Genomic DNA, 50,876 nt, shown 5'->3' with positions numbered 1-50,876 from the left:
CGGCCGGCCCGCCGTCGTCGTCCGCGCCCGGGCGCAGGCCCGCCGCACGCGCGCGGTGCCGCGCCGGACGCTGCGGCCGCTGCAGGCCGACGGCCGGACCGTGTGGCGGCAGTGGCGCGACCGGCGGCTCACCCGCGCCGAGGCCCGCCGGGTCGTGCGGGCGCCGAGCGAGCTGGAGCTGCGCGAGCTCGCGGCGCTGGCCCTGCGGCGCCGCGCCGGCCTCGCGGTCGTCGCCGTCGCCCTCGTCGTCGTCACGGCCGCGGCCTTCGGGCCGCTCGTGCTCGGCACGCTGTCCGGCGAGTCGCTGGTCGGGGGAGCGCTGCTCGCGGCCTCGTCCGGTCTGGGCGACGTGTGGGCCGCGGCCACCAGCGGCTGGGTGTCGGGCGGCCTCGGCTCTCCCGGGCCCGCCGACGCCCTGGTCACGGCCCTGCTGCCCGGGACCGCGGTCGCCGGCGGCAGCCTGGGCGTCGCGCTCGCGGTGCTCGTGCTCGGCGCGGTGCTGCTCTCGGGGCTCGGCGCCTGGTTCGCCGCGGGCGCCGCCACCCGGTCCGTCGGCGTCCGGGTGTGGGCCGCGGTCGTCTGGGCCGCGCTCCCGAGCCTGCTGCTGGCCGCGGGCCAGGGTCGCGCCGGGGCGGTGCTCGTGCACGTGGCGCTGCCGTGGCTCGCGCTCGCGCTGGCGCGGGCCGTCGGGGCGCAGCAGGTCGACGTGGTGCTGTCCGGCGTCGCCACCGCCGCGCGCGCCGAGGACGGTGCCGTGCCCGGGCGGGACCTCGGCGCTGAGGAGTGGCCCGACCCCGAGGCGTGGGCGCGCGCGGGCGAGCCCGCACGTCGCCGTGGGCGCCGGGCGGCGGGGCGCGGGGACGACGACGCGGGGAGCGCGACGGGCGCGACGCCCGTCGTCACCGGCGCGACTCCTGCGGTCACCGGCGCGACGCCCGCGGTCACCGGCTCGGGCGCCGAGGTCGAGGGCGACCGCGCGGAGGCGGCCGACGACCTGCCGAGGACGGGCGCCACCCCGGCCGTGGCCGCGGAGGGGTCCGCCGCCGAGCGCGACCGCGACGAGGCCGGCGACGTGACGCCGGTGCGCGGCACCCGCGCAGTGCCGGCCACCACCGGGGCGACCGAGGCCGTGACGGCGCGGGTCCCGGCGACCGACGACGCGGCCGCCGACACCACCGGCACGGCGGCTGACGACGCCACCGGCACGGCGGCTGACGACACGGCCGGCGCGACGGCTGACGACGCGGCCGACGCCCACCCCGACGACCTCCCCGCCACCCCCACCCGCCCGGCGGGCTCGATCGCCGCGGCCGCCGCCGCGTCCCTCGCGTTCGCCGTCGTGGCCGCCGGGGCCCCGGCGCTGCTGCTGCCCGGCGTGCTGCTCCTGCTGGTGGTCGCCGCGTGCGCCCCGCGCGGCCGCCGGCTGCGTGTCGTGCTCGCCGCGGTGCCCGCGCTCGTCCTGCTGGGCCCGCTGCTCGCCGAGGCGGTGTCCCGCGGCCTCGACGGCGTGCGGCTGCTCGTCGCCGACCCCGGTGCCCCGCTCGCCTCCGACCCGGCGTCCGCGGTCGCCATGCTGCTCGGCGTGCCGGTCGACGCCACCTCTCTCGTGCCGTCCTGGCTACCCGGCTGGGTGCCGGAGTCGGTCGTCACCTGGTGGCCGGTCGCGACCGGGGGCGCCGTGCTGCTGCTGGCGCTGATCGCCCTGCTGCGCGGGGCACCGATCGCGCGGGCGGTGCGGCTCGGCTGGGTCGTCGCCGCCGTCGGCCTGGTGGCCGCCCTGGTCGCGGGCCGCGTGGCCGTCGGCGAGGACGACGGCGCGGTCGTCGTCGGCTGGGCGGGCTCCGGCATCTCGCTCGCGATGGCCGGGCTGCTCGCCGCCGGGGTGCTCGGCACCCGCGGGGCGCGGGCGTGGCTCGACCGCGCGTCGTTCGGCTGGCGGCAGCTGACCGCCGCCGTCGTGACCGCCGTGGTCGTCGTGCTGCCGCTGACCGCGTGGGTCGGCTGGGCGTGGCAGGCGCGCGACGGCGCCGCCGCGGACCTGACGACCATGGACCGCGCGGTCGTGCCGGCGATCGGGCGGCAGACCCAGCAGTCCGAGGACGCCCCGCGGGTGCTCGCGCTCGTGCCCTCGACCGAGGACCCCGCGAGCTCCGGACCCGCTGCGGGGGCGGTCGACTGGCAGCTGCTGCGCGGCGACGGACCGCAGGTCCTCGAGTCGGCGGCGGCCGCGCGGACGGCCGGTCTCGCCGGCGGGCTGACCGACCCGGCCGCCGCGGAGCCGGACGACGCGGACGCCGAGGTCGAGGCCGTCGTCGGCACGCTCGCCGTCGGGTCCAGCACGGACGTCGCCGCGGACCTGGCGGCCCTGGCCGTCGCGGACGTGCTGGTGCCCCCGCTGCCCGCGGCCGAGGACGACCTCACGCGGCAGCAGGCGCGCACGGCGCTGATCGGGCGCCTCGACGCCACGCCCGGCCTCGAGCGGATCACCGAGGGCGACTCCGGGGTCATCTGGCGCGTGCAGCCCTCGGGCGGCGCGGTCGGCGAGGACGCGCAGGGCTCGACGGCCGACGCGTCCGCCGACGCGGACACGGCCGCCGACTCCGCCGTGCCCGCCGTGGTGACCGCCTGGGCGCGCCTGGTCCCGGACGCCCGCGCCACCCAGGACGCGGCCGGCCTGGCGTCCGCCGACGCGGTCGCCGTGCCGGCGGTGCCGGGCGTCGTGGCGCGGGTGGACACCGAGATCGCGCCGGGCGACGCCGGACGGCTGCTCGTGCTCGCCGAGCGCGCGGACGCCGGGTGGCGCGCGACGCTCGACGGCCGGCCGCTGCGCGCGGTGACCGACGGCTGGCGGCAGACGTTCGAGGTCGGGGGTGAGGGCGGCCGCCTGGTCGTCACGCACACCGCCCCCGACCGGACGGCGTGGACGGTCGCGCAGGGTGCCGTGGGGCTGCTGGCCCTGCTGCTCGCGCTGCCCGTCCGCCGCCGTCGGGCTGGGAGGCGATGACATGACGGACCCGACCGTCGCGCGCCCGCGCCGGACCGGGCGCGTCGCGCGCCTGCTCTCCGGCGCGCTGGTGCTCGGCCTCACCGGCGGCGTGGTCGCGATCGCCGTGGCGGCGCCGCCGACCGAGGCCCGCCCCGTGCCGGCCGCCACCGTCGACGTCGCGCCGACGGCCACGACCCTGGTCTGCCCGGGGCCGCTCCAGCTGCCCGACGACACGCTGTCCGGCGACTCCGCCTTCGACCGGGTGCCGGTCGCGCCCGTCGAGCGGGTCACCGGCTTCGACACCGTGGCGTCCGCCACCGCCTCGCTGACCGTGCTCGGCGCGGACCCGGTCGCGCTGACGGGCGGCACGGGGTCCGTCGCGTCGCCCGGGGCCGCGACGGTGCTGCGCGCGGAGCCCGTGGACGGCGAGCCCGCCCGGGTCGCCGGCGCCACGTCGTCGGTCGTCACCGACGGCGACCTCCGCGGCCTGTCCGCCGCGTCCTGCGCGCGCCCGTCGGCCGACGTCTGGCTGGTCGGCGGCAGCACGGAGCTGGAGAGCACCGCCGACCTCGTGGTCGTGAACCCGGGTGCCACGCCCGCGGACGTGACCGTCGAGGTGTGGGGCCCGTCGGGCCCGGTCGACCTCGCGAACGGCGGCACGTTCCTCGTGGCGCCCGGGGCCGAGCGCGTGCTGTCGCTGCCCGGCGTCGCCGCCGAGCAGCGCCGGATCGCGGTCCGGGTCACCGCCGCGGGCGGCCAGGTGTCGGCGTACCTCCAGGACGCCCTGCTCGACGGGTTCACCCCCCGCGGCACCGACCTCGTCACCGCGGGCACCGGCCCGGCGACGACCCAGGTCGTCCCGGGCATCTCCGTCGTCGCCACCGAGGTGGACGCCGCGGACGCGGGCGCACTCCGGCTGCTCGTGCCCGGCGAGGTGGACGCGACCGCCTCCGTGCGGCTGCTCGGGCCGGACGGAGACGTCGAGCTGCCCGGCGCGCAGGAGCTCGACCTCCCCGCGGGCGAGGTCACGGACGTGTCCCTCGGCGGGCTCGCCGCCGGCAGCTACACCGCGGTGGTGGAATCGACCGAGGCCGTGGTCGCCGGCGCGATGATCGCGCGCGAGGGCAAGGCCGGCGAGCTGGACGAGGGGCCGCGGCTGGAGCGGGCCTGGGCCGCGTCCGCGACCCCCGGGAGCGGCCTGGTCGCGGTGCCGGCGGGGGCCACCGCGAACGTGACCGTCACGGCGGTGCCCACGGGTGACGAGGGCGCGGCACCCGCCCCGACCGCGTCGACGTCCCCGAGCCCGGAACCCACCGAGGGACAGGTGCCCGACCTCGACGCCGATGCCGCGCCCCCGGGACGGACGGTGACCGTGACGCTCCGTGGCTACGGGGAGTCCGGCGTGCTCGGCGAGCGCAAGGTGGAGGTGCCGGTCGGGTCGACCGTGCCGTTCCGCGTCCAGGAGCTCGGTGCCCGTGTCGTGGGCGTCGAGGTCGTCGCGCCGGAGGACCCGTCGGTCGTGCTGGCCTGGTCCCTGTACGCCGCGGTGGCCGACCCGAGCGGCTCGCTCATCTCGGTGCTGTCCCCCGTCACCGACGCCGCCGCGGTGACGCACGCCGAGGTGCGTCGGGGATCGCGCGTCGGCCTGGACTGACGCGGACGGCGCCGCGGCTCAGCGCGCGGCGCGCAGCTCCACGACCTCGCGCGCCTTCAGCCCGACCGACACCGCGGCGCGCACCGGCCACTGGTACCACCGGTGGTACCGCCGGTGCAGGTACCGCTCCGCGGACCGGTGGTGCGCCGAGATCATCGCGGCCGGTTTGGCCTTCCACGACACCCCGCCGACGTGGGTCACCCGCGCCGACGGCACGTAGACGTTCGGCCGCCCCGCGAGCGCGAGGCGCTCGCCCAGGTCGACGTCCTCGAAGAACATGAAGTACGCGTCGTCGAACCCGCCGACCGCCTCGAACGCGTCCCGGCGGAGCAGCAGGCAGGCCCCGGACAGCCAGCCGGCGAACCGCTCGGTGCCGGCCGTCTCCTGGCGGCGCTGGTAGGCGCGCGTCCACGGGTTCCCGGGCCAGACCTTGCCGAGCACGGCGTGGCCGGCGCCCTGGGTCAGCGACGGCAGCTCGCGCGCCGACGGGTAGACCGTCCCGTCCTCGTTGAGCAGCGCGGGTCCGAGCGCCCCGGCCGCGGGGTGCCGCTCCGCGGCGTCGAGCAGGGCGTCGAGGGAGCCGGGCTCCCAGACGACGTCGGGGTTGGCCACCACCAGGAACGGCTGCGTCGCGCCGCGTGCGCCGGCGTTGGCGCCGCCGCCGTAGCCGAGGTTCTCGCCGGTGCGGACCACGCGACCGCCCGCCTCGGCGGCGACCCGGTCGGCGACGGAAGGGTCGGCACCGTTGTCGACCACGACGAGCTCGACGGGCGCGGTCGTCGCGGCGGCGAGGGACCGGGTGAAGTCGGTGAGCTCCGGACCCGGGTTGTACACGATCGTGACCACGCGGACCGCGGGGCGGCCGGCGGACGGGGTGGCGGGGGCGCGGCTCGGCTCGGGGGTCGTCGTCATGGCCGGGTCAGGCTACCGTCCGTCCCCGAGCTCGGGGTCGACCTCGTCGGGCGAACGTCCCAGCAGGTGCGCGACCTGCTCGACGACCACCTCGTGCACGACGTCGGCGAGCTCGTCCGCGTCGACGGCCCGGGACTCCACGGGCCGCCGGTACACCACGATCCGCGGCGGTAGGCCGGGCTGCGACGGGAACGACCGCCCGAGCGGCACGCCGCCGGACTCCCAGGGCGCCGGGTCGGACGGGGGCACGTCCTCGACGGCGAACTCGACGCCGTCGAGGTACTTCCCCCAGCGGACCTCCAGGCGCTCGACCGAGTCGAGCACGAGGTCGTCGAACCGCTCCGCGCGGGTGCGGTGCGCGGGCAGCGAGGCCGGGAGCAGCGGGCCGCGGATGCCGCGGCCACGGCGGTCGCGGCGGCGGACGGCGCCGACGCGGGGGACCGGTCCGCCCGGGGTTCCGGGGGCGGCGGGGACGTGCCGACGGGGTGCCACCACGGCACTGTATCCGGGTGACAACGCGGGTCGCGCGCACGCTCCGGCCGCGGGCGGCGGTAGGTTCTACCCCGTGAGACCCGTCCGCCAGTGCTCCCGCACCGCGTGCGGTCGTCCGGCGGTCGCGACCCTGACGTACGTGTACGCCGACTCGACGGCCGTCCTCGGCCCGCTCGCCAACCTCGCCGAGCCGCACTCCTACGACCTGTGCGCCGAGCACGCCTCGCGCCTCACCGCCCCGCGGGGGTGGGAGGTCGTCCGGCTGACGCCCGAGTTCGTCGAGACCGGCCCGAGCCACGACGACCTGCTCGCGCTCGCCGACGCCGTGCGCGAGGCGGGGCGACCGGCCCCCCGGCACGCAGCCGCGGTCCCCGACGGCCTGCCGCCGGCCGCCGAGCTCGACACCGAGCGCCGCCGGGGTCACCTGCGCGTGCTGCGTGGCGAGGAGGGCTAGCGCGCGATGGCCGGTGCAGGGGGCGGTGGAGCAGGACGCCGCAAGGGACGCCGGGGGGAGCCCGAGCCGACGCCGCTGGGCTCGCTGAGCCAGGCCGGGCAGGAGCACGCCCCCGGGACGGGCGAGTGCGAGGTCTGCGGGTCGACGCGGCTCACCCGGCTGCACCTCGCGCTGGCCGACGGGACGGACGTGACGTTCGTGTCCTGCCACGAGTGCGAGCACCGGGCGTGGTTCCCGCTGGACGGCGACGGGACGTCGCTGAGCCGGGACGAGGTCGTGCGGCGGTCGAGCCGGGGCTGATCCCACTCGTCCGGGTGGAGGGGGAGCACCCCTGGAGGCCCCGCGTGGCCCCACCCCGATGGGATACCGTGACGCCGTGCCTGAGACCTCCGCGCTGCCCGACCTGACCGGCCTGATCAAGGCGTACGACGTCCGGGGCACGGTCCCGGACCAGCTGAACGCCGGCGTCGCCCGCGCGATCGGCGCGGCCTTCGCCGACGTCGTCGTCCTGCCCGAGGCCGCGGACGGGGCCCGTCCTCGCGTGGTGATCGGCAACGACATGCGCCCGTCCGGCCCGGAGCTGGTCGGCGCGTTCGCCGAGGGGTTGGCCGCGCGGGGTGTCGACGTCATCACGATCGGCCTGTGCTCGACGGACGGCCTGTACTTCGCGTCGGGCAAGCTGGGCATCCCGGGCGCCATGTTCACGGCGAGCCACAACCCCGCCGAGTACAACGGCATCAAGCTGTGCCGCGCGGGCGCCCGCCCGGTCGGCCAGGACTCGGGCCTGTCCCGGGTGCGCGACCTCGCGGCCGAGTACCTGCGCGACGGCGTGCCGGCCGCGGCCGAGGGCACCGCCGCCGGCGAGGTCACCGAGCAGGACCTGCTGGGCGACTACGCCTCCTTCCTGCGCGGCCTGGTCGACCTGTCCGGCATCCGCCCGCTCAAGGTCGTCGTGGACGCCGGCAACGGCATGGGCGGGTTCACCGCGCCGGCCGTGCTCGGCACCGGCGCGGGCCTGCCGGAGCTGCCGCTCGAGGTCGTGCCGCTGTACTTCGAGCTGGACGGGACCTTCCCGAACCACGAGGCGAACCCGCTCGAGCCGGAGAACCTGCGCGACCTGCAGAAGGCGGTCGTCGAGCACGGCGCCGACATCGGCCTGGCGTTCGACGGCGACGCCGACCGCTGCTTCGTGGTCGACGAGAACGGCGACCCGGTCAGCCCGTCGGCGATCACGGCGCTGGTCGGCCTGCGCGAGATCGAGCGGGAGAAGGCGGAGGGCCGCACGCCCACCGTGATCCACAACCTCATCACCTCGATGGTCGTGCCGGACCTGGTGACCGCGGCCGGCGCCAAGGCCGTCCGCACCCGCGTGGGTCACTCGTTCATCAAGGCGCAGATGGCCGAGTCGGACGCGGTGTTCGGCGGCGAGCACTCCGCGCACTACTACTTCCGCGACTTCTTCTTCGCGGACACCGGCATGCTCGCGGCGCTGCACGTGCTCGCCGCGCTCGGCGGCCAGCCGCACCCGCTGTCGGCGCTCGCCGAGCAGTACCAGCCGTACGTCGCCTCCGGGGAGATCAACTCCCGCGTCGCGGACGTCGCCGCCGCCCGCGCGCGGGTCGTCGAGGCGTACGTCGAGCAGCAGGGTGCCGGCCCGGTCACGGTCGACGAGCTCGACGGCCTGACGGTCTCGCACTGGGACGCCCAGCCGCAGTGGTGGTTCAACCTGCGCGCGTCGAACACCGAGCCGCTGCTGCGCCTGAACGTCGAGGCCGCGGACGAGGACATCATGGAGAAGGTCCGCGACGACGTGCTCGCCCTCGTCCGCCAGGACGGCGCCGCGTGAGCGCCGCCGAGCCCGTGGGCACCACCGGCCTCGCCCCCTGGGTGCGGGAGCTGCTCCGCTGCCCCGTGACCGGTGCGACGCTCGTGGACGGCGTCGGCCCGGGCGGCCAGCCGGAGCTCGTGTCGACCGACCCGGACCGCCCGCTGGCGTACCCCGTCCGCGACGGCATCCCCGTCCTCCTCGCCGACGAGGCCCGCCCGGTCTAGCATCACCGCTCGGGCCACCGCGCGGCGGCCTCGGGGGACCTCGGTCGCCCGTGCGCTGACCAGCGGAGGGACCGGCATGGCACACGGAGGCGGGAACAAGGCGATCATCGCCGCGCTGTCCGCGAACCTGGGCATCGCGGTGACGAAGTTCATCGCGTTCCTGCTCACCTCGTCGAGCTCGATGCTGGCCGAGGCGGTGCACTCGGTGGCCGACTCCGGCAACCAGCTGCTGCTGCTCGTCGGCGGCCGCCGGGCCCGGCGCGCGGCGGACGAGGAGCACCCGTTCGGCTACGGGCGCGAGCGGTACATGTACGCGTTCATCGTCGCGATCGTGCTGTTCAGCCTCGGCGGCCTGTTCGCGCTCTACGAGGCGTGGCACAAGTTCGCCGACCCGCACCCCATCGAGTCCTGGCAGTGGGTGCCGCTGGCGGTGCTGGGGGCGGCGATCGTCATGGAGGGGCTGTCCTTCCGGACGGCGATCGGCGAGGCGAACCACACCCGCGGCAAGCAGGGCTGGGTGTCGTACATCCGCACCGCGAAGGCGCCCGAGCTGCCGGTGGTGCTGCTGGAGGACTTCGGCGCGCTCATCGGCCTCGTGCTGGCGCTGTTCGGCGTGTCCATGACGCTGGTGACCGGCGACGGCCGGTGGGACGCGGTCGGGTCGGGCGCGATCGGCCTGCTGCTGGTCGTCATCGCGATCGTGCTGGCGGTCGAGACCAAGAGCCTGCTGCTGGGGGAGTCGGCCAGCAGGAAGGACGTCGACGCGATCCGCGCCGCGCTGGTCGGCCCGGGCGTCCCGTCCGTCATCCACCTCCGCACGCTGCACCTCGGCCCGGAGGAGCTGCTGGTGGCGGCGAAGATCGAGGTGCCGGCGGCGTCCAGCGCGGGCGACGTCGCGGAGGCGATCGACGCGGCGGAGCAGCGGGTGCGGGCGGCGGTGCCCATCGCGCGGGTGATCTACCTGGAGCCGGACCTGCGGCACGCGCTCGCCGCGGGCTGAGTCCGGCGACACCCTCGGGTGGAGCGTTCTGCCCGACACGCCGGCGCGTGTCGGGCAGAACGCTCCACTCGTTGCCACTCCCGGGAGGAGCCGGGCCGGGCTCCGGTGGACGGGCGGTCAGACGGCCGCCACCGCCGGGCGGCGGGACAGGACCGCGACCAGGACGACCGCCACGAGCATGACCGCCGCCGCCGCGGCGCCGAGCACCGCGTAGCCCGGGCCGGCCACGACCCAGCCGCCCACCAGGGCGCCGAGGCCGGTGCCGAGCGAGATGATCGACGAGTTCAGCGCCACGACCAGCTGGCCGTGCCGGCCCGCCAGCGTGAGCAGCACGTTCTGCAGGGGGGAGTTCATCGCCCACGCGGCGAACCCCCACAGCGCGAAGACCGCCAGCGCGGTCCACGCGGTCGCGGTCGCCGGGGTGAGCAGCAGCAGCGCCAGCACCGAGGTGCCGAGCGCCAGCACGATGCTGCGGGCGGCGCCGAACCGGTCGGCGAGCCGCCCGCCCACGACGTTGCCCGCCACACCCGCCACGCCGTAAGCCAGCAGCACGGCGCTGAGCAGCGCGCCGGTCAGCCCGCCGAGGTCGGTGAGCAGCGGCGACGAGTAGGTCTGCACCATGAGCGCCGACGCGGTCTCCAGCATCGACACCAGCAGGACGACGGCGACCAGCCCAGGCAGCGCGGGGCCGGCGCCGGCAGGCGCGGCGGTGGTCGCCGGGGTGCCGGTCGACCGGGCACGGGGTGACTCGTCCGGCACGACGACCGGCGCGGCCACCGCGAGTTCGGTGCGTCCAGCCGAGTTCGGTCCCTCTGACGTCCGAACTCGGCTGGAGGGACCGAACTCGGCGGCGGCAGCCGGTGCCGGGCTTGCCGAGGGCGACCCGGCGGCCGACGGAGCCGCCGTGACCGTGCGCGGGACGCGGACCAGCGCCAGGACGCTCACCAGCGCCACCAGCGCCAGGCCGCCCACCAGGGCGTAGACGCCGCGGTAGCCGAGCGCCGGGCCGAGCAGGTTGCCCGCCGGCGCCCCGAGCACGGTCGCCGTCGTCAGCCCGCCGAACACCGTCGCCACCGCCCGCCCGCGCCGCCCGGGCGGGGCCAGCCGCGCGGCCAGCACCGTGGCCGTCGGCGTGAACCCGCCCGCCGCCACCGCCGACAGCCCGCGCAGCACGGCCACCTGGTCGTAGGTCGTGGCGAACGCGGTGGCACCGGTGGCCAGCGCGAACAGGCCCAGCGCCACGGCCATGAGCAGCCGGCGCGGCACGCGCCCGACGACGAGCGTGAGCAGCGGCGTGGACACCGCGTACGTGAAGCCGTAGACGCTGACCAGCGTGCCGACCTGGCTGACCGACACGTCGAGCTCCGCGGACACGCTCGGCACCAGCCCGGCCATGACGTACGAGCCGAACCCGATCGCGAACGTCCCGGTCGCCATCGGCCACAGCCGGGGTCCGCGCGCGGGACCCGGCGCGGGCGGGGCGACGGGTGGCGTGGCGGGCGGGGTGGCGGCGTCGAGCATCACGCTGGCACCGGGTCCGCGACTCGGCCCGCGCCGGCCTGCACCGTGGCGGCCGTCGCCGACGCGGCCGACGCCCCCGCGGCCGGCCCCGCAGACGCCTCTGCCGACGCGGCCGGCGTCTCCGCCGGGACCGTCCCGGGCCCCAGCGCCGACGCAGCGGCCGCGCCGTCCTCCGCCGCGGTCCCCGGCGCGCCGTCCAGCACCTCCCACGCCCGCGGCTCGGCGACGGCCAGCAGCCGCCCCGCGAGGTCCAGCGCGGCGCCGTCCGCGAACCCGCGGGTCAGCACGGAGACGCCGACCCGCTCGCCGGGCACCCCGGCGTCGACCGGCACGGCCACCGCGGCGTACCCGAACAGGTTGCAGAAGTTGGTGTAGGTCCCGAGCCGGGAGTTCACCGCCACCGGCTCCGCGGCCACCTCGGCCAGCGTCGGGTGGTGCGTGGTCGTCGGCAGCAGCAGCGCGTCGGCGTCGCCCAGCGCCGCCTCCGCGACGACGCGCAGCTCCGCGAGCGTGACGAGGTCCGCGGCGTACCGGTGCGCGGGGAGCTCGCCCGCCGCGCGGATGATGCCCGCCACCACCGGGTCCAGGCCCTCGGGCCCGGAGTCGACCAGTCCGCCGACGGCGGTGTACCGCTCGGCGACGAACGCCCCGTCGTACAGCAGCCGCGCGGCGTCGAGGAACGGCGTCAGGTCGACCTCGCGCAGCGTCCACCCGGCGGACCGCAGCGACGCGACGGTCGCGTCGAACGCCGACCGCCACAGCGGGGCGAGGGCGTCGAGGTCCGCCGCGCGGGGCACCGCGAGAACCGGGGCGTCCGGCGCGGGCGCCGCGACGTCGGCGGGCACGGGCCGCGCCGCCAGCGCGTCCACCCCGTCCGGCCCGGCCATCAGGCCCACCGCGAGGGCCGCCAGGGGCAGCGACCGCGCGAACACCCCCACGCAGTCGAGCGACCGGCACGCCGGCAGCACCCCGGTGGTGGGCACGAGACCCGGCGTCGGCTTGACCCCGACGACGCCCTGGAGCGCGGCGGGCACCCGGTTCGACCCGGCGGTGTCGGTGCCGAGCGCGAGGTCGACGATCCCGAGCGCGACGGCGACGGCCGACCCGGACGACGACCCGCCGGAGATCCGGTCGGGGTGGTCGGCGGACCGCACCGCGCCGTAGGGGCTCCGGGTGCCGACGAGGCCGGTGGCGAACTGGTCGAGGTTCGTCTTGCCCAGCACCACGGCGCCGGCCGCCCGCAGCCGGGCGACGGCGGTGGCGTCGGCGGCCGCGGTCCAGGCCACGCCCGGGCACCCCGCGGTGGTCGGCAGCCCCGCGACGTCGATGTTGTCCTTGACCGCGACCAGGCGGCCGAGCAGCGGCAGGTCCGCGCCCGCCGCCGCCCGGTCGGCCTGCGCGCGCACGTCGGCCTCGACGTCGGCCCGGGGGCGCAGGTGGATCCACACCTCGGGCCGGTCGACCTCGGCGATCCGGGCGTACGCGCGCGCGACCGCGGCGAGCCCGGGCGCCGAGGTCACGCCGCCCCCTCGGTCACGATCATCCGCACCGGCGTCGGGTCGAACCCGTTGCACGGGTTGTTGATCTGCGGGCAGTTCGACACCAGCACCAGCACGTCGCGCTCGGCGCGCAGCGTCAGCGACAGGCCGGGGGAGGAGATCCCGTCGACGATGCCCAGCGCGCCGTCCGCCTCGACCGGCACGTTCATGTACCAGTTGATGTTCGACACCAGGTCGCGCTTGCCGAGCCCGTGCCGGGCGCCCTCGGCGAGGAAGTTCTCGACGCACGCGTGCTGGTGCACGGTGTGGTGGCCGTACCGCAGCGAGTTCGACTCCTTGGAGCAGGCGCCGCCGATGGTGTCGTGCCGGCCGACCTCGTCGTGCACGAGCGTCATCAGCGCGTCGCCGGTGCCGGCCCGCAGCACGGACCCCTGCACCAGGTAGACGTTGCGCTGGGCGGCGATCGTGTCGGACGCGGAGTAGCGGACAGACGTGTCGTGCGCGTCGTAGAGCAGGCAGTCGACGGCCTGGTTGCCCTCCAGGTCGACGATGGTGAGCTCCTGGCCGGCGCGGACGACGGTCGACCACGCGGACCGGCGCGGGACGACCTCGTCGAGCACGACGGCGGCGCCGGCGAGGCGCGCGGGCAGCGCGTCCGTCGACGGGGCGGGGGAGGTGGGTGCAGCGGTCATGGTCACAGTCCCCTCGCGCGGGCGTAGTCGATGGTGTTGGCGAAGGCGCGCTCGGCCTCCGGGCCGGCCGTGACCTCCGGCGCGTCCAGCCCCGCGGGTGCCCCGCGCCAGGCTCGGACCCGCAGCGGCGTCGACACGTACTCGGCGCGCGGGTCGACGGGGTGCGGCACGTTGGCGAGCAGCACGACGCACGGCAGCTCGAGCCGCAGCCGGACCCGCGCACCGGCGCCGGCCGACCCGGTGAACTCCGTCGTGCCGTCCTCGGCGATGCGGACGCCCTGGAAGAACGACAGGCTCGGCGGCACGTCGCGCGCGTCCAGCCCGTTCTTCAGTGCGGCGAGCAGCAGCAGCTCGCGGCCGGCGGGGGTGCCGCCCTGCGGGGACCCGTCGCCGTACCGGGCCTCGTTCGCGGCCTTCGACGACGTCCCGGCGAAGGTGTCGTGCCGGCCCGAGGTGTCCTCGACGACGGTCGCGAGCACCCGGCCGCGGTCGGACAGCAGCATCGAGCCGGCGCCCAGGTAGGCCTGCCACTGGATCTTCACGGTGTCGGCCACGTTCAGCCGCTCGTCGACCTGCGCGGCGTTCGTCAGCACGAGGTGGGCGCACGCGTCGCCCTCCAGGTCGGTGAGCTCGAGCACCGAGCCGCGGGCGAGCACGACGGTGGTGTAGTTCCCGCCGGCGACGGTCTCGGCGTGCAGCCGGTCCTCGGGCGCGACGTCGGCGGGCCAGTCGGCGGCGGTCGCCGCGGGCACGGTCGGCATCGTGCCGACGACCGTGCCGCCCTGGGCGCGCGCGTGGTCGCGCGCCCCCAGCGGCGAGGCGGTGGAGATGCTGGTCATCGGTCCTCCTCAGACGGCCTGGGCGGTGGTGGCGAGCGCGCGCTGCACCTCGGGGTTCGGCTCCGCGGTGACGAGCCACTGCTGCACGTCCTCCGCGGTGACCAGCGCGTCGCGCTGCAGGTAGTCGATGGCGCGCAGCGCGGCGTCGTGCGCCTCCTGGGAGGACCCGCCGACCGCGTCGGTGACGACCCGCACCCGGTAGTCGTGCTGGTGGGCGTCGACGGCGGTGTAGTGGATGCACACGTCGGTCAGGCCGCCGATGAGGATGACGGTGTCGGCCCGGTACGCCTTGAGCACGATCTCCAGCTCGGTGCCGAAGAACGCGGAGTAGCGGCGCTTGCGGATCAGGAACTCGTCGGGCCGCGGGTCCAGGCCCTGCGCGAGCTCGGTCTCCGGCCAGCCCTCGACGCAGTGCGGGCCCTCGGCGCCGTCCAGCTCGCGGCCGATGTCGATCAGCGAGGGCTTGTGCACCTCCTGGATCCAGACCACCGGGATCCCCTGATCGCGGCAGGTGGCGATCATCTTCCGGACCCGCGGCGCCCGCTCGGTGCGGCCGGGCATGTACGGGATCTCGGTGCGGGACTCGGCGCGCTCGACGTCGCCGCCCTGGATGTCGACGACGATGAGCACGGCGTTGCCGGTGACGTTCATGGGGGTGGTTCCTTCCGGGGGGTGGTGCGACCGCGCTCAGGCGAGGGCGATGCGGCGGTCGGCGGCGGCCTGGAGCACGTCGACGACGGTGTTGAGCAGGACGTAGACGACGCCGAGCAGCAGGGCGACGCCCGCGATGGCGGGGAAGTCGGAGGCCGCGACGGACTTGTCGAGGTAGGAGCCGACGCCGGGCCAGTCGAAGATCTTCTCGACGACCACCAGGCCGGCCAGGAGCATGCCCGCCTGGATGCCGACCATCGACAGCGTCGGGCCGAGCGAGTTCCGGACGGCGTGCCGCACGAGGATCTGCCGCTCGCCCATGCCGGCGGCGCGGGCGGTGCGGGCGTGGTCGGCGGCCATGTTGGCCTTGAGCCCGTCCACCAGCACCCGGCCGATCGCGACCGCGGGGGAGATGGCGGCGCACAGCGCGGGCAGCGCGAGGTGCGTGACGGCGTCCCCGGCCACGTCCAACCGGCCGGCCAGCAGCCCGTCGAGCACCAGGAACCCCGTCGGCCCGGCGGGGGCGTCCCGCAGCCCGGTGCGGCCGCCGGACGGCAGCCAGCCGAGGTTCCCGTAGAACACCAGCAGCGCGACCATCCCGAGCAGGAACGTCGGGGCGGCGGCGCCGCTGAGCAGCACCACCCGCACGATGCCGGCGCCGCGCCACCGCAGCGTGGTGAGGGCCGCGAACGCCACGCCCAGGACCAGCGCGATGCCGAGGACCCACGCCGCGAGCTCGAGGCTCGCGGGCAGCACCTGGGCCAGGTTGTCGGCGACCGGGGTGCGGCTGCGCAGCGAGTTCTGCAGGTCCCCGTGCAGCAGGCCGTCGAGGTACGTGAGGTAGCGCTGCACCAGGGGCTCGTCGAGGCCGAGGCGCTCGCGGGCGGCGGCCACGGCGTCGGCGGAGGCGTTGGCCCCGACGTACGCCTTGGCGGGGTCGACGCCGCTGACCTCCTGGAGGCCGAACAGCGCCATCGTGAGCGCGAGCAGCACGCCGATCGTCGCGGCGACGCGCTTGACCAGGAACATCACCATGCGAGGGCCTCCTCGGCGGCTCGGGACGGGCGGGGGGCGGCGGGGACGGCGGGGACGGCGGGGCGGCGCACCTCAGCGCCCCCGCATCAGGTCGCGGACGCCGTCGCCGGCGAGGTTCGCCGCCAGGGCGATCACCAGGACCGCCAGGCCCGGGAAGATCGGCACCCACCAGGCCTGCAGCAGGTACGCCATGCCCTGGGCGGCCATCGCGCCGAGCTCCGGGGCGGGCGCCGGCGAGGACAGCCCGATGAACGACAGCCCGGACAGCGCGACGACCAGCCCGCCGACGTCGAGGCTCGCGGCGACGACGATCGTGGAGCGGACCCCCGGCAGCAGGTGCCGGGTGACCCGGGTGCCCCACGGGGTGCCGGCGAGCCGGGCGGCCTCCAGGTGCGGCCGGGCGGCCCACGCGCGGACCTCGCCGCGGACGAGCCGCGCGTACAGCGGCCACCAGACCACCGCGACGCCGACCAGCGCCGAGGTGAACGACGCGCCGAGCGCGGCGGCGACGGCCATCGCGATGACCAGGCCGGGCAGCGCCAGGAACAGGTCGGTGGTGCGCATCAGCAGCGCGTCGACCCAGCCGGGCAGCGCCCCGGCCAGCAGGCCGATCAGCCCGCCGACGAGCACGCCGGACGCGATCACGATCGCCGCGGCGACCAGGCTGGACCGCATGCCGAACAGCAGGCGGGACAGGATGTCGTAGCCCAGCGCGTCGGTGCCGAGCAGGTGCTCGGGGCTCAGCGGCGGCAGGAACGCCTCGCCGCTGCGCAGGACCGGCGAGTGCGGCGCGAGCACGGGGGCGGCGAGCGCGACGGCCACGATCAGCGCGAGCGCGCCGATGGCAACCAGGTCGACGCCGAGGGCGCGGTGCCGGACGGCGGTGACGCGGGCCCAGCGGCGGGCGGCGCGGGTGGTGGCGCCGCCGGGGGAGACGGCGAGGTCGGCGGTGGTCACAGCGCGGCTCCGATCGTGGGGGTGGCGACGCGGTCGCGGCGGTGCTGCGGGCCGGGGATCGCGCCGAGCAGCGTGCGGGTGTACTCGTGCTGCGGGCGTTCGCAGACGTCGTCGGTCGGGCCGACCTCGACGATCCGGCCCTCGCGCATCACGGCGACCCGGTCGGCGACGATGCGGGCGGCCGCGAGGTCGTGCGTCACGAACAGCACGGACATCCCGAGCTCGCGGCGCAGCCGGCCGATCAGGTTCAGCACGGTGGCGGCGAGCGACACGTCGAGCGCGCTGGTCGGCTCGTCGCACAGCAGGACGGTCGGCGGCACGATGACCGCGCGGGCGAGCGCGACGCGCTGCCGCTGGCCGCCGGAGAGCTGGTCGCCGCGGGCCCGCGCCGTCTCCGGCGGCAGGCCGACCGTGCGCAGGGTGTCGAGGACGCGGTCGGTGCGCTCCGCGCGGGACATGCCCGTGACGTGCGCCTGCAGCCGCTCGTCGAGCATGGTGCCGACCCGGAGCCACGGGGTGAGCGAGGCGCCGGCGTCCTGGAACACCATCTGCGGGGCGGCGCCCGCGGCGACGGTCACCTCGCCGGCGGTGGTCGTCTCCAGCCCGGCGACGACGCGCAGCAGCGTCGACTTGCCGCAGCCGGACTCGCCGACCAGGGCGACGGCCTCGCCGGCGCGGACCTCGAGGTCGACGCCGCGCAGCGCGGGCAGCTCGCGGCGCTTCCACGGCGGGCCGCTGCGGAACACGCGGTGCGCGTCGCGGACGGTGACCGCGGCGCCCTCGCGCAGGACCACCGGGGGCCACACCTCGGGCAGCCCGGGGGCGGGCGCGCCGGGGGCGAGGTCGAGCACGCCGTCGGCGCCGACGGCGACGTCGTCGTCCGCGGGGGCCTGGGCCTGGGCCGTGGCGGCGGCCGCGGGTGCGGTGGCGCTCGCCGGGGCCACCGGCATCGCCGCCAGCGGCCGGTCCCGCGGGGTCCGCAGGTCGATCCGCGACCGCAGCAGGTTCTTCGTGTACGCGTGCGTCGGGTTGCCGAACACCTCGTCGACCCCGGCGGACTCGACGATCCGCCCGTGCTGCATCACGGCGATCCGGTCGCAGACCTGCGCCGCGACGCCGAGGTCGTGGGTGACGAACACGATGGAGCAGCCGATGTCCTCGCGCAGCGTCAGCAGCAGGTCGAGGATCTGCGCCTGCACCGTGACGTCGAGGGCCGTCGTCGGCTCGTCGGCGAGGATCAGCGAGGGGCGGCGGGCGACGGCGAGCGCGATCATCACGCGCTGGCGCAGGCCGCCGGACAGCTGGTGCGGGTAGGCCTTCAGCCGGTCGGCGGCGCGGGGGATGCCGACGTCCTCCAGCAGGGACAGCGCGTGCGCCCGGTCGCGGGTGACCTCGCCGAGCTGGCGCCCGATCGTCATCGTCGGGTCGAGCGACGTCATCGGGTCCTGGAACACCGCGCCGACGTGCTGCCGGCGGGCGGCGCGCCGAGCCGCGTCGGGGGCTCCGATCATGTCGGTGCCCGCGAGGTCGACCGCCCCGGACACCACCGGCCGGGCGGAGGCGGGCAGCAGGCCCATGACCGACAGGCCGAGGATGCTCTTGCCCGAGCCGGACCCGCCGACCAGGCCGACGACCTCGCCGCGCTCGACGGTGAGGTCGACGCCGCGGACCGCGTGCACGGTCTCGCCGTCGCGGGTCAGCCGGACGTCGAGGCCGTCGACGCGCAGCACGGGGCTCTCGGCAGCGGGCATGGCGGTCTCCTTGGGGAGGGAACGAGGGACGGAGCCCGGGACGGGGCCGGTCAGGGGGTGACGACCCCGCCCCGGGGTCAGGGGTGGCGCGGGGTCAGCCCCGGCCGAGGGCCGCGAAGTGCAGCACGTCGTACTCGAGGACGTTCTGCGCCTCGGTCGTGCCGGTGACGTCCGGCGTGGTCAGCAGGGTGGTGTTGAGCGACCCGATCGAGTACCAGTAGCGCGTGGCGTTGATCGCCTCGGCGACGGGGGCGTACGCCGTGATGTCCTCGCTGGCCCGGGCGGTGTCGAGCAGGTCGGTCAGGCCCGGCACCTCCGCGCCGAACAGGTCCAGGCCGCCGGCCGGGGTGTAGATGATGCTCGCCCAGGCGTCCGGGTGGCCGGCGTCGGGGAACACGGAGAACACCGCGAGGTCCGGGCCCTCGGCGCCCTCCTCGGCGATGCCGTAGATCGTGCCGGCGGAGTAGGCGACGGCCTCGGCGGGGATGCCGGCGGTGCTCAGCCGCGAGCCGAGCTCCTCGGCGACGGCCTTGCCGTCCGCGCTGGACCCGGCGTACGCGATGCGCACGGTGCCGGAGCCCGGGGTGCCCAGCGCGTCCCAGGCGCCCTCGTCGTAGGTGATGCCCTGGTCGTCGATGCTCGCGTCGACCATGCCCTGCGGGAACAGCTGGTCGGTCGGCACCTCCAGGCTGCCCATGGCCTCGTCGATGATCGACTCCTTGTCGATCCCCGCGAACAGCGCCTCGCGGTCCGCGACGTCGGCGAGCCAGGCCGAGCCCGGGTTGACGTAGATCATCTGCGTCGTGAAGTTCGGGAAGGTCGACGTCGTGACGTCCTCGCTGCCCTCGAACGACTCGAACGAGGTCTTGTTGAGGTTGCCGAGGATCGCGTCGATCGCGCCGCGCTCGAGCTGCAGCTGCGCCGACGAGGCGTTCTCGGCGACCTGGATCTCGATGGACGTGAGCTCCGGGGCGTCGCCCCAGTAGCCGTCGTACGCGGTGAGCTCGTAGCGCTCGCCCGTCTCGACCGCGGTCAGCTCGTACGGGCCGGTGCCGGCGTCGTGCGTCGTCAGGTAGGTCTGCGCGAAGTCGTCGCCGGCCTCGTCGGCGAGCACCGTCGGGCTCACGAGCTTCACGCCGAACGGCGAGGCGAGGTAGTCGAGGAACGCGGCGTTCGGCGCGGTGAGCGTGACGACGGCGGTGAGGTCGTCGGGGGTCTCGACGGACACGACGTCGCCGACCATGTACGCCGGGCCGGCGTCGACCTGGGCGCGCCGCTCGAACGACGCCTTCACCGCCTCGGAGGTGAGCTCGGTGCCGTCGTGGAACGTGACGCCCGACCGCAGGGTGAACGTGTAGGTGAGGCCGTCGTCCGAGACGGTCCACTCCTCGGCGAGCTCCGGGACGATCGTCGGCTCCTCGACGCCGTCCTGGTAGGCCACCAGGCCCTCGTAGGTGTTCTCGATGATGTTGAGGCCGGGGCCGTCGTAGTTGACGTCCGGGTCCGGCGGCGTGGTGTAGCCGGTGAGCATCACGGCGGTGAAGGTGTCGTCGCCGCCGGCGGACCCGCCGCCGACGGTGCCGCTCTGCCCGCAGGCGGTCAGGGCCAGCAGCCCGGCCACGGCGGCGGCCGCGGCGGTCGTGCGCGTGCGGGCGGCGGTGCGGGGGCGGCGGGCGGACCGCGTGGTGGCGCGGGCGGTGCTCGGGCTCATGCTCGGTGCCTCTCGGTCGGGGGTGCGTCGACGGGTGCCGGAGGGGGAGGCCGCGACGCCGAGGGGAGGGGAGGTGCGGTGAGGGCGGACCCTGCGATCCGCGCCGTGGTGCGGCCGACGCATTTCCTGTCGGTGACCGGAAAAGTAGACCCGGGTCGTTGCCACGGGGTTGCGCGGTGTTGCCGGGACGTAAAATCTATCTGTGACAGGTAATGGGCTAGCCTGGCCGCTCCCGACCCCGAGGAGCCCGCCCGTGACCGACCTGCTGCTGCGCGACGTGCGCCTGATCGACGGCACCGGCGCCGACCCGCGGCCGGGCACGGACGTGCTGGTCTCGGACGGCCTGATCGCCGCCGTGGGGCCCACCGGGACCGTGGTGCCCGGCGCGGCGACCGCCGACCCGGCGCGCCTCGCCGTCCTCGAGGGGGCCGGCCGCACGCTGCTGCCCGGGTTCCTCGACTGCCACGTCCACGTCAGCACGTCGCCCGGCGGCGACACCCTCGGCACCGTCCTGGCGCCGGAGTCGCTGCTCACCCTGCGGTCCGTCCCCCACCTGTCGGCGACCCTCGACGCCGGGGTCACGACCGCCCGCGACCTGGCCGGGGCGGACTCCGGGTTCCGGGACGCGCTGGAGCAGGGGCTGGTGCGCGGCCCGCGGCTGCAGGTCGCCATCCGGATCCTGTCGATCACCGGCGGGCACGGCGACTGGCGCACGATCGAGGGGGTGGCGCTGGACACGGGTCCCGGCGCGGGGGCGGTGGCCGACTCGCCGGCCGAGTTCGTGCGCGCGGTCCGCGAGGTGCTGCGGCAGGGCGCCGACTGGGTCAAGGTCGCCGCGACCGGCGGCATGGGGAGTCCCCGCAGCCACCCGGAGTCCGGCGGCCTGTCCGAGCCCGAGCTCCGTGCCGTCGTCGAGGAGGCCGACCGGCACGGCGGGGTCGGGGTCGCCGCGCACGCGCAGGGCGCCGCGGGCATCGCCGCCGCGGTCCGGGCCGGGGTGCGCAGCGTCGAGCACGGCTACCTCGTCGACGACGCCACCATCGACCTGATGGGGGAGCGCGGCACCTGGCTCGTGCCGACGCTGTCCACGTTGACCCGCCCGGTGGCGGACGGGGTCGCGCCCTGGGTCGCCGCGAAGCGCCGCGCTCTGAAGGACACCGCGCGGGAGCGGCTGCACGCGGCGATCTCGGCCGGGGTGCCGGTCGCGCTCGGCACCGACGCCGGCATCGCCCCGCACGGCACCAACCTCACCGAGCTGGCGCTGCTGGTCGAGCACGGGCTGTCGCCGGCCGCCGCGGTCGTCGCGGGCACCTCCGGGGCGGCGCGGATGCTCGGGATCGCGGACCAGGTGGGCACGGTGGCACCGGGGCTGCGCGCCGACCTGGTGCTCACCGACGTCGACCCGCTCACCAGCATCGACGCGCTCGCGGACCCCCGCCGGGTGCGGGTCGTGGTGCAGGATGGGCGGGTCGTCAAGGACGCCCGCGCCGACGACGGGAGGACGGTGGACCGTGGCTGAGCAGGCCGAGGCCGCGCCGCGCCGCCGGGGCCGGCCGCGGTCGGCCCCGCGCGCGAACTCCGCGCTGAGCACCCGCGAGGAGATCCTGGCGGCCGCCGCGTCGCTGTTCGGCTCGCAGGGCTACACCGAGACCACGACCCGGCAGATCGCCGACGCCGTCGGCATCAAGCAGGCGTCGCTGTACTACCACTTCGCCGACAAGAGCCAGATCCTGCGCTCGCTGCTCAAGGGCACCGTGGCGCCGTCCGTGCAGTTCGCCGATTGGCTGCGCACCGCCGGCCCGGACGGCGGCCCCGTCGACCCGGCCGCCGCGCTCGCCGGGCTCGCGCGGTTCGACCTCGACGGGCTGCTGCGCGACCGGTGGAACCTGCACGTCGTCTACCGGCTGCTCGACATCGCCGAGACCGAGTTCCTGGAGACCCGGGAGAGCCAGGTCGCGCTGCGCGGGCACTACCGCGCGCTGTCCGTGGCGGTGCTGGACCGGCAGGGCGTCGACGCGTCGGCGCTGCCCGACACGGACCTGGAGCTGGCGTTCGGGCTGGTCGAGGGCATCATCAGCCAGCGGCAGTGGGGCGACGACGGCACCCGCGCGGCCTACGCCGAGGCCGTGGTGCGCGGCTGCCTGCGCCTCGTGCACGTCCCGGAGCCGGACATCGCAGGAGCCGTCGCGGCGGGCGAGTCCCTGGCGGCCCGCTTCCGCGAGGCGGTCCCCCAACCGGACTGACCTCCCGCTCCCGCCGAGATAGGACCTCCTCGTCGAGATAGGTCCGTGCGGGGTCCTATCTCGGCGCGCGCGTCCTATCTCGGCGGGGGTAGGCACCCGGGGACGGCGACGGCCCGCTCACCGGAGCGGTGAGCGGGCCGTCGGCGCGCGGAGCGGTGGGGCGTCAGACGCCCGCCTTCTCCTTGAGGTCCGTGACGAAGTCCGGGTTCTCGTCGAGCCACTGCTGCGCGGAGCCGGTCGGGTCCGAGCCGCCGTTCTCGTTGAACATGAGGTTCTCCAGCGAGAACAGCTGCTCGTCGGTCAGCTCGAACGCGCCGATGAGCTTGGTCAGCGTCGGGTAGTCCTCGCCGAAGCCGGTGCGGCCGACGGTGTGGATCTCCTCGGCCTCGCCCATGGCGCCCTCGGGGTCCTCGAGGTCGCGGACGGGGTAGGCGTCGTACGCCCAGTGCGGGCGCCACAGGGTGACGGCGATGTTCTCGCCGGCGTCGGTCGCGCCCTTGAGCTCGGCGAGCATCGCCGGGGTCGAGGAGACGACGAACTCCATGTCGTCCAGGCCGTAGGTCGGGATGGCCTCGTCCTGGGTGATCCGGGTCAGGCCGGCGCCGGACTCGATGCCGACGATCCGGTTGCCGAACGCGTCCGCGTTCTCGGCGAGCTCGTCGATCGAGGTGATCGGCGCGTCCTCGTTCACCGCGATGGTGAGGCGGGCGTCGTCGTACCACACGCCGAGCTGCTCCATGTCGTCGCCGTACTGCTCGAGGTAGTCCTCGTGCGTCGTGGGCAGCCACATGTCGAAGTTGACGTCGAAGTCGCCGCCGGCGAGGCCGGTGTAGACGACGCCGGCGTCGGCCTCCTGCGACTCCACCGTGTAGCCGTCCTCCTCCAGCATGGTCTGGAACAGCGCCGACACGGCGATGCCCTCGTCCCAGCCGGAGTGCACGCCGATCGACACGGTGGGCAGGTCGCCGTTCTCGAGGCGCTCCTCGTCGGAGGCGCTGCCGGAGCCGCCGTCGGAGGCGCAGGCCGTCAGGGCCAGGCCGGCGACGAGCGCCGAGGCGGCGAGGGCGGAACGGCGGGTGCGGGTGCGCATGCGTGTCCTTCCGTGGGCGCGCGGCGTCGTGCCGCCGCCCGGGTGGGGGTGGGTGGGGTGCGGGACCGCCGAGCGGCCCCGGTGGGATGAGGGGCGTCAGGCCTTCGTCGCCGCGGCGACCGCGCGGGCGGTCTTCGAGCGGGTGCCGAACGCCGAGGTCACGCGGTCGAGGAACATCGCGAGGATGACCACGGCCAGGCCGGCCTCGAAGCCGAGCGAGACGTTGACGCGCTGCAGGGCCTGGACGACGTCGCCGCCGAGGCCGGGGGCGCCGGCCATGCCGGAGATGACCACCATCGACAGGGCGAGCATGATCACCTGGTTGACGCCGGCCATGATCGTCGGCATCGCCAGCGGGAGCTGGATCTGCCGGAGGATGCGGCCGTCGGAGGAGCCGAACGCGTGCCCGGCCTCGACGACCTCGCGGTCGACCTGGCGCAGTCCGAGCTCGGTGAACCGGACGCCGGGCGCCATCGCGAAGATGACGGTCGCGACGATGCCGGGGACGACGCCGACGCGGAAGATGACGACGGTCGGGATCAGGTAGACGAAGGCAGGCATCGTCTGCATGAAGTCGAGCACCGGTCGGACGGCCCGGGAGACCCGGTCGTTGCGGGCGGCCCAGATGCCGAGCGGGATCGCGATGACGAGCGCCACGACGCTCGCCAGGATGACCAGCGCGAGGCTGTCCATCGCGTTCTCCCACTGGTTCACGCCGGCGATGACGACCAGCCCGGCGAGCGTGCCGACGGCGAGCTTCCAGCCCTTCGCGAACAGCGCGATCAGCGCGAGCGCGACGGCGATGAACCAGAACGGCGGGCCGCTGAGCACGGTGTCGAGGCCGTCGTAGGCGCCCTCGAAGATGCTCTTGATCGCGGAGAACAGGCCGCGGAACGTGGTGGTCACCCAGTCGACGGCGACGTCCACCCACTCGCCGAGCGGCAGGCGGGGGACACCCTGGTCGGTGGAGTCGAGGGCGAGGATCGGGGCGGTCACGCGCGCACCTCCGTCGTGTCGGCCGCACGGCCCGCGCTGGGGGCGGCGGTGGTGGCGTCCGGCGCGGTGCCGAGCGGGTCGGCGTCCGGCGCCGGGGCGGTGGCCGCGGTCGGGTCGGCGTCGCCGGCCGCGGACGTGCCGGACGTCGCGGCCTGGTCGGCCGTCGGGGTGCCCTTCGGCGGTGTGCTGGTGTCGACGGGGACCATCGCCTCGAGCAGGATCGCCCGGGGGATGACGCCGACCAGGCGGCCCTTGTCGTCGGTCACGGGGACCGGCAGCGGCGACTCCGCGGCGGGCGCGAACACCTCGGCCAGCGGGGTGTCGACGGACACCGAGGTCAGGCTGTCGTCGATCAGGCCCTCGAGCGTGTCCTTGCCGGCGCGGGTGGCGTCGACGGCGTCGGCGTCCCGGACGATGCCGCGCAGCACGCGGGTGCGGTCGACGACGTAGGCCGCGGCCACCTGGGCGTCGCGCATGGTGCGCAGCGCGAGGCGCGGGCCGCCCCCGGCGAACGCGACGGCGGCGGGCCGGCGCATCACGGAGGACGCGGTCAGCACGCGGGTGCGGTCGACGTCGGCGACGAACTGCGCCACGTAGTCGTCGGCGGGCGCGGACAGGATCTGCTCGCTGGTGCCCACCTGGACGACGCGGCCGTCGCGCATGACGGCGATCCGGTCGCCGAGGTACATGGCCTCGTTGAGGTCGTGCGTGATGAACACGATCGTCTTGCCCAGCGTCTGCTGGAGCTCGAGCAGCTGGTCCTGCATCTCGCGGCGGATCAGCGGGTCGAGCGCGGAGAACGCCTCGTCCATCAGCAGGATGTCGGTGTCCGCGGCGAGCGCGCGGGCCAGGCCGACGCGCTGCCGCATGCCGCCGGACAGCTCGTGGGGGAGCGAGTCGCCCCACTCGCCGAGGCCGACCATCTCGAGGGCCTCGTCGGCCTTCTTCCGGCGCTCGGCCTTGTCCACGCCCTGGAGCGCCAGCGGGTAGGCCGCGTTGTCACGCACCGTGCGGTGCGGGAGCAGCGCGAAGTGCTGGAACACCATGCTGACCTTGCGCTGCCGGATGGACCGGAGCTGGGCCGCGCTGACGGCGCTGAGGTCGTCGTCCCCGAGGACGACGCGCCCGGCCGTCGGCTTGAGCAGCCCGTTCAGCATCCGGATCAGGGTCGACTTGCCGGAGCCCGAGAGCCCCATCACCACGAAGGTCTCGCCGCTGCGGATCTCCAGGTCGGCGTCGATCACCGCCGCCGTGCCCCACTGGCGCACGTCCTCGCGGGACGACCCGTCGCGGAGCCGCTTCACCGCCTCGTTCGGCCGGCGGCCGAACACCTTGTACACGCCTTCGACGCGCAGTCCTGTCACTCATCCACCTCGTCACGTCATGACGCGCGGCCCCATCCCCTCCGCGGGCGGAGGTCGGGTGCGCCCCGGGGGTGGGGCGCGCCGGGGGCGCAGCGTCGGTCGGCAGCGCCGCGCGGCCCGCCCGGAGGGGGCCGGTTGCGCGGCGGCGGGACACGCCTCGGCCCTCGCTGCCGCACCCCGGGGGAGGGGCGCTGCGAGGGCCGGAAGCAGGCGTCGCACGCCGACCATTCGTCGATCTGGTCGGGATCCACCGTGCCCCATCTCGGCGCGGATCGCGAGGCGCGGACGTGTCGAAACGGTGCGTCGTGGGACGATTTTACCTAGGTAAAGTCGGTCTGACCTGCAACTTTACCATTCCTTGTATTGTTACCGCTTTGTGACCTGGCGGTCGGGGACCCAGGGGTGCCGACCCGGGGGACGTCCCCCGGACGGGTGGGTGGCGCACCGGGTGCCGCCGGGCGCACCCCGCACGGGACGATGGTGGGGTCCGACCGACCCGGGGCGCCACCGCGGCGCACCGGCCCCGCACGAGGAGCACGCCATGTCCGCCACCCAGCCGGCCCCCGCCGGACCCGCCGGCCCGGCCGCGGCCCACCCCGGCGGACCGCACCCCGCCGCGTACGCCCCCGGGGCGCCGGTCGCGACCGTCCCGGTGCACCTCACCGCCGACCTGCCGCGCGGCGCGATCTGGGCGCCCGGGGTGATGGGGCGGGCCTGGCGGGAGTACGGCTACCTGTTCCTCGCCCTGCTGATCGCGCCGTTCGCCTTCGCGTACGCGGTGGTCGCGGTCGTGCTGCCCCCGTCGGTGGCGATCACGGTCGTCGGCCTGTTCGTCGCGGGCTGGGTGGTCGTCGGTGGTCGGATGTGGGCGGCGCTCTACCGGGGGATGGCGCGCGGGATGCTCGGCACCTCGATCGCGGCGCCCATGCCGCGTCGCCGGCGGCGCGGGTTCTGGCGCCGGCTCGGGGTGCTGCTGGGCGACGCGCCCGGCTGGCGTGGGGTCGCGTTCGGGGCGCTGTCGCTGCCGCTCGCGATCGTCGGGTTCGTGGTGCCGACGACGTTCCTCGCCGTCGCGCTCGGCGGCACCACGCACTGGTTCTGGTACCGGTGGCTGCCGCTGCAGGAGGCGTCCGACGGCACGCTGCACCGCGGGGCGTCGTTCGGCACCGACTACTTCATCGACACCCCGCCGCGGCAGTGGATCCTGATCGCCGTCGGCCTGCTGGCCTTCCTCGCCTGGCACCGGCTGACGCTCGGGTTCGCGCACCTGTTCCGGCTGCTCAGCACCAGCCTGCTCGGCCCGACCGCGTCCAGCCTGCGCGTCGCCCACCTCGAGCAGACCCGTGGCACCGCCGTGACCGACGCCGACACCCGGCTCCGCCGCATCGAGCGGGACCTGCACGACGGCACGCAGGCCCGGCTGGTGGCGGTCGCCATGCAGATCGGCGACGCCCGGGACCGGCTCGCGCACGAGCCCGGCGCCGACCCGGCCACGCTCGGGCTGCTCGACGAGGCGCACGGCGCGCTCAAGGACACGCTCACGGAGCTGCGCGAGATCGCCCGGGGCATCCACCCGCCGGCGCTCGACAACGGGCTGGCGGTGGCGCTGGAGACGCTGGCCGCGCGGAGCCCGGTGCCGGTGACCGTCGACGTCGACCTGGCCGCCGCCCGGCCCGCGCCCGAGGTCGAGACGATCGCGTACTTCGCGGTCGCCGAGCTGCTCACGAACGTCGTCCGGCACTCGGGCGCCACCGGGGCCTACGTCCGGGTCGAGGCCGACGGCGGCGCGCTGTGGCTGCGGGTGCGCGACGACGGCCGGGGCGGGGCTCGCCTCGGGCTGCCCGGGGCGTCCGGCGGCTCGGGCCTGGCCGGCCTGGCCGACCGGGTGGCGACGGTCGACGGCGAGCTCGACGTCGACAGCCCGGTCGGAGGCCCTACGGTGGTGACCGTGCACCTGCCGCTGAGCGCTCGATGAGCCGACCGGTTCCCCGCCCGCCGCACGTCCGCACCCCGGCGGGGGGTGCCCCGTGCGGGTCGTGATCGCCGAGGACTCGGTGATCCTCCGCGACGGGCTCGCGGCGCTGCTCGCCCGCCGCGACCACGAGGTGGTCGCGGCGGTCGGCGACGGGGACGCGCTCGTCGAGGAGGTCGCCGCGCTCGCGGCCGCCGACGCGCTGCCGGACATCGCCGTGGTCGACGTGCGGATGCCGCCCGGGTTCACCGACGAGGGGCTGCGCGCCGCGCTGACCCTGCGCGAGACCCACGCGGGCCTCGGCGTGCTGCTGTTCTCGCAGTACGTCGAGACCCGGTACGCCGCGCAGCTGTTCGGCGGCGACGCCCGCGGGGTCGGCTACCTGCTCAAGGACCGGGTCGCCGACGTGTCCGACTTCCTCGACGCGCTGGAGCGGATCGCCGCCGGGCGCACCGTGCTCGACCCCGAGGTGGTCACGCAGCTCATGGGCGCCGCGCGCGTCGACCCGGGCATCACGCGGCTGACCCCGCGGGAGTCCGAGGTGCTGGAGCTGATGGCGCAGGGCCGGTCGAACGGGGCGATCGCCGACGCGCTCGTCCTCACGTACGGCGCGGTCGAGAAGCACGTGACGGCCATCTTCGGCAAGCTCGACCTCGCCCCCGACGCCGGCGACCACCGCCGCGTCCTGGCGGTCCTCCGCTACCTCAACCTGGAGGCCTGACCCGGCGGCTCCTGCCCCGGCGCTCCGGGCGCGCGTCCCCGCCCGAGGTCGGTGGTTGCGCCCGAGGTCGTCGGTTCCGCGCCCCCTCCCGCGGACGGAAACCACGACCTCGCGCTAGCGTCGGTCGGGCGCGCCCGCGCCAGCCGACGGAGGGACCCCGCCATGCCGAAGCTCACCGCACCGCAGCTGCTCTGGACGGGCGTCGTGCTCGTCGTCGTCGGGATCATCGGGGGCTGGATCGGGCAGGCGCTGTTCATCGAGCTGCTGTACCGGGCCTCCTGGCTGTACGGGTTCGCGCAGACCGTGGGCAGCGCGTTGACGGTGGTCGGCGCGACGATGATCGGCGGGGCGTTCGTGGTGGGTGCGCTCCAGCGCGGGCCGTCGGCGCCGCGGCCGGCTCCGTCGGGGCAGCCGTACGGCGGCGCGCCGGGGCAGCCGTACGGCGGCTACCCGGCGGCGGGCGGGTACGGCGCCCCCGCGCCCGCCCCCGTCCCGGGCGGGTACGGCGCTCCGGCGGGCGGTGGGTACGGCGCTCCGGCAGGCGGTGGGTACGGCGCTCCGGCGGGCGGCCACCCCGCGCCGGGCGGGTACGGCACCGCACCCGAGGCCGGCGGGTACGGCCCGACGCCCGGCGCGCCTGCGCCCCAGCAGGCCGCCCACCCGTCGACACCGGGTGCGCCCGCGACCCACCAGGACGGGTACCCGGCTCCGTCGGCCGAACCCGGGCCGGCGCCGGCCCCCGAGCAGGACCGCCCGACCCCCTCGGCGGGCGACCGCTAGCCCGCCGACCGCGGCGCGACCACGCTCGGCGGGGACGACCGGTCGCACCGTGCTCGGCGCGGCGCTGGTCGCCGGCTCGTTGGTGCTCGCGGGCATGCGACGGCACGCCGGCGCGGTGCCGGAGCCGGGGGACAGCCCCCGTCCGACGTCGGGTTGACCGCCGCGCAGGACGGGGGTCGCACCCGTTCTGACCTGCGGTTCCGTTCGACAGGCTGGTGCCGTGCCCGATCGCCGGGCACCCGCGCGGGAGGCCGCGCGGTCCCCTCGGGAGCGCCGCCATGTCGACCGTCCTGCCTGCACCGTCCCGCGAGGCGAACACCCTCGCGCTCTCCGCCGGTCCCGCACCCACCCGCCCGGTCCGCGGCGCCCCCGCCCCCGCGGTCGGGGCCCCTGCGGCGGCCGCACGGCCCCGTCGCGACCCGTTCGTCGACGGCGTCCGCGCCGTCGGCATCCTGCTCGTCGTGGCGCTGCACTGGCTGATGGTCGAGGCCACCTGGGACGGCGAGTCGCTGGTCGTCGGCAACGCCCTCGCGCACGGCGGCGCGTGGCTGCTGACCTGGCTGCAGCCCTTGCCGCTGCTGTTCTTCGCCGCCGGGGCCGCGGCCCGCTACGACCTCGACCGGCACCCCGGCGAGCCCGGCTGGCGGTTCGCGGGCGTCCGGCTGCTGCGCATGGCGCGGCCGGTGGCGGTGTTCGTCGGGGTGTGGGCGCTGCTCGTCGCGGCGCTGCCGTGGCTCGGCGTCCCCACCGCTGCCGTCGACCGGGTCGCCCGGATCGTGCCGCAGCCGCTGTGGTTCCTCGGCGTGCAGATCGGGCTGCTCGCGCTGACGCCCCTGCTGCTGCGGGCCCTGCGTCGGTGGGGCGCCGCCCGGGTGCTGGTCGTCGCGGCGGCGCTCCCCGTGGTCGTCGACCTGCTGCGGTTCTCCGACGAGGTCGGGCTGCCCGGGGCGCCGAACGTGCTGCTGGTCTGGGCGGTGCCGTACCTGGGCGGTCTGGTCTACGCCGCCCGCCGGCTCGCCGCGCCGGAGGACGTCGCCGCTCGCGACCTCGTCCCGGAGCGCACCGCGCTGACGCTGCTCGCGCTCGGCGGCTTCGCGGCCACGGTGCTGCTCCTGGCCGTCGGCCCGTACCCGCGGTCGCTGATCGGGATGCCCGGCGACGCGCTCTCCAACCTCGCCCCGCCGACCGCCCCGGTCGTGGGCTTCGCGGTGGCGCAGGTCGCGGCGGCGCTGCTCGCCCGGGACGCCGTCGCCCGGTGGGCCGCCGGGTCGCGGCTGGTGCGCTGGGCCGGGGCGCGGTCGATGGGGCTGTACCTGTGGCACCTGACGGCGATGTTCGCGGTGTCGGGCGTCGTCCTGCTCGGGGTCGGCGAGGTGCTGCCGGAGCCGTGGACGTGGGACTGGTGGGCGACCCGGGTGTCGTACCTCGGCGCGGCGGCGGCGGTCCTCGCGGGGCTGGTCGTGGCGAGCCGCGCGGCGGAGCGGCTCCTGCCGGGGCGCGCGCGGGCGTGAGGTCGTCACATCGCGGGGGAAGCGTCCGCGCCCGCTCCCAGCCGGCTCCCAGGTCCGGGTGCTGGGCTGGACGCGTGCTGCACGAGCCGATCCGACGACGGACCACCGCCCTGCCCGCTCCCGTCGAGGACGGCGGCACGCGCCGGCCCTGGCGCGTCCGGCGCGCGGGCCTGCTCGACGTCAACCCGCTCGCCCGGATGATCGCCGCGCACCGGCCGTTCGTCGACCTCGACGGCGACGGCGAGCCCGACCCCGGGCCGGACCCGGAGCAGGCGGGGCCGGCGACCCGGCTCATGCTGAGCCTCGGCGCGATGGAGCACGGCGAGGTGTGGCTCGCCGACGCGGACGACGGCGCCCACCCCGAGGTCGCCGCCGTCGCGGTCTGGCTCCCGCCCGACGCGGACCGCCTCGGCGCCGACCTCCAGCGCGTCGTCACCCGCGAGCTCGGCGTCCGGCTCGACCCGCACCCCGAGCCGGCCCGCGCGCCGACGCGGGCGATCGCCGAGGCCACCGCCCGCACGCTCGCCCTCGTCCGGGAGTCGGGCGCGGAGCGCGTGCTCGTCCTGCTGGCCGACGACGGCCGCGCGGACGCGGGGGAGCGGGAGGCGCTGCTCGCCGACCTCCTGGCGCCCGTCGCGGCCGAGCAGGCGGCCCAGGGCCGGGACGTGCTGGCGGTGACCGTCGACCCCGCCCAGATGGCGGACCTCCGCGCGCTCGGGTTCACGGAGGTGGCGCGCACGCCGCTCGGGGCGGCGTCGCTCTGGCTCGGCGCGCTGCGGTCCGGTGCTCGGCGCGACGGCGCTCGGGCTCAGGCCGCGATCGCGACCGCGTAGCCGGCGGCGTCCTCCTCGAGGTCGCCGGTCTCGCCCTCGGCCACCGCCCGGCGGCCGAGCACGATCGTGTAGGTCCAGAACGCGGCGAGCGCGATCGCGCCGATGACGATCTTCAGCCACCACGGCAGCGTCGAGCCGGTCACGAAGCCCTCGACGACGCCGGACAGCAGCAGCGCCCCGGCCAGCCCGATCACCACGGTGATGAGCGCCCGCCCCTCCTCGGCCAGAGCCCGCGCCCGCGGCCGCCCCTGCGGGTCGACCCACGCCCAGAACAGCCGCAGCCCCGCGGCGCCGGCGACGAAGATCGAGGTCAGCTCGAGCAGGCCGTGCGGCGTGATGAGCTGGAAGAAGATGCCCAGGCTGTCGTGCGCGGCCATCATGCCGCCGGTCGCGCCGACGTTCACCGCGTTGTTCGCGAGCACGTACAGCGTGCCGACCCCGGAGATGCCGAGCGCCACGCAGAGCGCGGCGACCCACGCGTTGTTCGTCCACACCACGGCGGCGAACCCGGCGCCGGGGTCGTAGTAGGACGCGAACGCCTCGTCCACGTACTGCTGCCGCTCGCTCGGGGTGCCCATCGCGGCGAGCGCGTCGGGGTTCGTCGCCACCCACCAGCCGGCGACGGTCGCGACGGCGACGCACGCGAGCATGACGCCGACCGTCCACCAGCGCAGCCGGTACAGCGCGGCCGGCAGCGACAGCACGACGAACCGGCGGACGTCCCGCCAGGCGGGCTCGTGCGTCCCCGCGATCCGGGACCGCGCGCGGGCCAGCAGCTGGGACAGCCGGGCGACCGCGTCCGGGTCGGGCGCCGAGGACCGGATGGTCGACAGGTCGGTCGCGGCGGCCTGGTAGAGCCGGACGAGCTCGTCCGCCTCGGCGCCGTCGAGGCCCCGCCGCCGGGACAGCTCGTCCAGGCGCGCCCAGGAGGGCTCGCGCACGGCGGAGAAGGCGTCCAGGTCCACGCCCGATACCCTGCCACACGAGGCCCGGTCCCGACCGGGTGACCTGGGGCGGGACGTCGGCGGAGGTGGGGCGTGCAGGACGAGGGCATCGTCATCGGCGAGGGCGTGCTGCTGGACGCGCGGCCGACGTCGTTCGCCAGCCGGCTCGCCGGCGCGGTGATCGACCTGATCGCGCTCGGCGTGGTGGCGATCGCCGTGGCCTGGGTGCTCACCAGGTTCGTGGTCGTCGCGCCGAGCCAGGACGTCCTGCAGATCACGTTCGTCGTGGTGATGGTCACCGTCCTGGTCGTCATCCCGACGACGGTCGACACGCTGACCCGGGGCCGGTCGCTCGGCAAGCTCGCCGTCGGCATCCGGGTGGTGCGCGACGACGGCGGCCCGATCCGGTTCCGCCAGGCGTTCGTCCGGGCTCTGGTCGGCATCCTGGAGCTCTGGCTGACCCTGGGGTCGGTCGCGCTCATCACCTCGCTGGTCAACCCCCAGGGCAAGCGGCTCGGCGACATCCTGGCCGGCACGTACGCCGTCCGGGTGCGCGGCCGCACCGAGAACCGGGCGGTCGTCGTCATGCCGCCGTTCCTCGCGCCCTGGGCGCAGCAGGCCGACGTGGCCCGGCTCCCCGACGGCCTCGCGCTGTCTGTCCGCCAGTTCCTCGGGCGCGCGCCCCGGCTGCACCCCGGCTCGCGGTACGCGCTCGGCCAGCAGCTGGCCGGCGAGGTCGCCCGGTACGTCGCCCCCGGGCCGCCGGCCGGGACCCACCCGGAGGCGTTCCTCGCCGCGGTGCTCGCGACCCGGCGGGACCGCGAGTACGACGCCGCCACGCGCGCGGCCCAGCGCTCGGCGACCGAGGCCGTGACGCTGCACCGGCTGCCGCACGGCGTGCCGGACCCCACCCGCTGAACCACGTCGTGGACGCCCCGGCGGCGGCCCCGGTACCCCTCGTACGGTGACGGCGCCGGGAGCAGCCGGCGCGGACACGACGAGGTGAGGCACGTGCAGGACCAGCTGGGAGCGGTGCTCGACCAGGTGCTGGCGCGGAACCCGGGGGAGCCCGAGTTCCACCAGGCGGTGCGGGAGGTGTTCGGCAGCCTGGGGCCCGTGCTGGAGCGGCACCCCCGGTACGTCGACGCGGCCGTGCTGGAGCGGCTCTGCGAGCCCGAGCGGCAGATCGTGTTCCGGGTGCCGTGGGTCGACGACGCCGGACGCGTGCAGATCAACCGCGGGTTCCGGGTGCAGTTCAGCACCACGCTCGGCCCGTCGAAGGGCGGCCTGCGGTTCCACCCGTCGGTGAACCTCGGCATCGTGAAGTTCCTCGGGTTCGAGCAGATCTTCAAGAACTCGCTCACCGGCATGCCGATCGGCGGCGGCAAGGGCGGCTCGGACTTCGACCCGCGCGGCCGCTCGGACGGCGAGGTCATGCGGTTCTGCCAGTCGTTCATGACGGAGCTGGCCCGGCACATCGGCGAGTACGTGGACGTGCCCGCGGGCGACATCGGCGTCGGCGGCCGGGAGATCGGCTACCTGTTCGGCCAGTACAAGCGGATGACCGGCCGGTACGAGTCGGGCGTGCTCACGGGCAAGGGCGTGACCTGGGGCGGCTCGCTCGTCCGCACCGAGGCCACCGGGTACGGCGCCGTGCTGTTCGCGCAGGAGATGCTCCGCGCCGCCAACCGGTCGCTGGACGGCCAGCGCGTGGTCGTGTCCGGCTCGGGGAACGTGGCGCTGTACGCGGTCGAGAAGGCGCAGCAGCTCGGCGCCGACGTCGTCGCCTGCTCGGACTCGCGGGGCTACGTCGTCGACGACCAGGGCCTCGACCTGGCGCTGCTGCAGCAGGTGAAGACGGTCGAGCGCGGCTCGCTGGCGGACTACGCGGAGCGGCGCGGCGGGTCCGCGCGGTACGTGCCCGGCCGGCGGGTCTGGGAGGTCGGCGCGACGGTGGCGCTGCCGTGCGCGACGCAGAACGAGCTCGACGGCGACGACGCCCGCGCGCTGGTCGGCTCGGGGCTGGTGGCCGTCGCCGAGGGCGCGAACATGCCCACGACGCCCGACGCGGTCGCGGTGCTGCGCGAGGCCGGGGTGCTGTTCGGCCCGGGCAAGGCGGCGAACGCGGGCGGCGTGGCGACGTCGGCGTTGGAGATGCAGCAGAACGCGAGCCGCGACTCCTGGTCGTTTGAGTACACCGAGCAGCGGCTCGCGACGATCATGCGGGACATCCACGACCGCTGCGCCGCGACGGCGGACGAGTACGGAGCCCCGGGCGACTACGTCCTGGGCGCCAACGTGGCGGGCTTCCTCAAGGTCGCCGACGCGATGCTGGCGCTCGGCGTCGTCTGACGCCCGCGCCGCGCGCGCCGAGGTAGGACCGTTCCGCCGAGGTAGGACCGTCCTGGGTCCTATCTCGGCGCGCAGGTCCTATCTCGGCGAGCAGCGGAGCGCGGGCCGGTCAGTCCCGGGCGCACTCCGCGGGGGCGCCCGCCGGGTCGTCCACCAGGCGGTGCAGGAGGCGGAGCAGGTCGTCCTGCTCGGCCGGTGCGAGGCGCGCCAGCAGCTCCTCCGCGTGCCGGCGCCGCTCGGCGTCCGCCTCCGCCAGCACCGCGCGGCCCTCGTCCGTCACGGCCACGAGGGTCGCGCGGCGGTCGGTCGGGTCCGGCCGCCGCTCGACGAGGCCGGCGCGCTCCAGGTCGTCGACCAGCGAGGTGATCGACCGCGGCACCACGTCGAGCGCTGCGGCGAGCGCGGTCTGCCGCTGCGGCTCCTCGCGCGCCACGACCCGCAGCAGCCGGTGCCGGGACGGCGTGAGGTCCACGCGCTCCCGGACGTCGCGCCGCATGGTGTGCAGGGCCCGGCGGAGCAGCCAGAACAGCTCGTCGCCAGGGTTGCCCGGGGCGGGGTGGCGGTGCGCGGGGGCCGGGGTGACGGGCGTCATGCGACCCACGATAGCGAGTTCCGCACATAGAGAGGTACCCTCTCTATCGGAATCGTCCCCCTGGAGGCCCCATGTCCATGCACGGAGGAGGGGGCGGTGGACCGGCGATGTACCGGTCGTTCCGCCTCGACCCGTCCGTCGCCCGGCGTCGCATCACCCGCGACGTGCTGCGGCGCATCCTCGCCTTCGCCCGCCCCTACCGCGGGCTGCTCACCGTGTTCCTCGTCGTCGTCGCGCTCGACGCCGCGATCGGCGCGGTCACCCCGCTGCTGTTCCGGCAGATCATCGACCACGGCATCGCGCAGGGCCGTACCGGGCTGGTGCTCGGGCTCGCCGGCGTCGTGGCGCTGCTCGCGGTCGTCTCGGCCGGGCTGACGCTCGCGTCCCGCTGGTTCTCCGCGCGGATCGGCGAGGGCCTGATCCTCGACCTGCGCACGCAGGTGTTCGACCACGTGCAGCGGATGCCGCTGGCGTTCTTCTCCCGCACGCAGACCGGCGCGCTCGTGCAGCGGCTCAACGGCGACGTGCTCGGCGCGCAGCAGGCGTTCACCTCGACGCTGTCGAACGTCGTGTCCAACGTGCTGACCGTCGTGCTGGTCATCGCCGCGATGCTGTCGCTGTCCTGGCAGATCACCCTGCTCTCCCTGGTGCTGCTGCCCGCGTTCGTGCTGCCGGTCCGCGCGATGGGCCGCCGACTCGCGGGCGTGACGCAGGAGTCGTACACGCTCAACGCCGCGATGGGCCAGACGATGACCGAGCGGTTCAACGTCGCCGGTGCGCAGCTGGTCAAGCTGTACGGCCGCCCCGAGGACGAGACCGCGGAGTTCGCCTCCCGCGCCGCCCGGGTGCGGGACATCGGCATCACGTCCGCGATGTACGCCGCGGTGTTCCGGATCGGGCTCACGCTGATCGCCGCGGTCGCCGTCGCGATCGTCTACGGGCTGGGCGGCGTGCTCGCGATCCAGGGCTCGCTGACGGTCGGCGTGGTCGTCGCGCTCACCTCGTACCTGACCCGGCTGTACGGCCCGATCACGTCGCTGTCGAACGTCCAGGTCGACGTCATGACGACGCTGGTCTCGTTCGAGCGGGTCATCGAGGTGCTCGACCTGAAGCCGACCGTGGCGGACGCGCCCGACGCGCGGCCGCTGCCCGCCGACGTCGCGAGCACCGCGAGCGTCGAGCTGGACGACGTGTCGTTCCGGTACCCGGCCGCCTCCGAGGTGTCGCTGGCGTCGCTGGAGTCCGTCGCCCGGCTGCAGACCGAGGTGCCGGGCACGACGCTCGAGCACGTCTCGTTCACGGTCCCGCACGGCCACCTGGTCGCGCTGGTCGGGCCGTCCGGCGCGGGCAAGACGACGATCTCCGCGCTGGTCGCGCGGCTGTACGACGTCACGTCCGGCACCGTCCGCGTCGCGGGCCAGGACGTCCGCGAGGTCACCCAGGAGAGCCTGCGGGACGCCATCGGCATCGTGTCCCAGGACGCGCACCTGTTCCACGACACCATCCGCGCGAACCTGCTGTACGCCCGGCCCGGTGCGACCGACGCCGAGCTGGAGCAGGCGCTCCGGCGGGCGCAGATCTGGGACCTGGTGTCCCGGCTGCCGGACGGCGTCGACACCGTGGTGGGGGACCGGGGCTACCGGCTCAGCGGCGGCGAGCGGCAGCGGCTGGCCATCGCCCGGCTGCTGCTCAAGGCGCCGCCGGTCGTGGTGCTCGACGAGGCGACCGCGCACCTGGACTCCGAGTCCGAGGCCGCGGTGCAGCGGGCGCTCGCAGAGGCGCTCGTCGGGCGGACGGCGCTCGTGATCGCGCACCGGCTGTCGACGATTCGCGAGGCGGACTCGATCGTCGTGCTCGACGGCGGGCGGGTCGCCGAGCAGGGCACGCACGCCGAGCTGCTGGCGGCGGGCGGGCTGTACGCCGAGCTGTACGAGACGCAGTACGCGACGGCGCGCTGAGGGCGTACGACCGGCCGGGTGCTGCGCCCCGGCCGGTCCCGCGCGTCAGATCAGGCCGAGGTGCCGCACAGCGTCCCGCTCCTCGGCGAGCTCCGCCACCGACGCGTCGATCCGCGCGCGCGAGAACGCGTCGATCTCCAGGTCGGGCACGATCCGCCACACCCCGTCGGCGGCGGTGACCGGGAACGAGCAGACCAGCCCCTCGGGCACCCCGTAGGACCCGTCCGACACCCGGCCGGCCGACGTCCAGTCGCCCGCCGGGGTGCCGCCGCGGCGCAGGTGGCCGTGGTCGATGATCGCGCTCACGGTCGACGCGACCGACGAGCCGCCGCGGGCGGCGATGATCGCGGCCCCGCGCTGGGCGACGGTGTCGATGAACGCGCCCTCGGCCCACTCCCGGTCGACGACCTCCAGCGCGGGACGCCCGGCGACGAGCGCGTGCCGCAGGTCGGGGTACTGGGTGCGCGAGTGGTTGCCCCACACGGTGACCCGGGTGATATCCCGGGGGTTCACGCCGGTGCGCAGCGCGAGCTGGGCGAGCGCGCGGTTGTGGTCCAGCCGGGTCAGGGCGGTGAACCGGTCGCGCGGCACGTCCGGCGCGTGCGCCGCGGCGATCATCGCGTTGGTGTTCGCGGGGTTGCCGATCACCAGCACCCGGATGCCGTCCGCGGCGACGTCGTTGATCGCCGCGCCCTGCGCGCGGAAGATGCCGGCGTTGGCCTCGAGCAGGTCGGCCCGCTCCATGCCCGCGGTCCGCGGCTGCGCGCCGACCAGGACCGCGATGTCCGCCCCGTCGAACGCGGCGCGCGGGTCGGCGGTGACGTCCACGTCGACCAGCAGGGGCGAGGCGACGTCCTGCAGCTCCAGCGCCACGCCGTGCGCGGCGTGCAGCGCCTCCGGCCGCTCGAGCATCCGCACCCGCACCGGCGTGTCCGGGCCGAGCAGCTCCCCGCTCGCGACCCGGAACATCAGCGAGTAGCCGATCTGGCCGGCGGCGCCGGACAGCGTGAGCGTGACGGCGGGACGGGCCACGGAGGTCTCCTGGTGGGTCGACGACGGGGTCAGGGCGTCGGCGCCAGGAGCGTCGGCGGCGACGGTCCGGTCGACGGTAGGCGGGGTCCCCGCGCAGTTCAAGGGCGGTACCGCCGTGTCGCGGGCCGCGTCAGGGCGCCGCGACCGCCACCGCGTGCTCGGCGGCGTCGACGGCGACGAACCGCACGAGGCGCTCGGCCTCCGGCAGCACCGCCCGGCGCTCCGCCGCGGTCCACCGCCGCAGCGGGGTGACGGTCAGCGTCGCGCGCTCCCGGCGGGCCCGCGGCGCCCCGGCCGTGCGGGGGAGGCGCTCGCGCCGCACGGCCCAGGAGCCGGCCACCAGCCCGTCGAGCAGCACGGTCCCCGGCGGCATCCCGTTGCGGCTCGCCAGCGCGGGCCGGATCTCGGGCGGGATCACCCGGCTGCGGTCCTCGTGGCTCAGCAGCAGGTTCTCGAAGTCCGGGAGCAGCCGGACGGGGGCCGGGACGTCCTCGGGCGGGCGCGGGGCGTCGGGCAGGTCGAGCAGGACCCTCGGCCGGCCCGAGGGCGGGTCGACGTGCACGAGCTCGACGACCTCCGGCCGCAGCCGGTCGACCGCCGGTCCCAGCCCGGTCAGGCCCGACCACCGCCGCACGTCGGCGGCGGTCGCGGGCCCGTAGGCGCCGAGGTAGCGCCGGACCAGGGCGGCGAGGGCGGCGTCGCGCTCCTCGTCCCCGAGGTCGGCGGCCGGCCCGTCGACGCCGAACCACGCCCACGCGGTCGTCCAGGTCGTCGGCATGCTGCGGCCCCACACCCCGCGCGGGGTGACCTGCACCAGCGGCAGCAGCCCGCGCGCGCCCTGCGCGAGCGACCCGGGGTCGAGGCCCGGCCAGGTCGCCGCCAGCCGCGCCCCGAGGTCCCGCGCGGTGAGCGGCCCGTCGGACAGGGCGTCGAGCGCGGCGGTGCGCAGGTCGTCCAGGTCGACCTGCCGCAGCGTCGGGGCCGCCGAGACGTTGGCGGTGAGGTGCCGCCGCAGCGTGGGCGCGAGCAGTGGCCACAGCGCCAGCGCGTCGTCGGCGGTCACGAGGTGCACCGTGTCGCGCAGCAGCGCCAGGCGGGCGACCCGGCGGTCGGTCAGCGCGTCGGCCAGGTCGGCGTGCGCGAGGCCGGCGACCCGCGCGTGCAGCGCCAGGTAGGCCGACGACGGGTTCTGCGACTGCAGGGCCACCAGGTGCCGCACCACGTCGACCGCCGGGGCGTCGGTGCGGTCCAGCAGGTGCTGCCGCGCGAGCAGGGCTCGGCCGAGCCCGCGCGTGGTGATCGTGCCGCCGCCCGCGAGGTCCCCGTCGCCCGTCACGGTGCCGAGGCTACGCGCGCACTCCGACACGTCGGATGGACGCGACTGGAGCGTTCTGCCCGACACGCCGCGGCGTTTCGGGCAGAACGCTCCAGTCCAGGTCCTACAGCCGGCCCGCGGCCTTCAGCGCGAGGTACGCGTCGGCGAGGCGCGGGGCCAGGTCGTCGGGCAGCGCGTCGACCACCTCCACGCCGTGGCTCCGCAGCCGCTGCGCGACCGCCATCCGCTCCAGCTCGGTCCGCTCGGCCGCCGCGGCGTCGAACAGGGCCGCGACGTCCTCCCGCGCGATGCGCAGCCGCTCGACCTCGGGGTCCCGCACCGACGCGAGCACGACCTGGTGCCGGGACGCGAGCTGGTCGACGACGCGGAGCAGCCCGTTCTCGACGGCCGCGGGCTCGAGGGCGGACAGCAGCACGACCAGCGCCCGCTGGGACAGCCGCTCCTGCACCTGCGCGACGACGCCGGGCCAGTCGGCCTCGACCAGCGACGGCTCGACGTCGGCCAGCGCGTCCGCGATCGCGGGCATCAGCCGGGGACCCGAGGCGCCGGCCACCCGGGCGCGCACCGTCCGGTCGTACGCGAGGAGCTCGACCCGGTCGCCCGCCCGCGAGGCCAGCGCGGCGAGCAGCAGCGCCGCCTCGACGGACGGCTCCAGGCGCGGCTCCTCGCCGGTGCGCGCGGCGCTGGTGCGCGAGGTGTCGAGCACGATCAGCACCCGGCGGTCGCGCTCGGGGCGCCAGGTGCGCACCACGACGTCGTTGCGCCGGGCGCTCGCGCGCCAGTCGATGGACCGCACGTCGTCGCCGATCACGTACTCGCGGAGCGAGTCGAACTCGGTGCCCTGCCCGCGGACCTGCACCGCGGCGCGCCCGTCCATCTCGCGGAGCCGGGCGAGCCGGCTGGGGAGGTGCCGGCGGGACGCGAACTCCGGCAGCACCCGCTGCGTGCCGGGCACCGCGATCGACGCCTGCCGGGCCGCGAGCCCGAGCGGGCCGGCCGACCGGATGGTGACCCGGTCGGCGCGCAGGTCGCCGCGCCGGCTCGGGCGCAGGCCGGTGTCGACGCGGCGCGACTCCCCGGGCGGCAGGTCGACCCGGTGCCGGTTGTGGTCGGCGCCGGCCGAGGGCGGCCACGCGTCCCGGACCAGGGCGCGCAGCCGCCGGGCGCCGGTGTGCGTCAGGGTGAGCCGGGACCGGGCCGGCTCGTGCAGCCGGACCGCGCCGGTGACCTCGCGGCGGATCGCCACGGCGCGCGGGGACGCCGCCAGGGCGACGTCGAGCACGCACAGCAGCATCACCAGCACCGACCAGGCCAGCACCGTGCCGGGCACGGGCCAGAGCAGCACCGGCAGCGCGCCGACCGCGGTCAGCGCGACCGCGCGCCAGGTGATCGCCACGCCGCGGGCCTCAGCGGGGGACCGGCACGGACGCGAGCACGGTGTCGAGCACCGACTCCGCCGTCACGCCCTCGAGCTCGGCCTCCGCGCGCAGCTGCACGCGGTGCCGCAGCGTCGGGTGCGCCAGCGCCTTCACGTCGTCCGGGGTCACGTACGACCGGCCCTGCAGCCAGGCCCACGCGCGGGCCGTCGCGAGCAGCGCGGTCGCACCACGGGGCGAGACGCCGAGGGACAGCGACGGCGACTGCCGGGTGCCGCGGACCACGTCCACGACGTAGCCGAGCACCTCGGGCGCGACCTGGACCCGGGCGACCTCCTCGCGGGCGCGCTCCAGCACGTCCTTCCCGGCGACGGGCCGCACGCCCGCCTTGACCAGGTCGCGCGGGTCGAAGCCCGCCGCGTGCCGGGCGAGGACCTCGATCTCCTCGTGCCGCTCGGGCAGCGGGAGCGTCAGCTTGAGCAGGAACCGGTCGAGCTGCGCCTCGGGCAGCGGGTAGGTGCCCTCGTACTCGACGGGGTTCTGGGTGGCGATGACGACGAACGGGGACGGCAGCGGCCGCGGGGTGCCGTCGACCGAGACCTGGCGCTCCTCCATGGCCTCGAGCAGCGACGCCTGGGTCTTGGGCGGCGTGCGGTTGATCTCGTCGGCGAGCATGAGGTTGGTGAACACCGGGCCCTCGCGGAACGAGAACTCGGCGGTCCGCGCGTCGTAGACCAGGGAGCCGGTGACGTCGCCGGGCATGAGGTCCGGCGTGAACTGCACCCGCTTGGTGTCGAGGTCGAGGGCCGTCGACAGGGTGCGGACCAGCAGCGTCTTCGCGACGCCGGGCACGCCCTCGAGCAGCACGTGCCCGCGGCAGAGCAGCGCGATCACCAGGCCCGTGACGGCGGCGTCCTGGCCGACGACCGCGCGGCCGACCTCGGCCCGGACGGCGCCGAGCGCCTCGCGCAGCTCGGGGGACGGCTCGGGGACGGCGGGCGCCGCGGGGGCCGGGGGAGCGGGCGGGGCGGCGGGCGCGGGCTGCTGCCCCCACGCGGGCTGCTGCGCCTCGGGCTGCTGCGCCTGCCAGGGCTGCTGCTGCCCGGCGGGCTGCTGCCCGGTCGGCTCCGGCGCGGGGTACCCGGCGGGCGTGCCGCCCTGCGGCCACGGGTTCGGGGCGGGGTGGTCGGTCACGTGGGGTGAACCTCGCTCTCGAGCTGGTCGAGCCGGCGGGCCAGGTGCTCCAGGCCCGCGTCTGACGTGGGGGGTGGTCCGTACAGCAGGTCGCGGACGTCGGCCTCGTCCCGGCGCGCGGCCCGTGCGACCGCGGTGACGACGTCGGGCGCCGCGGCGGACCGCGGGACGCCGAGCCGGCGGGCGAGCCGGGCGGCGGTGCCGGCCCGCAGCGAGGCGGCGGCGTGCCCGTACGACCGGGAGGTCCGGTAGAGGCGCGCCCGCCCGCGGGTGGTCTCGGCGGGGCGGACGACGACCGGGAGCCGCTCGGCGACGACCCGGCCGAGCCGGCGCCCGCGCCACAGCGCGATCACGAGGACGACCACCAGGGCCTGCAGGAGCAGCACCCGGGCGACCGGCGGAAGCAGGTCGCCGAGGCCGGGGCCGCTGCTCGCCTCGTCGGCGCCGAGGTCGCCGGCGGACGGCACGTACCAGACGAGCTCGGCGTTCCGGCCGAGCGCGCGCAGCGCGAGCGCGGCGTTGCCCTCGTCCGCGACCCGGGCGTTGGTGATCAGGCCGGCGTCGCCGAGGACCGTGACCCGGCGGCCGTCCGCCTCGGACGTCGCGTAGAGGAAGGCCTGCGGGGAGCTGTCGGGCACGGGGAAGCAGAGGGTGGCGCCCGCCGGGGCGGCCTCGCCGAGCGGGGTGACGCCGGCGCCGGTCGCGGAGATCGTCCCGGCGGCCGCGGCGTCCGGGTCGTCGCAGGAGGCGGCGACGGGCGAGGGCTGGACGCCGCCCGACCAGCCGGTGGTCAGGCCCGGGACGGTCCGGTCGACGAGGTACGACGGGTCGAGCAGCACGAGGTCCGCGGCGGTGCCGGCGAGGGCCGTGATCTGGTCGCCGGACAGCAGCCAGTCGGACGTGACCAGCAGCGTGCGGCCGGCCTCCGCGGCGGAGACCGCCGCACCCGCGGAACGCACGTAGGTGATCCCCACGCCCTGGTCGCGCAGCACCTCGGCGAGCGCCATCGCGCCGTTCTCCCGCGGGTTGTCCGGCGCGAGGGCGGTGGCGGACCGGGTGGGGGCGGGCAGCAGCGCGGCGAGCACCCCGATGCCGAGCACGACCGCGACGACCACGAGCCAGCGCACCCGGCGCCAGCGGGCGCCCGCGCGGGTGCGGGCGGTGGTGCCGTCGCCGAGGACGACGCCGTCGGCCCGGTCCGGCCCGGCCGGTGCGCCCGGTGCGCCCGGTGCGCGGGTCGTCGCCGGGGCGGTCACGCGTCCACCCCCGCGCCGGCGAGCCCGGCGGGCAGGGTCGGGCGGGTCGCCGCGACGCGGGCGTCCAGCTCGCGCAGCGTGGCGTCGTCCTCGGCCCGCGGGGTGCGCTCGCCGTAGACCACGTCGTCGAACAGGCGCCCGGCGGCGCGCAGGTCCACCGCGTGGGCGGGCAGCCGCAGCCCCGCGGCCTCGACGGCCTCGTGCGCGGTGCGCCCCGGCTGCTCCTCCAGCACGGCGCGCTCCTCGAGCGACCGCACCACGGCCCGGAACCGGTCGGCGACCGCCCCCGCCCAGTCCCCGCGCGCGGCGGCCGCGTCGGCGGCGGTCCGGAGCTCGGCGGCGGTGCGCCGGTCGTCGGCGTCGAGCACCCCCCGCGCCCCCGCGACCCGGCGGCTGCGGCGCACCGGACCCGTGACGAGGAACGCCACGGTCACGAGCACGGCGAGCCCGGCGAGGATCGCCAGGAGCGTGCCGACGTTGCCGATCGGCAGGCCGTCGGCGCCCTCGAACAGGCGGCCGAGCCAGTCCAGGAACCGCTGCAGCAGGCTCGGCTGCTGGTGGTAGACCGGGTCGGCGAGCTCCTGCTCGAGCCAGCGGCGCGCCTGCTCGGCGTCCGGGACGACGGGCACGGTCACCGGCCGGCGCCCTCCGCGGCCCGGGCCAGCTCGACGTCCAGGCCCTCGCGGCGCATCCGGACGTCGATGTAGGCGAGCGCGACGACGCCGGCCATGAAGACCGTGGTGATCGTGGTCGCGATCGCGGTGCCGATCGCGGTGAGCGCGATGGACGGGCCGCTGGTCATCAGCGGGTCGTTGAGCACGAGCTGGGAGATCAGCGTCACCGGCACGACGACGATCTGCGAGATGATCCCGACGAGGATCGACACCAGCAGGTACAGGCCGAGCAGCCGCCAGAACGACCCGCGGGTCAGCCGCCACGCGCGCGCCACGGACGCCCAGAAGCCGCCGCCCTCGAGCATGATCGCGGCGGGGGCGAGCAGCGTGCGGATGGTCACCCAGAAGCCGCCGACCACGGCGACGGCCGCGGCCAGCAGGCCGACCAGCACGGTGAGCCCCACGCTGTCGCTGGTCGAGCCCACGAGGACGACCAGGCCGACCAGCGCGGCCACCGCGACCGAGGTCGCGAGGCCGAGCAGCAGGCCGAACCCGATCACCCAGAAGATCCGCTTGCCCTGGCCGCGCACGACGTCGCGCGCCGAGATCCGCTGGCCGATGACCGAGCGGCTGACCGACAGGATGAGCAGGCCGGTGAGGATCGTGGTGGCGAGCGCGGTGAGCGGGATGCCGGCGACGCTCGCGAGCGAGGTGCCGAAGCTGTCGCCGAGCAGCTCGGTGTCGGCCGGTGTGAGGCCCGCGCTGCTCGTGAACAGGTCGTTGACCGCGCCGGCGAAGATGCCCGCCAGGTACCACTGGATCAGCGCGCCGACCGCGGTGGCGACCGCGACGACCACGGCGGTGAGGCCGAACATGGTCGCGGGGTTGTGCCGGATCGCGCGGAACGCGCCGTCGAAGATCTCCCAGATGCTCAGCGGGCGCAGCGGGATGATCCCGGGCTGCGCGGCCGCCGGCTGGTAGGGCGTCGCGCCCCAGCCGTAGGGGGCCGGGCCGGGCTGCTGGCCGTAGCCCGGCGCGGCGGGGTAGCCGGGCTGCTGGCCGTAGCCCTGCTGGCCGTAGCCCTGCTGGCCGTACCCCGGCGCGGGCGCCTGCCCCGGCGTGCTCGGGTAGCCGGGCTGCTGCCCGTACCCCGGCTGCTGCCCGTACCCGGGCGGGGTCGGCGCGTCCGGACCGCCGCCCGGCTGCCCGGCGGCGTCACCCGGACGGCCGCCACCCGGCCGGGTGCCCGCGTCGCCCCAGGGGTTGGCGGGCCGCCCGCCCGCGGCGGGATCCGTCGGCGGCTGCCACCCCGCGGGGGCGTACTGCCCGTACCGGGGCGCCGGGCGCTGGTCCTCGCCCTGCCGCGGTGCGTCCTCGGGGCGGCCCTCGTCGTGAGGCGTGCTCATCGTGCTCCTCGGGTCGCGGCGGGGTGCGCCGGGACCCCCGTCGGGGGCGCCGGGCGCTGCTGACGGCCATCGTGCCACGTCAGGTCCGGGTCCGGGCCGCTGCTCCGTCCGGAGGTCGCGCGCGGGTGGTCCCCCGGTGCGGGCCGCCGTGATGCGATCATGGGCAGATGAAGGGACGCGTTCTCGTGGTCGACGACGACACCGCCCTGTCCGAGATGATCGGCATCGTCCTGCGCTCGGAGGGGTTCGAGCCGGTCTTCTGCGCGGACGGGGACGAGGCACTGGAGGCCTTCCGGTCGACGCAGCCGGACCTCGTGCTGCTCGACCTCATGCTCCCGGGCAAGGACGGCACCGAGGTGTGCCGGCTCATCCGGGCGGAGTCGGGCGTGCCGATCGTCATGCTGACCGCCAAGGCCGACACGGTCGACGTGGTCCTCGGGCTGGAGTCCGGCGCCGACGACTACATCGCCAAGCCGTTCAAGCCCAAGGAGCTGATCGCCCGCGTGCGGGCGCGGCTGCGCCGCAGCGACGAGCCCGCCCCCGAGCACCTGCGCATCGGCGACCTGTCGATCGACGTCACCGGCCACCGCGTCACGCGCGACGGCGCGCCGATCTCGCTGACGCCGCTGGAGTTCGACCTGCTGGTCGCGCTCGCCCGCAAACCGTGGCAGGTGTTCACGCGCGAGGTGCTGCTCGAGCGCGTGTGGGGCTACCGCCACGCCGCCGACACCCGGCTGGTGAACGTCCACGTCCAGCGGCTGCGGTCCAAGATCGAGGCCGACCCCGAGCGCCCCGAGATCGTCGTGACCGTGCGCGGCGTCGGCTACAAGGCGGGCGCGACGCCCCCGTGACCGGTTCCCCCCGCGGCGGCGTCGCCGGGCGGGCGGCGCGCGCGTGGCGGCTCGCCACCGTGCGGGCCGGGGCCCGCGCGCGCCGGATGGTCCGCGCCTGGCGCGGCTCGCTGCAGGCGCGGGTCCTCACGCTCACCCTGGTGGTCGGGCTGCTCGCGCTCGCGGTGCTCGGCGGCTACCTGTCCGTCAGCGTGCGGGACGGCCTGTTCACCCAGCGTGTGGACCAGGTGCTCGCCGAGTCCGCGCGCAGCGCCGCCCAGGCGCAGGAGACGTTCGACGCGTCGACGGCGACCACCGCGCCCGAGGCCCAGCTCCTGGTGAACGACATGGTGCGCGCGCTGCGCTCCGGCGGCTCGGGCGAGCGGGAGGTGTTCCTGCTGCGCACCCGCGGACAGCAGCAGCCGATCCTGGTCACCGGCCAGTCCACCGACTCGAGCCTCGTCGGCCTGGTCTCGGAGCCGCTGCGCACCGCGACCGCGGAGGGTGAGGGGCAGCGCTGGGAGTCGGTCGCGTGGCCGGCGACGTCGACGGACACCGGCCGGGTCGAGCCGGGGGTGATGGTCGGCCAGGTGGTCACGGTCCCCGCCGCCGGGTCCTACGAGCTGTACTTCCTGTACTCCCTGCAGGCCGAGCAGGACCGCCTGGAGTTCCTGCAGAGCGTCCTCGGCATCGGCGCCGTCGCGCTCGTCGCGCTGCTGGTGTCGATGACCTGGCTGGTGACGCGGCAGGTCGTCCGCCCGGTCCGGCAGGCCGCGCACGTCGCGGAGCGGATCGCCGACGGCAGCCTCACCGAGCGGATGCCGGTGCGCGGCGAGGACGAGATGGCGCGCCTGGGCCGGTCGTTCAACGAGATGGCCGAGAGCCTCCAGGACCAGATCGACCGCATGGAGCACCTGTCGGCCATGCAGCGCCGGTTCGTCTCCGACGTGTCCCACGAGCTGCGCACGCCGCTGACCACCGTGCGCATGGCCGGCGAGATGATCTACGAGTCCCGGGACGACTTCGACCCGGTGGTCCGCCGGTCCGCGGAGCTGCTGCAGCAGCAGCTCGACCGGTTCGAGGACCTGCTGGGCGACCTGCTGGAGATCAGCCGGTTCGACGCGGGCGCCGCCGTGCTGGACGCCGAGGCCCGGGACCTGCGCGACGTCGTCGGCGCCGCGGTCGACCAGGCCGTGCCGCTCGCCGGCGCGAAGGGCTCCTGGCTCTCGGTGACGCAGCCCGAGGGGCCGTGCCTCGCCGACGTCGACCCGCGGCGCGTCGAGCGGGTGCTGCGGAACCTGCTGGTCAACGCGATCGAGCACGCCGAGGGCAGCGACGTCGAGGTCACCGTCGGCGCGGACGACCGCGCGGTCGCCGTGACCGTCCGCGACCGCGGCGTCGGCATGACCCGGGACGAGGCGGCGCACGTGTTCGACCGGTTCTGGCGGGCCGACCCGGCCCGTGCGCGGACGACCGGCGGCACGGGCCTCGGCCTCGCGATCTCGCTGGAGGACGCGCACCTGCACGGCGGCTGGCTGGAGGCGTGGGGCCGGCCCCGGCAGGGGGCGTGCTTCCGGCTCACGCTGCCCCGGCGCGCCGGGATCACGCTGGAGTCGTCGCCGCTGCCGCTCGAGCCGCCGGCGGAGCCCGACCGCCCGGTCGCCCGGGAGCGGGACGTCGACCGCCCGGACCCCGCGGCGCTGCCCGACCTGCCGCCGACCACCGGGTCGTTCGACGTGGTCGAGCGCGCGCGGGAGGCGCAGCGCGCGGTGGCGCGCCGGCGCGAGCAGGAGCGGGCCGCGGCGGACGGGGCACCCGGTGCGCCGGACGCGACGCCGGACCCGGACGGCGCGCAGCCGCACGCCGGGACGCCCCACGACCCCGAGCCCGCCCGCCGCGGCGGCCCCGACCGACCGGGGGAGACCCGATGACCGCGCCGTCCTCGCGCCGTGCCGGGTCCGGCGCCCGGCCTCGCCCCGCCCCGCGCCGCGCGGGTGCCGCCGCCCTGCTCGCCGTCGTGCTGGCCGCGCTGTCCGCGTGCGTCGGCATCCCGACGTCGGGACCCGTCGGCGTCGGCGTCGAGGGGGTCTCCGACCAGGGCGTCGTCGAGCCGCTGGGCGACCCGCCGCCCCAGGACGGCGCTCCCGAGGACATCGTGCGGGGGTTCCTCGGCGCGAGCGCCGCGGGCTTCAGCCGCGCGTCCGCGTCCGCCGACGCGACCGACGACTTCCGCAACGCCCGCGAGTACCTGTCCGGCGAGACCCGGCGGTCGTGGAGCCCGCGCGACCGCGTGGTCGTGTACGCGACCGCGTCGAGCCCCGACATCGAGCTGGTCGGCGAGTCCCAGGTGCAGGTCGACGTGCGGGTCGCCGCGCGGGTGGACGCCGACGGCCGGTACGCCCAGGCCGGGCCGGACGCCAAGGAGTCGCTGACCTTCGACCTCGTGCAGGACAGCGAGGGGCAGTGGCGCATCTCCGGCCTGGAGGACGGCGTCGTGCTGTCCGAGCCGAACTTCGAGGCGATCTACCGGTCCGCCACCCTGTACTTCCTGTCCCAGGACGAGCAGTTCCTCGTGCCGGAGACGCGGTGGTTCCCGGTGCGCAACCTGGCGACGTCGATCGTCCGCGCGATCATCGCCGGTCCGTCCGGGTGGCTCCGCGACGCCGCGCGGAGCGCGGTGCCCGAGGGCGCGGTGCTGCAGCCGGACGCCGTGTCCGTGGACGCGGACGGCGTCGCGACGGTGAGCCTCGGCGCGGGCGGCCTCCCCACCGAGCCGGAGGAGCGCGCCCGGATGCAGGCGCAGCTGGAGGCGTCCCTGCGGATCGCGCGGGTGCGCACCGTGGAGGTGAGCGCGGGCGGCGTGGCGATGGACACCGAGGCGGCGGAGCTCGAGCGCGGCCAGGACTGGGGCGGGGCGCTCGAGGCGCTGCAGGACGGCACGCTCGTGCAGATGTCCGCGGGCGAGCTCGAGCCGGTCGAGGGCGTCGCCCCGCTCGCCGGGCTGGACGCGCGCGACCCCGCCCGCGACGGGACGGGCGACCTCCGGGTCATGCTCTCGGGTCCGGACCGGCTCGTGACCGTCCCGACGACCGCCGCCGCGTCCGTCCAGCTGCTGGAGGCCTCCGCGCTGGTGGCGCCGTCGGTGGACCGCCTCGGCTGGGTCTGGACCGCGTCGCCCGCCCAGAGCGGGCAGCTGCTGGCCGTCGACGACCGCGGCACCGTCGTCGACGTCGCCGCCGAGTGGCTGCAGGACCGCACGGTGCGGTCCGTGCGCGTCGCGCGGGACGCGACCCGCGTGGCCGTGGTGTCGTCCGGGTCCGACGGCGTGCGGGTCGACGTGGCCTCGGTGGTGCGCGACGACTCCGGGACGCCCCAGGTGCTCGGCGAGGCCTCGCGCACGGGCGTGACGCTCACCGACGCGACGCGGGTGGTCTGGGTCGACGAGTCGACGCTCGGCGTGCTCGGGCGGTCCGGCAGCACCACCACCGCCGTCTACCACCTGGTCCCGCTCGCCGGGGAGGTGCAGACGCGCCCGGCGCTCGCGGACGCGGTGGACATCGCCGGCGGGAAGGGCGACAGCGCGCTGTACCTGGCGACGGCCGAGGGCGAGCTGTTCGCGCGTGCGGGGTCGAGCTGGGCCTCGGTCGGGACGGACGTGCGGGACCCGTCCTTCGCGGGCTGAGCGGGCTGGACGGGCGGTCCGGGCCGCGGGGAGCCGGGTCGTGCCCGGGCGCCGGGACGACCACAGGCGCCGTCCGCGCGCGGCCGGTGCCGCCGCTGGGGACGCGGGGCGCGCTCGTCCGCACCGCCGCGCGAGGGTGGTCGGGTGCCCGTCACCACCGCGCGGGGCGGCCCGCTCGCCCGCGCCGCCCGCGAGGTCCTCGACCTCGTCCTCCCCGTCACGTGCGCCGGGTGCGGCCTCCCGGGCCGGCCGCTGTGCCCCGTGTGCCTCCACGCGTTCGCCGGGCCGCCGCGGCGGTGCGAGCACGCGGCGGGGCGGCTGGACCGGATGGACGGCACCACCGTGCCCGCGTGGGCGCTCGCGGAGAACGACGGCGCCGTGCGGCGGGCGGTCGTCGGCTGGAAGGACCGGGGGCGTGCGGACGTGACGCCGTGGTTCGGGGCCGTGCTGCGCCGGGCGGGCCCGGCGGTGCGACGTGCGCTCGCGGGCGCGTCGGCCGACGGCGCGCCGGTGCCGCTGCTGGTCGTGCCGGCGCCGGCGTCGCCCCGGGGCCGGGCGCGCCGCGGCGAGGACCTCGTGGGGGCGCTG

At 76.5% G+C, this 50,876-nt stretch carries 44 protein-coding genes; 21 read left to right on the top strand and 23 right to left on the bottom strand.

What is annotated here, in order from left to right; genetic code table 11:
* The coding region (locus J5O08_RS12610) for a hypothetical protein (protein ID WP_218707217.1) at positions 1-3,004 on the top strand (3,004 nt) is incomplete at its 5' end.
* Position 3,005: 1 nt separating this feature from the next.
* Complete coding sequence (locus J5O08_RS12605; protein ID WP_218707216.1) at positions 3,006-4,640, top strand: DUF5719 family protein; 1,635 nt, start codon at positions 3,006-3,008, stop codon at positions 4,638-4,640.
* An 18-nt stretch (positions 4,641-4,658) separates the two neighbouring features.
* Here J5O08_RS12605 and J5O08_RS12600 read toward each other — a convergent pair whose 3' ends face one another.
* Positions 4,659-5,552, bottom strand: a complete 894-nt coding sequence (locus J5O08_RS12600) for a glycosyltransferase family 2 protein (RefSeq protein ID WP_218707215.1) — start codon at positions 5,550-5,552, stop codon at positions 4,659-4,661.
* Positions 5,553-5,564: 12 nt separating this feature from the next.
* Positions 5,565-6,044, bottom strand: coding sequence for a metallopeptidase family protein (locus J5O08_RS12595; RefSeq protein WP_147794070.1), 480 nt, complete (start codon positions 6,042-6,044; stop codon positions 5,565-5,567).
* Positions 6,045-6,117: 73 nt separating this feature from the next.
* Between J5O08_RS12595 and J5O08_RS12590 the strand changes: the two genes are divergently transcribed.
* The 5 genes from J5O08_RS12590 to J5O08_RS12570 all read left to right on the top strand — a co-directional run bounded on the left by J5O08_RS12590 (position 6,118) and on the right by J5O08_RS12570 (position 9,550).
* Positions 6,118-6,498, top strand: coding sequence for a DUF3499 domain-containing protein (locus tag J5O08_RS12590; protein ID WP_147794069.1), 381 nt, complete (start codon positions 6,118-6,120; stop codon positions 6,496-6,498).
* A 6-nt stretch (positions 6,499-6,504) separates the two neighbouring features.
* On the top strand, positions 6,505-6,798 hold the full coding sequence (locus J5O08_RS12585) for a hypothetical protein (protein ID WP_255589739.1): 294 nt from the start codon (positions 6,505-6,507) through the stop codon (positions 6,796-6,798).
* 58 nt (positions 6,799-6,856) lie between these two features.
* The gene (locus J5O08_RS12580) at positions 6,857-8,344 is read left to right on the top strand and encodes a phosphomannomutase/phosphoglucomutase (RefSeq protein WP_218707214.1); all 1,488 of its coding nucleotides are present in this window, start codon (positions 6,857-6,859) and stop codon (positions 8,342-8,344) included.
* Complete coding sequence (locus J5O08_RS12575) at positions 8,341-8,550, top strand: Trm112 family protein (RefSeq protein WP_205693691.1); 210 nt, start codon at positions 8,341-8,343, stop codon at positions 8,548-8,550. Before J5O08_RS12580 ends, J5O08_RS12575 begins: the two co-directional genes overlap by 4 nt.
* Before the next feature lie 76 nt (positions 8,551-8,626).
* A complete protein-coding gene (locus J5O08_RS12570) occupies positions 8,627-9,550 on the top strand; it encodes a cation diffusion facilitator family transporter (protein WP_218707213.1) in 924 nt (307 codons plus the stop codon).
* A gap of 117 nt (positions 9,551-9,667) precedes the next feature.
* Here J5O08_RS12570 and J5O08_RS12565 read toward each other — a convergent pair whose 3' ends face one another.
* The 9 genes from J5O08_RS12565 to J5O08_RS12525 form a co-directional block, all read right to left on the bottom strand.
* The gene (locus J5O08_RS12565; RefSeq protein WP_218707212.1) at positions 9,668-10,987 is read right to left on the bottom strand and encodes an MFS transporter; all 1,320 of its coding nucleotides are present in this window, start codon (positions 10,985-10,987) and stop codon (positions 9,668-9,670) included.
* 83 nt (positions 10,988-11,070) lie between these two features.
* A complete protein-coding gene (locus J5O08_RS12560; RefSeq protein ID WP_218707211.1) occupies positions 11,071-12,591 on the bottom strand; it encodes an allophanate hydrolase in 1,521 nt (506 codons plus the stop codon).
* On the bottom strand, positions 12,588-13,262 hold the full coding sequence (locus J5O08_RS12555; RefSeq protein ID WP_217615998.1) for an urea amidolyase associated protein UAAP2: 675 nt from the start codon (positions 13,260-13,262) through the stop codon (positions 12,588-12,590). The genes J5O08_RS12560 and J5O08_RS12555 overlap by 4 nt, the downstream gene beginning before the upstream one ends.
* A gap of 2 nt (positions 13,263-13,264) precedes the next feature.
* Positions 13,265-14,101 (bottom strand): urea amidolyase associated protein UAAP1, encoded by an 837-nt coding sequence (locus J5O08_RS12550; protein WP_218707210.1) that lies wholly within the window; start codon positions 14,099-14,101, stop codon positions 13,265-13,267.
* Between the two features lie 9 nt (positions 14,102-14,110).
* A complete protein-coding gene (locus J5O08_RS12545) occupies positions 14,111-14,752 on the bottom strand; it encodes a cysteine hydrolase family protein (RefSeq protein WP_218707209.1) in 642 nt (213 codons plus the stop codon).
* Between the two features lie 36 nt (positions 14,753-14,788).
* A complete protein-coding gene (locus J5O08_RS12540; protein WP_218707208.1) occupies positions 14,789-15,787 on the bottom strand; it encodes an ABC transporter permease in 999 nt (332 codons plus the stop codon).
* A 72-nt stretch (positions 15,788-15,859) separates the two neighbouring features.
* Entirely contained in the window at positions 15,860-16,744 is an 885-nt protein-coding gene (locus J5O08_RS21015) for an ABC transporter permease (RefSeq protein WP_218707206.1), read from the bottom strand.
* Entirely contained in the window at positions 16,741-18,495 is a 1,755-nt protein-coding gene (locus tag J5O08_RS12530; protein ID WP_218707204.1) for an ABC transporter ATP-binding protein, read from the bottom strand. The genes J5O08_RS21015 and J5O08_RS12530 overlap by 4 nt, the downstream gene beginning before the upstream one ends.
* A gap of 94 nt (positions 18,496-18,589) precedes the next feature.
* Entirely contained in the window at positions 18,590-20,206 is a 1,617-nt protein-coding gene (locus J5O08_RS12525; RefSeq protein WP_218707203.1) for an ABC transporter substrate-binding protein, read from the bottom strand.
* A gap of 253 nt (positions 20,207-20,459) precedes the next feature.
* On the opposite strand from J5O08_RS12525, the gene J5O08_RS12520 reads away from it, so the two are divergent.
* Together J5O08_RS12520 and J5O08_RS12515 are read left to right on the top strand one after the other, a co-directional pair.
* Positions 20,460-21,725, top strand: a complete 1,266-nt coding sequence (locus tag J5O08_RS12520; protein WP_218707202.1) for an amidohydrolase family protein — start codon at positions 20,460-20,462, stop codon at positions 21,723-21,725.
* Positions 21,718-22,449: a TetR/AcrR family transcriptional regulator gene (locus J5O08_RS12515; protein WP_218707201.1), complete on the top strand. Its 732-nt coding sequence runs from the start codon at positions 21,718-21,720 to the stop codon at positions 22,447-22,449. Before J5O08_RS12520 ends, J5O08_RS12515 begins: the two co-directional genes overlap by 8 nt.
* Before the next feature lie 163 nt (positions 22,450-22,612).
* On the opposite strand, the gene J5O08_RS12510 is transcribed toward J5O08_RS12515, so the two are convergent.
* The 3 genes from J5O08_RS12510 to J5O08_RS12500 form a co-directional block, all read right to left on the bottom strand.
* Positions 22,613-23,539 carry a glycine betaine ABC transporter substrate-binding protein gene (locus J5O08_RS12510; RefSeq protein ID WP_218707200.1) on the bottom strand — a complete coding sequence of 309 codons (927 nt, stop codon included), beginning with the start codon at positions 23,537-23,539 and terminating at the stop codon, positions 22,613-22,615.
* 96 nt (positions 23,540-23,635) lie between these two features.
* A complete protein-coding gene (locus J5O08_RS12505) occupies positions 23,636-24,535 on the bottom strand; it encodes a proline/glycine betaine ABC transporter permease (protein ID WP_308281597.1) in 900 nt (299 codons plus the stop codon).
* Positions 24,532-25,899, bottom strand: coding sequence for a glycine betaine/L-proline ABC transporter ATP-binding protein (locus J5O08_RS12500; RefSeq protein ID WP_218707199.1), 1,368 nt, complete (start codon positions 25,897-25,899; stop codon positions 24,532-24,534). The genes J5O08_RS12505 and J5O08_RS12500 overlap by 4 nt, the downstream gene beginning before the upstream one ends.
* Before the next feature lie 541 nt (positions 25,900-26,440).
* On the opposite strand from J5O08_RS12500, the gene J5O08_RS12495 reads away from it, so the two are divergent.
* From J5O08_RS12495 to J5O08_RS12475, 5 genes are all read left to right on the top strand, one after another.
* Positions 26,441-27,874 carry a sensor histidine kinase gene (locus tag J5O08_RS12495; RefSeq protein WP_255589737.1) on the top strand — a complete coding sequence of 478 codons (1,434 nt, stop codon included), beginning with the start codon at positions 26,441-26,443 and terminating at the stop codon, positions 27,872-27,874.
* 52 nt (positions 27,875-27,926) lie between these two features.
* The gene (locus tag J5O08_RS12490) at positions 27,927-28,592 is read left to right on the top strand and encodes a response regulator transcription factor (protein WP_218707198.1); all 666 of its coding nucleotides are present in this window, start codon (positions 27,927-27,929) and stop codon (positions 28,590-28,592) included.
* A 162-nt stretch (positions 28,593-28,754) separates the two neighbouring features.
* Positions 28,755-29,372 carry a hypothetical protein gene (locus J5O08_RS12485; protein ID WP_218707197.1) on the top strand — a complete coding sequence of 206 codons (618 nt, stop codon included), beginning with the start codon at positions 28,755-28,757 and terminating at the stop codon, positions 29,370-29,372.
* 278 nt (positions 29,373-29,650) lie between these two features.
* Positions 29,651-30,883, top strand: a complete 1,233-nt coding sequence (locus J5O08_RS12480; protein WP_218707196.1) for an acyltransferase family protein — start codon at positions 29,651-29,653, stop codon at positions 30,881-30,883.
* A 74-nt stretch (positions 30,884-30,957) separates the two neighbouring features.
* Positions 30,958-31,716 carry a hypothetical protein gene (locus J5O08_RS12475; RefSeq protein ID WP_218707195.1) on the top strand — a complete coding sequence of 253 codons (759 nt, stop codon included), beginning with the start codon at positions 30,958-30,960 and terminating at the stop codon, positions 31,714-31,716.
* On the opposite strand, the gene J5O08_RS12470 is transcribed toward J5O08_RS12475, so the two are convergent.
* The gene (locus J5O08_RS12470) at positions 31,692-32,681 is read right to left on the bottom strand and encodes a stage II sporulation protein M (RefSeq protein ID WP_218707194.1); all 990 of its coding nucleotides are present in this window, start codon (positions 32,679-32,681) and stop codon (positions 31,692-31,694) included. The genes J5O08_RS12475 and J5O08_RS12470 overlap by 25 nt on opposite strands.
* Positions 32,682-32,753: 72 nt before the next feature.
* Here J5O08_RS12470 and J5O08_RS12465 point away from each other — a divergent pair, with 72 nt between their 5' ends.
* Both J5O08_RS12465 and gdhA read left to right on the top strand, forming a co-directional pair.
* Positions 32,754-33,578 carry an RDD family protein gene (locus J5O08_RS12465; RefSeq protein WP_147794047.1) on the top strand — a complete coding sequence of 275 codons (825 nt, stop codon included), beginning with the start codon at positions 32,754-32,756 and terminating at the stop codon, positions 33,576-33,578.
* 93 nt (positions 33,579-33,671) lie between these two features.
* Positions 33,672-35,012, top strand: coding sequence for an NADP-specific glutamate dehydrogenase (gene gdhA, locus J5O08_RS12460; RefSeq protein WP_218707192.1), 1,341 nt, complete (start codon positions 33,672-33,674; stop codon positions 35,010-35,012).
* Positions 35,013-35,121: 109 nt separating this feature from the next.
* Here the strand turns inward: gdhA and J5O08_RS12455 are convergent, their stop codons facing one another.
* On the bottom strand, positions 35,122-35,604 hold the full coding sequence (locus J5O08_RS12455; RefSeq protein ID WP_218707191.1) for a MarR family winged helix-turn-helix transcriptional regulator: 483 nt from the start codon (positions 35,602-35,604) through the stop codon (positions 35,122-35,124).
* A 71-nt stretch (positions 35,605-35,675) separates the two neighbouring features.
* Between J5O08_RS12455 and J5O08_RS12450 the strand changes: the two genes are divergently transcribed.
* Positions 35,676-37,562, top strand: coding sequence for an ABC transporter ATP-binding protein (locus J5O08_RS12450; protein ID WP_147794044.1), 1,887 nt, complete (start codon positions 35,676-35,678; stop codon positions 37,560-37,562).
* A 45-nt stretch (positions 37,563-37,607) separates the two neighbouring features.
* Here the strand turns inward: J5O08_RS12450 and J5O08_RS12445 are convergent, their stop codons facing one another.
* From J5O08_RS12445 to J5O08_RS12415, 7 genes are all read right to left on the bottom strand, one after another.
* Positions 37,608-38,594, bottom strand: a complete 987-nt coding sequence (locus J5O08_RS12445; protein WP_218707190.1) for a malate dehydrogenase — start codon at positions 38,592-38,594, stop codon at positions 37,608-37,610.
* A 130-nt stretch (positions 38,595-38,724) separates the two neighbouring features.
* Entirely contained in the window at positions 38,725-39,930 is a 1,206-nt protein-coding gene (locus tag J5O08_RS12440) for a winged helix DNA-binding domain-containing protein (protein ID WP_308281596.1), read from the bottom strand.
* Positions 39,931-40,033: 103 nt separating this feature from the next.
* Positions 40,034-41,326, bottom strand: a complete 1,293-nt coding sequence (locus J5O08_RS12435) for a DUF58 domain-containing protein (protein WP_218707189.1) — start codon at positions 41,324-41,326, stop codon at positions 40,034-40,036.
* 10 nt (positions 41,327-41,336) lie between these two features.
* Complete coding sequence (locus J5O08_RS12430) at positions 41,337-42,278, bottom strand: MoxR family ATPase (RefSeq protein ID WP_218707219.1); 942 nt, start codon at positions 42,276-42,278, stop codon at positions 41,337-41,339.
* 218 nt (positions 42,279-42,496) lie between these two features.
* Entirely contained in the window at positions 42,497-43,756 is a 1,260-nt protein-coding gene (locus J5O08_RS12425) for a DUF4350 domain-containing protein (protein ID WP_218707188.1), read from the bottom strand.
* Entirely contained in the window at positions 43,753-44,391 is a 639-nt protein-coding gene (locus J5O08_RS12420; protein WP_218707187.1) for a DUF4129 domain-containing protein, read from the bottom strand. Before J5O08_RS12420 ends, J5O08_RS12425 begins: the two co-directional genes overlap by 4 nt.
* Positions 44,388-45,776 carry a glycerophosphoryl diester phosphodiesterase membrane domain-containing protein gene (locus J5O08_RS12415; protein ID WP_218707186.1) on the bottom strand — a complete coding sequence of 463 codons (1,389 nt, stop codon included), beginning with the start codon at positions 45,774-45,776 and terminating at the stop codon, positions 44,388-44,390. Before J5O08_RS12415 ends, J5O08_RS12420 begins: the two co-directional genes overlap by 4 nt.
* 167 nt (positions 45,777-45,943) lie before the next feature.
* Here J5O08_RS12415 and mtrA point away from each other — a divergent pair, with 167 nt between their 5' ends.
* The 4 genes from mtrA to J5O08_RS12395 all read left to right on the top strand — a co-directional run.
* Positions 45,944-46,627 (top strand): MtrAB system response regulator MtrA, encoded by a 684-nt coding sequence (gene mtrA, locus J5O08_RS12410; protein WP_217615566.1) that lies wholly within the window; start codon positions 45,944-45,946, stop codon positions 46,625-46,627.
* An 86-nt stretch (positions 46,628-46,713) separates the two neighbouring features.
* Positions 46,714-48,537, top strand: a complete 1,824-nt coding sequence (mtrB, locus tag J5O08_RS12405) for an MtrAB system histidine kinase MtrB (protein ID WP_218707218.1) — start codon at positions 46,714-46,716, stop codon at positions 48,535-48,537.
* Positions 48,534-50,288, top strand: coding sequence for an LpqB family beta-propeller domain-containing protein (locus J5O08_RS12400; protein WP_218707185.1), 1,755 nt, complete (start codon positions 48,534-48,536; stop codon positions 50,286-50,288). The genes mtrB and J5O08_RS12400 overlap by 4 nt, the downstream gene beginning before the upstream one ends.
* Positions 50,289-50,432: 144 nt before the next feature.
* Positions 50,433-50,876, top strand: a 444-nt coding sequence (locus J5O08_RS12395; protein WP_374225976.1) for a ComF family protein, incomplete at its 3' end; no start/stop codon positions are given.

The organism is Cellulomonas sp. PS-H5 (assembly GCF_019265565.1).
GTDB lineage: Bacteria > Actinomycetota > Actinomycetes > Actinomycetales > Cellulomonadaceae > Cellulomonas.
The sequence above is the reverse complement of the archived record's forward strand: the minus strand, read 5'-3'. Positions and strand labels throughout refer to the sequence as shown.

Bases quoted from the DNA above. Each gene is read 5' to 3' on its own strand.
- J5O08_RS12585 (WP_255589739.1), top strand. From the start codon at position 6,505: ATGGCCGGTGCAGGGGGCGGTGGAGCAGGACGCCGCAAGGGACGCCGG.
- J5O08_RS12565 (WP_218707212.1), bottom strand. From the start codon at position 10,987: ATGGCGACCGGGACGTTCGCGATCGGGTTCGGCTCGTACGTCATGGCC.
- J5O08_RS12455 (WP_218707191.1), bottom strand. From the start codon at position 35,604: ATGACGCCCGTCACCCCGGCCCCCGCGCACCGCCACCCCGCCCCGGGC.
- J5O08_RS12525 (WP_218707203.1), bottom strand. From the start codon at position 20,206: ATGAGCCCGAGCACCGCCCGCGCCACCACGCGGTCCGCCCGCCGCCCC.
- J5O08_RS12450 (WP_147794044.1), top strand. From the start codon at position 35,676: ATGTCCATGCACGGAGGAGGGGGCGGTGGACCGGCGATGTACCGGTCG.
- J5O08_RS12485 (WP_218707197.1), top strand. From the start codon at position 28,755: ATGCCGAAGCTCACCGCACCGCAGCTGCTCTGGACGGGCGTCGTGCTC.
- J5O08_RS12480 (WP_218707196.1), top strand. From the start codon at position 29,651: ATGTCGACCGTCCTGCCTGCACCGTCCCGCGAGGCGAACACCCTCGCG.
- J5O08_RS12545 (WP_218707209.1), bottom strand. From the start codon at position 14,752: ATGAACGTCACCGGCAACGCCGTGCTCATCGTCGTCGACATCCAGGGC.
- mtrB (WP_218707218.1), top strand. From the start codon at position 46,714: ATGGTCCGCGCCTGGCGCGGCTCGCTGCAGGCGCGGGTCCTCACGCTC.
- J5O08_RS12540 (WP_218707208.1), bottom strand. From the start codon at position 15,787: ATGGTGATGTTCCTGGTCAAGCGCGTCGCCGCGACGATCGGCGTGCTG.
- J5O08_RS12570 (WP_218707213.1), top strand. From the start codon at position 8,627: ATGGCACACGGAGGCGGGAACAAGGCGATCATCGCCGCGCTGTCCGCG.
- J5O08_RS12510 (WP_218707200.1), bottom strand. From the start codon at position 23,539: ATGCGCACCCGCACCCGCCGTTCCGCCCTCGCCGCCTCGGCGCTCGTC.
- J5O08_RS12580 (WP_218707214.1), top strand. From the start codon at position 6,857: ATGGGATACCGTGACGCCGTGCCTGAGACCTCCGCGCTGCCCGACCTG.
- J5O08_RS12605 (WP_218707216.1), top strand. From the start codon at position 3,006: ATGACGGACCCGACCGTCGCGCGCCCGCGCCGGACCGGGCGCGTCGCG.
- mtrA (WP_217615566.1), top strand. From the start codon at position 45,944: ATGAAGGGACGCGTTCTCGTGGTCGACGACGACACCGCCCTGTCCGAG.
- J5O08_RS12530 (WP_218707204.1), bottom strand. From the start codon at position 18,495: ATGCCCGCTGCCGAGAGCCCCGTGCTGCGCGTCGACGGCCTCGACGTC.
- J5O08_RS12400 (WP_218707185.1), top strand. From the start codon at position 48,534: ATGACCGCGCCGTCCTCGCGCCGTGCCGGGTCCGGCGCCCGGCCTCGC.
- J5O08_RS12555 (WP_217615998.1), bottom strand. From the start codon at position 13,262: ATGACCGCTGCACCCACCTCCCCCGCCCCGTCGACGGACGCGCTGCCC.
- J5O08_RS12415 (WP_218707186.1), bottom strand. From the start codon at position 45,776: ATGAGCACGCCTCACGACGAGGGCCGCCCCGAGGACGCACCGCGGCAG.
- J5O08_RS12600 (WP_218707215.1), bottom strand. From the start codon at position 5,552: ATGACGACGACCCCCGAGCCGAGCCGCGCCCCCGCCACCCCGTCCGCC.
- J5O08_RS12550 (WP_218707210.1), bottom strand. From the start codon at position 14,101: ATGACCAGCATCTCCACCGCCTCGCCGCTGGGGGCGCGCGACCACGCG.
- J5O08_RS12495 (WP_255589737.1), top strand. From the start codon at position 26,441: ATGTCCGCCACCCAGCCGGCCCCCGCCGGACCCGCCGGCCCGGCCGCG.